The sequence below is a fragment of the Halobacteriovorax sp. HLS genome (genome assembly GCF_004006665.1).
GTDB lineage: Bacteria > Bdellovibrionota > Bacteriovoracia > Bacteriovoracales > Bacteriovoracaceae > Halobacteriovorax.
In genome coordinates, this window is sequence record NZ_QOCL01000012.1 from 114,800 (window position 1) to 172,470 (window position 57,671).

A 57,671-nucleotide genomic window follows, 5' to 3' on the forward strand; every position below is an offset into this window, starting at 1 on the left:
GACACATCTATTCTTCGTAGTTGATGCTCTTGCTCCAGTGATGATCTCAGAAAAGTTTAGAGATTCTTTTTCTTCATTAACTTTTTCATTTGCATTAATGTCATGAACTGGCCACTTTGATTTGTGTTGAGAAATATCTGCACACCTATATTCCCATCCAAGTTTTTGAATACAATCTGAATCAACTGAACACAGATGGTTTTCTTGACAAGAGCCACCTTGATTTTGTCTAGAGTCTGTAATTGCTAGGGAAGGGTCATAGTCGTAGTCTGCTGCTGTTCCTCCACCTTGGTCAGTAACAACATTTACGAGTAAGTCTGTTTTATCTGCGAGGTCAGCAAATGGAGCATTTATAGCGAGGTATAACTTTTCGGAAGTAGAAGTAATCCTTCTTCCCTTGCCAATCGCAAACCAATTAACGCCATTGAATGAACCAATGAGTGCTCCTTGATTAAATCCAAACCAATCTCTTTGATATCCGTTTATATATAGTGCGGCCTGAGTTTGTAATCTGTTCTGTCTTTGGGCCTGTAGGTTAGCACCTTTCATATGAGTTAGAGGAATCATTGTCGGAGGTAACCAGCAAGCTCTTCCAAAAATAGTATCTTCATAGTTTCCATTAGTAAGGTTATTACCATAGGTATCTCTAGAAGTAGTGTAGCCTGAACTTTGAAGACCAGTTCCATTGTAAGAGCTTGGTCTTGATTTAAATGTCGTAAACCAAGCATCGTCTGCACATTGAGGGCAAGGTGTGTAGTAACCTGTATTAACGGTTATGACATAGGTTTGATCGAAATCAACTTTAAGCATCTTTGCTGGAGCGGCCGTCGAAAGATTTAGATTTACTGAACCTAATACAGCATTCATACTAAACTGAGTCTTTGCTGGATCGGCCTTACTTACTACATCTGTATAACTAAAAACTTGTCCTTCTTGTAATGTCGACTTGTCTTTAATATCTGCGACATCATCCCAGAGAACACCATTTGTGTCATAGAATCTGTGAGGGATTGATCTCACTGAAACTGGAGTGTTCAAGTACTGAGTAGGTGCCGGTGATGAAGGTGGTTGTGGTATATCACAAACTATTTCTTTAATATTATCAAATTCATCTAAGATAGGTTTTAATCCATAGTCAGGACATTTTATCAATCGATCATCTCCTACGGCATCACACCCACATTTATCCCAAACATCATCTCTGATAATTTCGTACGCAGCTGTATCAAATGTTGCTTCACAGGCACTGTAGTCAGGCGTTTCAAGCTTTACACCCTCAAGACAATTATATTGCTTTAACAGAGCTTGGAATCTCTCATCTGCTCCCACTGCAGGATCATCAGGAGTGGTGATTGGAGGAGTAGGTCTAACAATATTTGGGCAAACAAAGTATAAGTCTGGCCACTTTAAAAAGTTTAGTGGGTCATTAGCAATTTCAGCTTGCGACTGGATATACTCAGCACTTGATTGATTAACATTTGGTTTTGTTGCTGCATCTTTAACGCATTGACCATTCAGACAACAGTCGAACCCCTTTGCATTACACTCTGTATTTGAACAAGTTCCAACAGGGTCTGTTGCAAGATTAGCGGGGTTGATTGCTAAATTAAGTCCTTTAGTTAGTGAAGTCGTACTATCAACAATAGTGCTATCTGAAATAGAACCAAGTTCTAACTTATATAGAGCGATATTTGTTGATGTGAATGTATTGTAACAATTAGTACATAAATCACTAGGTGAGTAGGCCGGATTTACTACTGTTGGATCTTCATTTCCAGCAGAAGTATAGAGCTTAACTGAGCCTGAACATTGTGAAGAGTTAATGGAGTTTTCTATAAAATCAACTCTTAGTAATCTTTCTTTAGTGTTGGTTGAGAAATTAGTTATAGAGATAGGAACAGCTCTAACTTTTAGCATATTCTTTGTAGTACCGACATTATAAGAAAATGCCATACAGTATTGATTATTATAATTACTATTTTGATCAAGGTAGTCGTGAATAGAGCTACCTCTAACATAGGCAACAGTTTGAATATCTTGATTAATGGTTACAATTCCTTCAATCTTTTGACCATTGAAGTACCAGTATAATTCAGTAGTATCAGTTGGAGCTGACGTTTCCGCACCCGAACTTGCAGAAGCAGAATTCGATGATCTTCTCTTAGTGCTAGTTCCTTGTTCAACACAAGAAAAAAGTGTTACTGAAAAAATCAAAATGAATATTTTTAAAAATCCGTTTTTAAGCATTTTATTAGTATTCTCCTGATTCACTAATCGGGTATTTAGAAGTGATTCATAAATTTTGACCTCAGAAATATTGAGGCGGAAAAATAATCTTCTCTATCTATTTTAAGGTGAAACCATTGTGTTTTAGTCAAATAATAGCAGGATTATAGTAGGTCCCTAATTGGTTGATACTAAAAGGTTTTTGAGTAGTATTTGGTGACAGAGAAAATTGACTAAATTTGGCGCCTAAAAAAACGCCAACTTTCTTAGTCAATTATTAGAAGCCGTAGTAGCTAGGAGCTCCATAGTAGGTAGGGTAGCCATTGACTCCGTAGCCTGAAAAGTATGAGTTAGAAAACATATATTCAGGGTTATTGAGAAAATACATTTGATTCTTCTTATAAATGGCCATATCAGTAGAGTACGGGAGAGTATTCTTAAACTGCATATTTCCTAGTAGTAATGGTAGTCCATTTGTAAGGGCCGACTTTCCAGCAGATGAACCTATCATTGAAGCAACCGAACGCTTTTCTTTTCTGTCCATTTGTCCCGTTGCTCGATTATATTTAAAACTATATTCCTTGTGGGCCTTTACTTGTGCAGGTGTAGGCTTGGAGTCGATGATGCTTTGTAAGTCTCTGCGAGCTTCTGAGCAAATTGAGCTGAACTCAGTATTTTTTGCACCCTTTTGAGATTTATTTGTTTGAGCTTCGGCCTTCGTCGCCAGATCATTCTTTGTCTTTATAGCATTACAAGTTGAAACAATTGGAGTTAGAAAGTCTTGTGCTTTTGTTTCTCCTTGCATCTTCCAATCTAGAGTTTCCATATTAGTTAAAAAACTCTCGTTTCCTACAGTGAGTTTTATTAATGAGTTCGTTGTACCATTACAGCTACTAAAGTGAGCTGAATTTTCTGCTTCCTTGTTACATTCCTTGTTCGCCATGAATACTGAGTATTTGAGAAGATTATCGAATTTTTGAAATTCTTCATTTTTCTTTAGAGCATCAATTAGTCTATCACTTTCTTTGATTGTTTTATCTAGCTCTGCAATCATGCTCTCATTGTTAGAGAAAGATTCACTGTTGAGACAATTCCATAGCTTTTCTTTATTCTCTTCAGAATCTAGATTCTGATAGGTTTTTATATTTTGAAAGCCTGCCTCTGTACATACTTGATTTAGGGTATCGTTTAGGGAAGACTTCCCATTGTTTGGAAGTAGATTTAATTTCTCTAAAGCAACTTTAGCATTGCTGTCTAATTTAAATTTCTTTGCAAAGAAATCTTTTGATGCTTCTTTAAGATCATTCATTGCGGCCTGAGCAACACTCTTGTTAGAAATAGAGTCTTTATGAGAGATGATATCCGATAGAAAGCTTGTCATTGTTGCATCTGAATTCTCGCAAGCACCAAAGTCTTTTCCGATAAAATTCATCTTCGCATAGCAATCTTTCACGTCTTGATACTTCTTATTCATCTTTTCATATTCGTCGTTAGAGAAGCCGAGTTCTTTAGGATCAGTTACTTGAGCTTCCTTCGCTTTTGGATTCTTAAATAAAGAACCAAATGAAGCAGCACTTGTACTATCGATGTGGCCGTCTTTATTGATGAGCGTGTCACCTTTAAATATTTTTAACTTCTTAATCGCATGAGTAAGGTCCATGCTTTCATTTTGAATATCATCTAGGTCAATTTCGTCTAAAATTGTTTCGGCCTTGATTTTCTTTAGCTCTTCCATTGCTCTAAAGTTCTTAGAATCTTCAGAGTCAGCATCGGCAACTATAACTCTTGCGGCATTGAAGAAATTATTTGTTACTCTCTCAATAAACTCTTGTCCAGATACATATAGAGGGGAGAATTCTGATTCATTTGATTGAAAAACTGAGCACGCTTTTTTAGTTTGCTCATTTTCTTCTAGCTTTCCTTTCTGTGCAAACTCTTTACACTTATTTGAAATAAGTTTGTATGTATTCTTTTCTTTATTAGATAAAAAAGCAACTTGCTTGCCTCCGAATGACTCTTTAAAGAAGAGACTATTTGAATCAAGAAGTAAGTTTAGGCTTCCTGTAACTGAAGCTAATATTTGATTAGAGATAACCTGTTTTTGAACAGCAGCATAATTATCTTTTAATGATTGGCTGTTTTTGAAAAATGATTCTTTATGAAGAGGATTAAGTCTAGCATTAAACTTATCTCTGTCGCTTTTCAACTTATTTAGTGTTTCGTAAATAGCTTTCTTGGCCAAGGCCTTTTGCTTTTTTGTTTCAAGATCTTTTAAAGATAAATTCTTTCCTGCAACTTTATACTCATCTTCAAAAATATTCTTTTGAAGATTCTTCGTTGCCTCAGTCGCAGCTGCACATTTTCTTACAGAAGGGTTGATATACTCTGCATTAACCACCGAACTTAACAGTATGGCCTGGCATGTAAGAATTTTTAGTCTTGTCATTTTTTTCATTAAATTAACCTCTAGAGGTATAATAACCTAATGAACGTGTCGGATATAAAAGGTATTTACTTTAGATACATTTTTAGAGCTAGGTGATGAATTAACAGTATCTTATGGACTTCACGGATGTTTTTATAGTGCCAACTAAGTGTGACACTTTTTAAATTTTATTTAACCATGACCAGAAGTCATGAATGCTTCGTCCTCATTAATTTTCTTATTGGCAGAACTTAGAGAGAGGAAATAGTCTTCAGTTATCTTCATTGTGTCTTCGAGTTCAGGACATTTAAAAATCGTATTTCTAAATTGACCAGCATTACTAAGTCCAGCTGCAAACCAGATAATATGCTTTCTCATCATTATAAGGATTGTTCTTTCTCTGTCGGTATACATTTTATTGTACTCAAATAATCTTCTTGTAATTTCCCAATAATCACTAGGTGTGAATGAAATTTTATCGTCGTCTTCTTTATAACTTTCTAAGAAGATAAAAGGATCTCTTAGAGGGCCACGTGCGAGCATAAAAGCATCACAGTTAGAGTTAGACATCCTCTTTTTAACAATTGAAGCTGAATGAAGATCACCATTACCAATAATAGGTAGAGGGCTCTCTTTTGCAACCTGCTCTAGAAGTTCCCAGTTTGCACGTCCCTTATATTGCTGTGTTCTTGTTCTGCCATGAATAGCGACAAACTCTACACCTTCTTCCTTAGCAATATGAATAACTTCTTTGCAGTTAATTTGATCGTCGTCCCATCCAGTTCTAATTTTAATGGTTAAAGGAATGTCGATTGCATCTTTGATAGTTTTAAAGAAGTGCCCTAGTTTAGAAGTGTCCTTTAATAATGCAGAACCACTTCCTTTGGTAACTACTTTTCTGACAGGGCAACCCATATTGATATCTATAAACTTTGGTCTACTCTCTAGGGCAACCTTCGCTGCGAGTGCCATACTTTCCGCACTTTCCCCAAAGAGCTGTATTCCTATATTCTTTTCATCTGGATGAATGGAGAGCATTCTCAATGTTTTTTCATTTCCATAGTTAATGCCGTGGCACGAGATAAGCTCACTAACAGTCCCTCCACACCCAAGCTCTTCCATTAGAAGTCTAAAAGGAAAAGCGCAAATATTTGACATAGGTGCTAATAGCAGTGGGGAAGCGAATGACACGCTGCCTAGGTTTATCTCAGTTCTTCTTTTACTAAGAAAATCTATTTTTCCCTGCAAATCTTTAGAAAATGGTGTAACTTGTTTAATCTCCATAGCGGATATGTAACAGATAATGACGCAAACGAAAAGATATGCGGGGAATTTTTATGTCATCAACTGAGAAATTTACAGGCCACATAGTTTTTGATTGTGATGGGACACTTATCTCAAGTATGGAAGGTATTTTTAAGGGAATTCAGCTATTTATGACTGATCACCTTCAAAGAGAAGTGAGCAGAGAAGAGGTCGTGGCAAATTATCATGCGGATATGCGTGTATTTGCAGATAATTTTGGGATGAAATTTGATTCCCAGGATCAGGCCAACGCTGTCTTAAATAAGTTTATTACCTTCTTAAACAGACCTGAGTATAAATACGATCTCTTTAATGGTGTGAAAGAGCTTATTTTAAAATTGAGTGAACTAGGGTATAGATTATACGTCTGGACAGGTAGAGATCGTGCTAGCACACTGAGAATTCTTAAAGAATTAGATGTTGCAAAGTACTTCTTTGATTTTAGATGTATGGATGACACGATTCCAAAGCCGCATCCAATGGGTCTTGAACAACTCGTTGGAGAGTATGATCGCTCAAAAATTATTATGATTGGTGATAGTGTTACTGATATCCAGGGCGCCAAAAAGTTTGGTTGTCGCTCGATTGGGGCACTATGGTGCACATACTCTTACGAAGATGACTTAAAAGAAATGGAAGCGGACTTCTTAGTCAGAAGCCCATTAGATTGTTTAGAAATAATAGAGAAAAATATATAATTAGAGGAAAGGCATGTTTGATAATTTAAGTGAGAAGTTTGCAGACGCTTTTAAAAACCTTCAAGGTAAGGGAAAGATTACAGAGAGCAATATCGAAGATGCTCTTAAACAAGTAAGAACGGCACTATTAGAAGCCGATGTTAACTTTAAAGTTGTTAAGCAATTTATTAATGCTGTTAAAGAAAAATCTCTCGGTGAGAAAGTTATCTCAGGCGTTGATCCTCAAGAACAATTTATCAAAATTGTAAATGATGAACTCGCTCTTATTATGGGAACGGCCAACGAAGAAGTTAATCTGGAAAGAGAGGGTGTTGTACCAATTCTTGTTGTCGGTTTAAACGGTCAAGGTAAGACAACTTTTTCAGGAAAGCTTTCACTTCACTTAACCAAGAAAAAAAATAAGAAAGTTCTTCTAGTTCCTGCTGATACATTTAGACCAGCAGCAAAGGATCAATTGATTACTCTTGCTAAGAGCATGGAGATGGATTGGTTTGATTCAGATCTTTCTGTGCATCCTAAAGAAATTGCTGCAAAGGCAATGAGCTTTGCAAAAGAAAATAATTATGACGTAGTTATTATTGATACGGCAGGGCGACTGCATGTTGATGATGAGCTTATGGGACAAATTAAAGAAGTTAGAGAGTCCCTAAATGGTTTAGATCCTGAAGTTCTAATGGTTGCAGATGCGATGACTGGTCAAGAGGCAGTTAACGTTGCAAAAGTTTTCCATGAGGCAGTAAATCTTACTGGTGTTGTTCTTTCTAAGATGGATTCAGATGCTAGAGGTGGTGCCGCACTATCAATTAGACATGTAACAGGTGTTCCAATTAAATATATTTCTACAGGTGAGAAAATGAAAGACCTTGAGCTCTTTCATCCAGATCGTCTTGCAGGAAGAATTTTAGACATGGGAGACGTTGTCTCACTAGTAGAAAAAGCAGAAGAGGCCATTGACCAAAAAGAAGCAGAAAATATGATGAAGAACCTTGAAAAGGGTAAATTCACTGTTGATGACTTCATGAAACAAATGGATATGATTAAGAATTTAGGTTCAATGAGTTCGATCTTAAAAATGATTCCTGGAATGGGTGGTATGCTAAGACAAGTTGGAGACCTTTCCCCAGCAGAAGATGAAATGAAGCGCATGCGAGTTATTATTAACTCAATGACTAAGAAAGAAAGACAAGATTATAAGTTAATTAAAGAGTCTAGAATAAAGAGAATTGCAGGAGGTTCTGGAACAACAGAATCTCAAGTTAAAGACTTCATTGCTAAGTTTCGTCAAATGGAAAAAATGATGGGCGGAATGATGCAGATGATGAAAGGTGGGATGCCTGGAATGCCAGGTGGAATGCCTGGAGGTATGCCGGGAATGCCTGGATTACCTGGAACCAAACAAAAGAAACCTCGCAAGAAAGGTGGAAAGTGGGGTGGAGGATTCTTTTAGAACTCCTCCATCAGGAAGTTGGCCTTGCTAAGTATTGAGTATTATTAATTCTTACTCATTACTTAAGTATCTTCATCAAGTAACCGAGTAGCATAGTATGAAACTCGGTTTTATCCTTATATTTACATTAGCTCTACTTAGTTCGTGTTCGACGAATAACTATAGATCAGCTGCGACTAGAGCGCCCTCGGCAATAGAGTCGTTTAGTTGTAGAGATATCATTTCGCATTTTACTAGAGCAGGCCATAGCTTCTCTGCTTCTAGAAAAGTTTTCACTAAGAAAGTTGAAAAGAAGTTTTCTAAATCGAAGGCAAAACAAATAGATAATAATCTTAATGCATTATTATTTATAGATTATACTCACTCTTTTGATGTTCTTGAACAGCTGTATAAGCAAGAAAGAACGTTAGATAGTGTAAATATTTTCGACATTTATAATTCTGATAGAGCAAGACCTTTTCAGAATTTCATAAAAACTAGTGACTATCTTCAAAGGTATAGGCCAGATTTCAGTGTTGATTCTCTAAAGAAAGTTCACAAGAAAATGATGGATGGAAATGTTGATGGAATTGATTCTAATGATCTTGGCGTAATAAGAAATCAAGTTATTATTGGAAATGTTCCTAAAAGCGAACCTATTTCAAAAGAAGCATTTCAAGTACTAACTGATAATCCATATATCTCAACAAATTGGCTTAAAAAGACGCAAGGTGGGTACTATGGTGAAATTGGATATCCAAATCCTATGGATTTCACAGATGAAGTTGCCTCAAAGATTAAGAGAATTGATAGAGAACTCCTTAGGGAGCTCAATGAATACCGTGACTATGAGACAGGGGATTTAGAAGAGCTAACAAGTAGAATGGTTAATGCCTTAACCGAAGACTTGATGGACTGGTTTGTAAAAAAGCGAGATCAGATTGGCCCTGTAACGACTAAGTCAAAATTAGAGCGTTATGCTCGACTGGTGGCAAGCTTTCAAAGAGATTTAATTTCGATTCATCCATTTGTGGATGGGAACGGAAGAAGTGTAAGGCAATTTGCTCTGTATTATCCATTTTGGCTTGAAGGTCTTCCTCCTCCAAGATTAACTGACCCAGATGCTGATTTATATACTCCACTTGCCAAGTGGGGAGATCAAATCCTAGAAGGAATGGAAAATTCCATGAAGTTATATGAGTCTCTGTCTAAGAGACTAGATCTAGACTTACCGCTAGAGACAACTCCAGAGCTATTTGTTCCAAATATTCCTAATAAGATCTCAATCCATAAGAGAATTTTAAAACCTAGAAAACTGATAAAAGATTATAAAATGGAAGAGGTTCGTCCATCTCAATTTAGTGAATATATTTTTGAAAGATTACAAGATGAAGATATTTACAATGAATACCTAAATTCTCCTTATGTGCTTCTAAAGAAACTAACTGATGAATTTGAAAAATTCTATCAAACTAGTCGACTGGATTATTTACATCCAAAATTTGGAGAAGAAAAACTACAACTAGGGTTAGTTACACCAGACTTTGCTCACATGTTTGGAAATAAAAGCTACAAGAGCATAGAGAAGTGGAAATATAAAATGAATCGTTGGTATGATGATTCAATCTTATGGAGAGGACTTTCGTCACAGGATACAGCGACCAGTGAAAAAGAGATTCTCTCAATGTTTACAGACATAAATGATCACTTTGTTTCAAATGGAAATATTGGAAGAAGTGGAAATAAGATAGAACTAGCAAAGAAAGAATTTGAAAAATATAATGAAGATGTAGTTAGTGGAGGACTTGTTCAAATGGCCAAAGACCATAGTGAGTCAGGACCACTTTATGGTGAAAGTTACGGTTACTCCACATCAAGAAAGAGAAGTGTAGGAAAGGCCTTTGCCATGGGGGCCATGGTTATTGCCGAATATGGGGATCATCAAAACTATCAACACTTATTAAAATCTAGAGTGCTTGTTGGTATGAAGAAAAGTATTAAAGATGTAGATCTCGCTCGTCTAAAGCAAATGAGACCTGAGTTCTCCTATATCTATCCACGACAAAGAGAGGTTATGGGAGTTGGAGCGACTGATCCAGATGCTGTTATGGTTATTCAAACTATCGATGAAGCAGGTGAAGTCATCTTAAGTTATGTAAGAAATGCAAAAAAGCCAAATGAAATACTAGTATTTGATCAAGAAGTTAACGAGATCTCAAGTATTGGAAAACGTCCAATTAGAAGGATACAGCTTGATTAAAAAATGTATTTTCCTTTTCTTTTTTACCAGTATAGTGCATGCAAAATTCTCTGCTAGTGTTTATGAAATACCATGTGAAAAAATTGTACTAGAGGTTAGCTCATGTGAAGCCTATACTTTTAATAATGGACTTTCTAACGATTCTTATTTGAACTTTGAAGGGGCAGTTCTTGATGCACGAATAATTTCTCGCGAAGCTAGCAAGTGTCATGATTCGCAGAAAATGGATTTGTCGAAATATAAAGAACTCAAACTTTTACCAAAGAAGTTTGTGAATAATTACAGCTGTAGCGAAGAGAAAAGAAGAATCACAACTTATAGAAAGAATTATTTCTGTGATACTCCAGGAGCGAAGACAATAAAAGCTTGTTTTATAAGTTCGATATCAAGAAAGAAGTCGTTTCAATTTTTAGAATACTATCAGGATTAGGAGTCGAGTGCAGTGATGAGGGCCTTTAGAGGGTTTTTGAAATTGCCCTTATTATAATTTTGCTTAAGGAACTCTAGGTAACTCTTACCATCTTTTTCATAATCATTAAAAATCATGAAATGACTTAGTCTTAAAGCAAGTATGAAGATGCAGCTAAGTGGGGAGATTTGTGATGACTTTAATCCTTTTGGGAAACCGCTTCCATCAGGTTTTTCATGGTGTTCAATTATTATCTTGCTAACATCAGGAGAGATAAAACTCATCTCATTAATAAGCTTGGCGGATTCAAAGACATGTTCATCTATTTTAGACTTTTCTTTATGATCTAGGTCTTCATAAGAAATATCCTTATCAACAATCATAGATAACTTGTCTTCTCCTAAACTCAAATCATGTATTAAGGCCGCATATGTGATTTTTTCTAATTGCTGCGTATTCGAAAATGGTATTTTAGTTATCATTAGTTGAGATATGTGAACAATTAGTAAGCTATGGCCAACGAGATAGCCTTTCTTCTTGTAGAAATCTTTTAGTAGCCGACTTAGATCATTATTTTGCGAAAGATGTTTAATAGACTTATTTACAACTTTATTGATGTAGACCTTTTGAGGTTCACTAATTCCTAAAGTCTTTAGTGAGTCGTTTATAAACTCGAGCCCCTCAGACGCACAAGCTACAACATCTTCAAAAGAGCTAGATGCTTCTAGTTCTTGCGTTAACTTTACAGTTAATTTAGAAATGAACTCTTCATAATCATCTTCTGTTATATATGCGTAAGATTCTCCACGCAGTTGATACTTAATAAGTTGAGACTCTCTTTGTAATTCATTTTTATGAATAATTTTTAAGAACTTTTTATCACTTAGTTTGAGATAGATATTGGCATTATCATTTAGAAACTTTGTCAAAAAATCTATTTTTATTTTTTTATAAGTAACGCTATTAATTTCAACTTCACTTGAAGGGATCTTTGCATTTAATAGCTTCTCAACATTAAATAATATATCCTTTGAAGCTACGGGTTTTTGTAGATAGAGGTAGTTATTGCTATTTTCTATTTCTTGTTTTAGCTCTTTTGGGAGTGCCTCAATATTTTCACTGGTACATAAGATAAATGGAATCTTGTTATTCTGTGTATTGTAATAAATAATTTTATCCCCATTACCCTCAGGCATATTTAAGTCCGAGATAATGAGATTTATATTTTCATGCGAGCTGAGGGCTTCAATCGCTTCAATAGAACTAGTTGCTCTAAGTATTGTAGCGTCGAACTTTGAATCAAGGACTACTTCATAGAGATCAAGTAAGTCTTCCATGTCATCAACTATGAGAATCTTTATGTTTTTCATCTACCAATGATAATAGAATATCAAATATTTATCTAATGGAATTATGTTCACACTTGTTAAGCATTGAATATTATAAGTGTAATAATATTGCTCTATCAGCAGTATGTGTCATGACAAACGATGCTTAGAATAGTTTAAATGACTCATGAAAAAACTAATCTACTTATTCTTACTTTTTGCCGTTGCATTAAATATTAATGCAGCTAACTCCAATTACCCATCTCACTGGTGGGAAGAAGTTGATCGCAGTACAGCTCCGGGATGGGAAGTTCTCCCACAAGATGCTAAAGAAGGGGAGGTTATCCTTTCTAAGCGAAATGAGTTGGGAATACTTTCTAATTTTGCTGCGACACCTTTTACTTACAAAGGAATTAACTATCAATCCTTAGAAGGTTTTTGGCAGTCGCTGAAATATCCTGAATCTGATGATGATATCCGCGCAACTTTTGAAGGAATCGAGTGGCCGTATACTAGATTTGAAGTTGAGCAGATGACCGGCTTTCTTGCAAAAAAAGCAGGTGGCTATGCCAATTCTAATATGCGCGAAATGGGTATTGATTGGGTTACTTTTAAAGGAAAGAGAATAAAGTTTTGGACCGTCTCTAAAGGCGTTCATTATAAATTGATTAAAGACGCCCTTAGAACTAAGGCATTACAAAACCCTGAGGTAATGAAAGTTCTCTTATCTACAGGAGACCTGGTTTTACGACCAGATCACCAAATGGGAGATGCTCCACCGGCATGGTTCTATAATAAGATTTGGATGGAACTAAGAGAAGAATTTAACAATTAAACCGAATTGACCCTTTTTGGGTCTTTTTTTGTCTGTAAAAATAACGCAATGTATTGAGTTTTTACTAATAACAATATAATCTCTTGAAAAATTATTTTAGGAGGCCCACCATGAAAAAGCTACCAGCACTAATCTTTGTTCTATTACTTTCGACGTCAACTTTTGCACTAAGCGATAGTGACTGTAGAGAAGTCTATAATCGTGCATTTATTGAACTTGTTGATGCAAGTATCGAATTTAATGAAGGTTATATGGACAAGTATGAATTTTCGGCCAATGTTGCAGCTATTTCAACTGAGGTTTCAGCTGTGAGAGGCGTTTGCTTAGCTGTAGAGTCTCCTCGAAATAAGAAGTGCGTTCAAAGCTATAAGAAGAGATATAAAGCGCTTAGAAATGAAATTAAGTTAACTTCCGTACTTGTTGGTAATCAAACTCAGGTAAGGCCTAGGCTAATTGAGACTATTTCTAATGAATTCGGTAACCTATTTTCAAGATTAAAGTGTGGTGACTTGTAAATTTAATGTTATTGTCATTGACATTAAGTAGGGCATGCTTTAAATAATAGAGCTTAAATAAGTGTTATAACGAGTTATTGTAGGAGTTCATACATGTTAACAATTAGAATGCAACGCGGTGGTAGAGTTCATATGCCAATTTATACAATCGTTGCCACAGACTCAAGAAACCCAAGAGACGGTCGTTTCAACGAAAGACTTGGTCAATACAACCCACATATCGAAGGTCAACAACTTATCGATATCAAAGCTGATAGAATCAATGCACTAGTAAAAAATGGTGCAACAATGTCTGATACAGTTAAATCTCTATTCAAAAAAAATAAAGTACTAGTAGGTTAATAACATTCCTCTAATTCTATGAAGTTAGATTTAGAGGACTTGTCTTTAATTATTTGAAGTTAATGGGATTGGCCTTATTTTACTAAGGCCTGTAGAAAGCGGAGTACAAATGAGCGAATTGAAAGATCTAATCCATTATGTTTCTAAAGCACTAGTTGATATGCCAGATGTTGTTGAAGTAAACGAGATTGTAGGTGAACAAACAACTGTGATAGAGCTTAAAGTTGATAAGACAGACCTAGGTAAGGTTATTGGAAAGCAAGGTCGTACGGCCAGAGCATTAAGAACTATTCTTAACGCAGCTTCTACTAAGCTTAAAAAGAGATCTGTTTTAGAAATTATTGAGTAAAATAGAATACAAAAATGATTTGGTAACCTCACTTTCTGTGAGGTTTTTTTTTCCTTTTTTTAATGGTTTAAGATAAATTAAGTTTAATTAACTTTTATTTACCAATCTTTAAGCTATTATATAATTATGAATAATGAGAAACGAAGAGTAATTATAATCGATGATGAGCCTGATCTTTTAGAGATTTGTGCCGATGCTTTCGAGATGGAAGATTACCAAGTATTGACGGCTGCAGATGGTAAGCAAGGGCTAGACCTTATTACTTCTAATGAGATTGATGTGATTATTTCTGATTCTTTTATGCCTGAAATGACTGGGTTAGAGTTATTATCCCACTTAAAAAATAGTAATACAGATTACCCTTTATTTTATCTTTCCACTGGTGCTATCGACATAACAGAGGAAGAATTAAAAGAAAAGGGGGCAACTGGTCTCATATCGAAACCTTTTGATTTAGATGAGATACTAGAGAGAATAAAAATCGATCTAGAAACTCGTAAAAATGAATCATAAAGAACTTGCAAAAAAATTCTTAGAAATTTCTCACGACTTCAAATTAGGGGATCTCCCTACTGAAGGACAACACCCTAAAACAATTGGCTTATCTCAATGGTCAAAAAGTAATCTACCGCTGGCCTTGGATAATATAAAGCAAATTGAGCAAGAAGTTCTTGAAGTCCTAAAAGCTAAGTTCGGCGAATTAAATTCTCTTAAGCAAGAGATTAGAGATACGTTTGAAACAGGTGGAAGAGTTTTCCTTTGTGGCTGTGGAGCTACTGGACGTTTATCTCTTTGCTTAGAGACTATATGGAAGAAAACTCAAAAGTCTAAAGAAAGTGTTCTCTCATTTATGGCCGGTGGAGACGTTGCTCTCATTCATTCAATAGAAAATTTCGAAGACTTCCCACAGTATGGAAGTAGACAATTACTAGAGTTAGGCTTTGGTGAAAATGATCTTCTTATTTCTACGACTGAAGGTGGAGAAACTCCATTTGTTATTGGAGCTACAGAACAAGCAGCGCAAACTTCTAAGAGAAGACCTTATTTTCTTTATTGTAATCCAGATGATATTTTAAGCTCTGTTGCCTTGAGGTCAAAGAAAGTAATAGAAAACAAAAATATTGAGAAAATTAATCTCACTGTGTCTCAGATGGTTTTGGCCGGAAGTACTCGAATGCAGGCCAGTACAATTCTAATGTTAGCTGCTGGAATTGGTCTTTTTAATTTAGATGAGATGTGGCTTAACAATCTTTCTGAGAATATTGATAATTTGAACTTTCACGACCTTGAAGACTTTATTATAGAAGAGTCCAAAATTTATCAATCTGGTGACAGTGTTCTTTATTTAAGCTGTGATGAATTGGCCATTAGTGTTCTTACTGATACCACTGAACGCTCTCCAACATTTAGTTTAATTTCATTTGAAAATATGCAATCTAGAACTTCTGATTATTCTCTTTGTTACTTAAGCCTGAAAAGCTCTTCTTCAATTGATGAAGCATGGTCAAAACTCTTGGAAAGACCTCCGAGGTGTTTAGAGTGGTCTGAGACTAAAGAACAAACTTCTCTATCACGCCTTAAAGGGTTTAATATTTCTAATGGACTTTTTAATCAGAGAGCTGATTATATAAATGGTAAAGATCAACTATTTGAAATTGAATTTCTGCAAGATGGATTTCATTTTAAACTGAATGAGTTGTCTAAAGACTGGCGTTTTAACTCAACTGATCTGTTAGCAAAGCACGTACTACTTAAGGTTTTGTTAAACACACATTCGACTCTGGTTATGGGTAGGCTTGATAGATACTCAAGTAATATTATGACGTGGGTTAGACCAAGTAATAATAAGCTAATCGATAGAACAATTCGTTATGTCCAAATACTTTTAAAAGAAAAAGGTATATCAAAAGAGTATGATGAAATTTGCTATGAGCTTTTTAAGCAATTGGAAAGTGCCTCAAGGTCTGAGGCCCTAGTTTTAAAAGTCTATAATGCAATCTTAGAAAGTTAAGAGTCTTTGTCAATTTCTTTCGTTTTACTTTGCTCTTCTTCGTTCATACCTTTTTTAAAGTTCGTAACTGCTTTGCCTAAAGCGCTTGCTAGCTGAGGAATTTTCTTACCTCCAAAAAGTAGTAAAACTACTGCAAGTATTAAGAGGCCTTCACCTAATCCAAAACTCATATATTTGTCCTATTCAAAAGGTTGGTTACTTAATAATTATCACATATTTTAACTAATCTTCAAAATTTATTATCTATTATGGTGAAAAGAATTTGTTTTGAATTTAGAATATATATCATATGAAACACTTTTTAATCGTCGACGATAACTTCGAGCATATTGATCTTCTTGTAACCTGTATTGAAGGAAGATTTGAGAACGAAATTCTTGTTGCAGGAACTGCGAGTGAAGCTCTCTTTGTTCTAGAAAATAGGCAAGATATAGGGGCCATTATTTGTGGCTATGATACTCCTAAAGGTAACGGAGGAGATGTTTATCAGAAGTACTGCGAACTCGGTTACAATATTCCATTTATTCTTTTAACAACTCGTAAGATAGAAGATCTTTCAGAGTTCAGTGACTTTTCAACTGCGAATGCCGTTTTACATCGCTATATTCAAAAGCCATATAAGATGAATCATTTATTGGAAATTTTAGATGATGTTCTAGATGACAAGAGTAGTGCTATTGATAGTAAGTATCGAAAAGTTAGATCTCAAACTTATATAAGTATACATAAAACAAATTTTCCTCTCTACGTGAAAATTAATAATGAAAAAATGATTCAAATTAATCAGTTTGGGGACGATAGTATTTCGCAAATACGAAAACTACAAGATAAGGGCCTAACCTTTATCTATCTTACAAGAGAAGATTATTCTCTATTTCTGAGAGAGAGTTATAGTTCTATGAGTGAAATTCTCTTAGATGAAAAGGCAGGAGCTTCTCAAAAAATTGATGCTCAATTTGATAGTGTCGATTCCTTTCATGAAGGGTTAACATTATTGGGGGTCCCTGAGAGATCCCTAGCTCTTGCCCAAGAGAGTATGAATGTTACAGTATCTAATCTAGAGAAGGTAAAAGGCTTGGGGCCTGTTCTTGCGAAGATTCTAAGTCGAAAAGGTTATGTTCAGCAGATCTCGCTTCTTACAAATTATATCTCTGTTGCTATTGCAAAAGAGACGAAGTTTGGAGATAGCAGAACTTATGAGAAGTTATCATTTGCTTCGATGTTTATGGATTTAAGTCTACAAGATGAAAAGGCCTGTGCAGTTATTGACGTTGCAAGAGCTGGCTTTAGGCAAGAGTTTGACTTTGGTACGAGATCTGAAATATTAGAACACCCTGCAAAGAGCTGTGAGTTGCTTGAATGTTATATGGACCTCTCTACTGATATAAAAACTATCATAATGGAACATCATGAAAGACCTAATGGGAGTGGTTTCCCAAGAAAGCTAACATCTTCGACAATTAGACCACTGAGTGGCTTTCTCATTTTGGCCCATGAATTTTCGCATAGGTTAATAAATGTACAAGAGAGTAAAGAGTCGGTTAAATCTATAATAGAAGACCTCCTTACTAACTATAGTAGTGGAGGTTTTAAAGTTCCCATCGAAGGTTTTATAAAGGTTTTTAATCTTAATAAATCTTAGACATATCCATTGTGTACTTTCCAGGAGAGTACTCTGCAAATCTCTTTGCTTTGATTTGCTTGTATATCTGTTTTGAGTTTGAAGAGCTAGAGTAAGGATAAATGGCTATGCCACCTCTTGGAGTAAATTCTCCAATAACTTCTAGAAATTTTGGTTTCATCAATTTTGTGAGGTCATTACAAATCTTTTGAATACAGTCTTCATGGAAGTCTCCGTGATTACGAAAGCTAAATAGGTAGAGCTTAAGTGACTTCGATTCAACCATCTTTTTGTCAGCAATATAATTTATATAAATTCTGGCAAAATCGGGCTGAGCAGTTTTAGGGCATAAGCTTGTAAACTCTGTACAAAGGAAAGTTGTCCACGCGTCATTGTTAGGATTCTTATTATCAAAGGCCTCAAGTACCTCAGGAGAGTAAGTATTTGCATACTCTGTATGGGTTTCTCCTAGAGAAAAGTTCTTAAGCTCTTTTGCGTCGCGTCCTTTTTTTTGTATAGTCTTTGTATTCTTTAAGCTCTTTGCCATCTTGCTTCCCCTTTTTATATAATTCAGGTACATTACCACACTTAAACAGTCAAAAAGAATTGAAAATATGACAGACATGAAAAATAAGTATGTAGGGCCTAGGGATTCACTTGGGCATAGGAAAACTAAGGTTGTTTTTGTACAACTTGGTTCTCCAAAATCACCGAGCACTAAAGATGTGAGAGTTTTTCTCAAGGAGTTCTTAGCGGACCCTCGAGTAGTTGATATCAACCCACTTCTATGGAAGATAATTCTAAATTGCTTTGTCCTACCGTTTAGGCCTGCGAGATCGGCAAAGCTTTATTCACGAATTTGGAATGGAACAAGTTTTCCTTTAATTGATAATACAGTCGCTTTTACAGATAAAGTAGCTACTCACATTAAGTCAGATAAAGTTGAAGTTAATCATGCTTTCTTACTTTCTTCTCCTACTGTTGCTGAAGTATGGGATGAATGGGAAAGAGAGTTAGAGACTTCGACAAGCGCTGCGACTGAATTACTTATTATTCCTATGTTCCCTCAATATTCTGAAAGTACTATTGCCTCAGGTATGGATGGATTCTTTGCTAATTTAAAGACAAGGGTTCAAATACCTCCTTTTAAATTTATGACCAACTTTCATAGATCTAAAGCATTCATTGATAATTCGGTTATTATGATTGATGAATGGTTAAAGTCTTTCAAAAATGCTGGTAACCCAAGTGATATCTTAATCATTTCTTTTCATGGTATTCCTAAGAGAAGAGTCATTTATAAGAAAGATATCTATATGCGCCACTGCTATGAAACTTACTTCTTATTAAGGGAGAAGGTTAAAGAAATTGATAGCTCGAAAGTTATAATTACTTTTCAATCTCGCTTTGGTTCTGAAGAGTGGCTGACTCCTTATACTGAGGATGTAGTAGAGGAGCTATGCTCTAAGGGGCATAAGAATATTTCTGTCTACTGCCCAAGCTTTGTTGCTGACTGTTTAGAAACAATTGATGAAATTGGAACTGAACTTAAAGAAACGGCCAATGAATTTGGTGGGGATATTCAATTTATCCCATGTCTTAATGAAGAAGAAAAGTGGTGTGAAGACTTCGCTCACTTTGTAGAAAATCAATGTGAAGCTCATGCTGTAGATAAGGCAAGAGACTTTTATTACTTAAAAGAAGAGGACTATCGAGAAATGGAAACACCTACTATGAAATCACCTCCGATGAGTGATAACGCGAAGAAGTCTTTAAAAATTGTTTTCTTTACACTTTTTTTAGATCTTGTAGGGTTTTCAATTATCTTTCCACTTTTTCCGGCCTTAGCAAAACACTATATTAGTGTCGATGGAGATAACTTCTTTCTAACTGCTATCTTTAGTGGAATAGAAAATTTAACACTAACTGGTGGAGCAGGGAAGCTCGAGTCTATTGTCCTTTTTGGAGGGGCCCTTGGAGCTTTATATTCACTACTGCAGTTTGTTGCAGCTCCAATCTGGGGAACAATTTCTGATCGAATAGGAAGAAGACCTGTTCTTTTAGTCTCTGTCTTTGGACTGGCCTTAAGTTATTTGATGTGGTTTTTCTCAGGAAGTTTCACAACTCTTATTCTAGCAAGATTTATTGGTGGAATCATGGGTGGGAATATCTCTACAGCTACGGCCGTTGTAGCAGATGTAACAACTAAGGAGAACCGATCTAAGGGAATGGCGACTATTGGAATCGCATTCGCGCTCGGATTCATTATTGGACCTGCAATGGGGGGAATAATGTCCATGATTGATTTAACTTCATACTATCCGCAACTGGCTAACTATGGAGTTAATCCATTCTCAATGGCCGCGGGCATTGCATTTGTCCTTAGTGCATTTAACTTATATTTTCTTTATAAGAACTTTGATGAATCTCTTCCTGAAGAAAAGAGAGGAAAGATTCAAACAAGTGAGAGAACATTCAATCCAATAGCATTATTTAAACCCCTTCCTTTCGCTGGAATTAATATAACTAACTTTGGTCACTTCTTCTTTCTTATGGCATTTTCGGGAATGGAATTTACCTTAACTTTCTTGGCAGTTGAGAGATTAAGCTACTCGTCTATGGACAATGCCTATATGTTCATTTTCTTAGGCTTCGTAATTGCCTTAGTTCAGGGTGGGTTTGTTAGAAGAAAGGCCGGTCAAATTGGAGAGAAGAAGGTTGCTCTGTTAGGGCTTATTTTACTTATCCCAGGATTGTTGGCCATTGGTTACGCTTCTTCGACATGGTTACTTTATGTAGGATTATTCTTTCTTGCCACTGGATCAAGTATGGCAATACCTTGTTTAACCACACTGGTTTCTCTGTACACGCCATCTGAGCAGCAAGGACATAGTATTGGAATTTTTAGATCTCTTGGAGCGCTTGCAAGAGTTATCGGACCTATTATTGCTTCAATAATTTATTGGAAATTTGGCTCAAGTTCGCCATATGTATATGGAAGTGCTTTTTTACTCATTCCAATAGCTATGATTTCGATGTTACCAAAGCCTGTTAAATAAAAAAAAGGAGCCTAGGCTCCTTTTTTATGCATTACATTCTGAAATTTGTGATTGTATAAAGTTTTGAATACCGATTTTTTTAATAAGACCTTGTTGTGTCTCAAGCCAATCAATATGTTCTTCTTCGCTATCAAGAATCGATCTTAAAAGATCTCTTGTTACATAGTCTTTCTTTGATTCACATAGAGCAATGTACTCTTTAAGCTCTGGAACAGCTTTATATTCTACTTCTAAGTCAGAAGCAATTAGCTCTTCAATATTTTGCCCTATCTTTAGACGATTAAGTTTTTGTAGATTAGGTAGACCCTCAAGAAATAAAATTCTTTTTATAATCTCGTCAGCATGTTTCATCTCATCGATCGAAGCATCGTATTCTAACTTTCCAAGCTTCTCAAGACCCCAGTCCTGTAGCATTCTCGCATGTAGAAAATATTGGTTAATAGCTGTTAGCTCATTTGCCAACACATTATTTAATGCATCGATAATTTCTTTATCACCTTTCATAGATACTCCATTGAATTGAAATTTAAATTAACTAGATTATAGGAAAGAGTGAGGATATGAGCAAATTACTTTTTACTTGTTGACGCATTTCGAGTTTTGGAAATTTCTTCTATTGCATCAATTAAGCAAATTCCACAACTATCGCCAACACCAAGATCTTTTAGTACATCTTGAGGTCTAGACTCAGGCTTAATTGCCTTTTCTAGTTGTTCTTGTGTAATGCCTTTACAGATACAAATATACATAAATTCCCTCTATAAGCTGTTGTTCATTATATCGGAATATAAATTCATTAGCTTAACTATTGTTAGATATTATATCATAAGTTTTATAAGTCAAACAATTATTTTTATGTGTAAACTATTGATAACACGTCTTGTAAGATTTTCAATAGTCTTGAGGTGTGTGCTGCGCTGGGTTAATGTGGTCTTATCAAATACATGGAAAATAGATGAAAAAACTTATTATATTAATATTTCTATCAATTATATCTCTTGAATCTAGAGGGAGCTCTATTGATTTGAACGATAGGGACTTCAATGTAACCCTAAATGAAAATCATGAAGTTGTTATTTTACATGATGGATATAATGCTCTTACAGAGAGGTTAGACTCCATAAATAGAGCCAAGCATACGATTGACCTTGAAACATTTATTTGGAACCAGGATATATCTGGAAAAATGATGGTTCTCGCTCTTATTAAGAAGGCACAAGAAGGAGTTAAGATTAGGCTTCTAATTGATACCTTCGTAGGAGCAGTAGGGCTTAATCCATTCATTGCTCATGAAATGATGAAAAGTGGAATTGAGATTAAGTACTATAATCCTTCTCCTACAGTTCGTGTTGTTGAGGCACAGTGGAGAAATCATAAAAAATCCATGACTATTGATAATATTGAGACAATTGTTGGTGGAAGAAATATTGGTGATGAATACTTTGATCTAAGTGAAGTGTATAACTTTGTAGATAGAGATGTTTTCATTAAAGGGCCAATTGTTAAACATGTTACGCACAGCTTTGAATCAATTTGGAACTCTAAAGAGTCTGTTTCTGCAAAAAGGCCAAAGAAGCCAAGTCGTAATGACCTAGCATATAAGCGTGGATCAAGGTCTCGTAGCTTAATTCAATTTAAAAGAGATTTAAAAACATGGAATGAAGATGTAGCAAAAGCAGTTACATTTGTTGATAGTTCTCTAGAAGATAGAGATTTAACTCAGAAGATTTATAATTTAGCGCTGTATCATTCTCCGATGCAATTAAGAGATACTTGTTCTAATGTTACCTTCGCTTCAGATCGTCCTTATTCTCACAAGACAGGAAAGACAAAGAGGATCTTAAAAGATGAAATAAATAGACGAATTCTAGCAGCGAAGAAAAGTATTCAGATTGAAAGTCCTTATTTTATTCTAAATGAGAAAACTAAAAGTATTTTAGATGAAGTTAATGAAAAAGGTATTGAGCTATCTCTATTAACTAATTACCTCTATAGTACAGATGCAATATATGTTGCAGCTGCTTTCAATAATATAATAAAAGAGTGGTTAAGAAAGGGAATGAAAATTTTTCTTTACTCAGGTGATACTCAAACTGATTACGCAACTGTGAGTGAAGAAGTTCAGGCCTCAAGATGGGGGACTCATGCGAAGTCTATCGTATTTGATGACTCATCTATTATGATTGGATCATATAACTTTGATCCTAGAAGCTATAATTTCTCTGCAGAGTTGGCATTCTTTTGTAATGATAATAAAACTTTTGCAAGAGATCTTAAAGAAGATATGGATCAGAGAAAGCTCGATTCACACTTTATGGACTCAGAAGACACAATTGATGAAACTCGTTTCCAAAGAATTGGTACAATGAAGAGAATTGCCTATTATATTTTAAAAATACCTTCGACAGTTTTTAGCTTCTTGCTTTAATTGATTAATGCACTTTGAACCTGGCAAAGAATCTCCTTTGCCACATTTAAATCACAAATACTTTCAAGTGTTTCAAATCCCGGAGTAGGATTTACTTCTAATAAGTACAGCCCATTGTCCGTTTCAGCAATATCAATTCCTCCGTAGAATAAGTCTGTATTTCTTCTTATCGAATTATAAAAAGATATAAGCTCATCGGTTAGGTTCTTTGGTTCAATTTTGTAGCAATCAGATCTATCTGCATTAAGTCTGAAGTCGTATTTATCTTTAGGGTTTTTTTCAAATGCACCGTAAATATGATCACCTATAAAAAAGAGTCTAAACTCTCTTTTGATTTTTAATCTAGGTTGAATAATGAACTTTTGATCCTTGAGATAATAATAGGCCTCTAATTGAGACATTAATGAATCTATTCCTCTACAAAGACTTATGCCGTGCCCCTTATTTCCACGAGTGGGTTTAATTAGGTATTCATCCTTAACTACATCACTAGCGTCTCGAAATTCTAGCTGCTCGATGCGACCAGAAGATATTGGTCCTCTAAAAGCTTTTGTTTGTGGTGTCGAAACCCCAAGAGAGCTAAGTAGTATGTGAGCAGATAATTTATCTCTAAAACTTCTGCAATCTTCAACAGGGTTTAGAACCATGGTTCCAAGGTCTGACCAGTTTTTGGCCAACTGAAGATCAAAGTCGTCATATAAAGTTCCCGAGTAGCGATTAAATACTACTGATGCAGGACACTTTTGCGCTTCTTCCCAGTGACCAGACTCATAAATATTTTGATGAGATGCGGGAATATTTAAGCTTCTGGCCTCTTGTAAAAGCCTAGAAGTAGAATAAAGTTGACTATTTTGTGAAATAATAAGTACTTTCATATGCAAGTTCTTGAAAAAAGGGTATTTTTTTAATGTTCCTTAGGGTTATAATCTAAGGGTATTTTATCATAGGATTCTTCAAAATGGTGTCTTCGAAGTTAACTTTTACTTTTCTTATTCTAGCGCTACTTAGCTCTTGCGCTCGGCCTTCTTTTTTAAAAGATAGTTCTGAAGAAAAACAAGCTAACGAGCTTAAATCCGTTAAGGTCCCTGTTGTAGAAGTGGCCCCTAAGCCTGTGGTAAAAGAAAAGAAAGTACTACCTAAATTGGAGCTTTGGCCAAAAATTGCTCAAAATAACAAAGTTGCTAAGTATTGTAAGAAAGTTGATAAGAAGTTTCATCACTGGGGATGGGGAAAGAGTAGATGCCAGAATATTGAATGGCTAAACGTAAGAACTTCTCATTTAGGAGACCCTCTCATTTGGGCAGTATATGGTGATGAGTCGAAGCTTAAAGAAGGCTCTGTTGATATGACCCTTATTCTATGTGGAGTTCATGGAGACGAAATTACCCCGATAAAGTTTTGTTTCGATATCATTCATCACTTAGAAAGAGTTACTAAGAATCACTTACCAGGTCACGAAGACCTTAAAGATAAGTTGGTTGTAGTTGCTCCAATTGTTAATCCTGACTCTTTTTTTAAAAGAAGACCTACCCGTACTAATGCTAGAGGTGTGGATGTTAATAGAAACTTCCCAACAAAAGACTGGTCTAAGGATGCACGAAGACTTTGGATCTCTAGATATAAGAGAGACAAGCGTCGTAACCCAGGTAGATCAGCCCTTAGTGAGCAAGAGACAGTTTTTCAGGTAAACCTTATTAAAAGGTATTCTCCAGCTAAGATTATCTCTGTACACGCTCCTTTAACTATTATTGACTATGATGGGCCTGAGTTTGCTGAGCATAGTCATGAAGCAGGTCAATTTGTTGTTCCAAATGCTAAGCAATTACTCGTTCAGATGAGTCAAAAGGCAAATGACTATAAAATTAAGAATTATCCATTTTTCCCAGGAAGCTTAGGGAATTATGCTGGTAACGAAAGAAAAATTCCTACATATACTATTGAGTTGCCTACTTCTGATAATCGCAGACATAAAGATTATTGGAATACCTTTAAAGATGCGATTCATTCTGCAATCACTCATGATATGAACAAAGATGTTGAAGTTGCTACGGCGCCTGATGAGGACAAAGCAGCTACAACTAACTAGAATCGCTATTTAAATTTCAGCTTTGAGTCTTTATTGTTGACGATAAATATAGTTTCTCATATTCATAAGTATTGAACATGAGAGGAATATTTTGGAACAACTTGTCTTAAAGTCTGAGCTTAAGAATCTTAAAGTACCTGAGATCGAGTATATTAACTCAAATTCTGTTAATTCAGTTTATTCGAATGCTATCCATATAATTGGTTTTGAATTCGATGGAACTGCCTGTTTTAGAAAAGGGACTAAAGATGGCCCTGATGCTCTTAGAGAAGTAAGCGAAGGAATTGAGGATTATTCTCCGTATATGGATATGGAAACATGCTCAATTGCACCATACTATGATTTAGGTAATTTATCCGTTGGAACAAGTGATGATATTGATGCCAACTGGTTAATGGCCACTGAGCAATTCTTTGATATTTTCTCAGATATTAATCTAGAAAAATCAGGTGTTAAAATTTTAACTTTAGGTGGTGAGCATTCAATTTCTTATGCTCCAATCAAAACTTACCTAGATAATTACGATGATCTTGTACTTGTTCATTTAGACGCTCATGCAGATTTGAGAGATGGTTACTTAGGTCACCATCATTCTCACGCATCAATTATTCGAAGATCATTAGATCATTTTAAAGACTCTCATGAGCTTATTCAGTATGGAATTCGCTCTGGTACTAAAGAAGAGTTTGAATGGATGAATGAGAATAAAACTATTAGAAAATCAAGACAAGAGTTCTTGGCTTCCATTGAAAAGATTGATGACAATAGACCTATTTACTTAACACTGGATCTTGATTACTTTGATCCTAGTTTTCTTCCTGGGACAGGAACGCCGGAAGCTGGTGGAGAAGACTTTCACTCATTTATTTCACTGGTAAAAATTTTAAAGAATAAGAACTTTGTAGGCTGTGATGTTGTGGAGTTATCCCCATCTATTGATAGCTCTGGTAATAGTAATGTTTTTGCAACAAAGGTTGTAAGAGAACTTTTATTGGCATTGGCTTAAGGATTATATGAAAAATTGGACAACAAAAGACTCATTAGATTTATATAAAATTGATAAATGGGGAGAAGGGTACTTCTCTGTTAATAGTAAGGGAAATCTTTCTGTAAACCCAGAATCGAAAAAGTCTTTAAGCATTGATATTAATGAAGTCATTGAAGAGATGAAAGAGCAAGGTGTAACTTTTCCCGTGGTTATAAGATTCCATGACATTCTTCGCTCGAGAGTTAAGCAGATCAATAAAACTTTTCGCTCTGTCATTGAAGAAGCAGAGTATGAAGGTCGATATCAAGGTGTTTATCCAATAAAAGTAAACCAAATGCGTGAAGTGGTTGAAGAAATCGTTGATGCTGGAAAGATTTATGATTATGGGCTCGAAGCTGGTAGTAAGCCAGAGCTCTTAGCAGTTCTTTCAATGAATGATAGCAAGAAATGCTTAACTATCCTTAACGGTTATAAAGATGATGAATATATGCGCCTTGCCTTACTTGGAAATAAAGTAGGTCGCAAGATGATTATTGTTATCGAGAAGTTCTCAGAAATTGAAAAAATTATTAGAATTAGTAAAGAATTAAATGTTCAACCTCTTGTAGGTCTTCGTGGAAAAATGAGTGTCGCTGGTTGTGGTCGTTGGGCAGGTTCAACTGGAGAGAGAGCTAAGTTTGGTCTATCAGTTTCTGAAATGATTCAGGCCGTAGAAATCTTCACTAAGAATGATATGATTGATTCCATTAAGTTATTTCACTTTCATATTGGATCACAGATTCCTGAGATTAGATCTTTTAAGGAAGCTGTTAGTGAGGGGGGGAGAATTTATGCTAAGCTCGTCCAAATGGGAGTTCCGCTAGAATATTTTGATGTTGGTGGGGGACTTGGCGTAGATTATGATGGTACTCGCTCCAATAATGAATCATCTACAAACTATAATTTTACAGAGTATGTCTCGGATATCGTTTATTCGCTAAAACAAATTTGCGATCTTGAAGGTGTTACCCACCCTCATATTGTAACAGAGTCGGGAAGAGCTATTACTGCTCACCATTCTTGTGTGGTGACAAATGTTATTGATAAAATCGAAGCGGCAAATGATTTTAATACTAAAAAAGAAACAGGTGAGCATATCTTTGTTTCTAATATGCGTGAAATAGAAGCAGAACTTTATGAAAGACACTCATTGCAAGAATCATTTAATGATGCCGCTAAACTTAAAGAAGATGCTTTAAATGCTTTTAAATTGGGAATTCTAAGCTTGAGTGAAAGAGCTAAGATTGAAACTATCTTTAATAAGATTAATCTTTTCATAGAAAATGAAACGTCTAAATTAGAGATCATTCCAGAAGAGTTGCAGATTCTTACAAATGACAATTCTCCAAAGTATCTATGTAACTTTTCTGTTTTTCAGTCAGCTGCAGATAGTTGGGCCATTGGACAAGTTCTTCCAGTAGTGCCTATTACGAGATTAAATGAAGAGCCAACTGTAAATTGTTCAATTGCAGATATTACTTGTGATAGTGATGGGAAGATCGATCGCTTTATTGAGATTAATGGCCAAGAGAGTACATTCCCAGTGCATGATCTGAAAAAAGATGAAGATTACTACCTAGGAATATTTTTAACAGGAGCTTACCAGGATGTTATGGGAGATATGCATAATCTCTTTGGTCGACTTAATGAAGTTCATGTTTTTAAAGATGAAGAAGATCCAAGTGGGTTTTACATTGAAGAAATTATTAAAGGGCAATCTTGCTCGAAGGTTCTTTCGACAATGCAGTACAATCCTAAGTATATGGCCTATTCTGTTAAGAAAGTTATTGATAGAGAAATCAGTAGAGGGAAGATTCCTGCTCGAATGGGTGTTAAACTCGTTGATTTTTATGAAGACTGTTTAAAAGGTTATACTTATTTAAAAAACTAGCTCTATGATACTTTTTCCTCAAGCGAATCCAGTTTCACAAGAGGAATGTTTAAGATAAAGGTTGTATTCCTTGAGTCTGTATCAAGCTCAAGGTTGCCACCGTGAAAATGTGCTATCCTTTGACAAATACTAAGACCTAGGCCCGTTCCTTTACCAACTTCTTTGGTGGTGAAAAATGGGTCCATGATTTTTTCTTGTATTTCTTTTGAAATTCCATTTCCTGAGTCTATAACTTTAAATTGAATAAAGTTACGATTGCACTCAGCTTCTAAACGTATCCACTTTTGACCATGATCATTAATCGCGTGGCTTGAATTAACAATTAAATTTATAAGAACTTGTATGATCTGTGATGGTAGGGCCTCGATAAACTTATCTTCCTCTAACTTTGTATATGTGATCGTAATATCCTTATCACTTTTAAATCCGGCCTCAAGAGACGCAACATCATTGATGATTTCATTTACACTTACTTTTATAAGAGAATCGGCAATTGAATGTCTTGAAAGCTTCTTCATTCCTAAGATGATATTTGTAACTCTATCAATATGTTGCATATTTTGTTCTAATTTCTTCTTGAGTACCTGTGCATCAATATCTTCATTCTTTTTTAATTGCCGAAGTAATTTAAACGTATTCATTTGAATAACTGTAATAGGATTATTTATTTCGTGTGCAACACCTCCGGCCATGAGACCGAGAGACTCGAACTTTCCTTTTTGAACTAAGAGAGCATAGTCATCCTTTACTCTTGAAATGAGTTTGTTTAAAGTATTAACTAGGTCTTGAATTTCAGTGATAGTCGACTCTTTATCCATAGAAATCATCGTTAAATTGCCAACCTTTAACAAGTTAATCTCATCAATGATTTTCATGAGTTCACTCAATACTTTCTTCTCTATTACTAAGTATGTTAAACCTAAAATAAATGAAACAAAGAAGACAACTACTAAGGTGAATGTTATAAAAGCTTCTTTTCCTTTTATTGTTGTCTTTGGAATATGATCAATTCTGTAGACTAGAAATTTATTTGAACCTATCTTGATTGAAGAGTACTTATAGAAAATAGTCTCACTCTTCTTTATTGCTTCATTCTTTTTATTTGATACGCCTTGTAAAGAAACCTTAATACGTACTCTGCTTAGCATATTCTTAAAGTATGCTTGATCAAGTCGTTTGAGCATAATCAAAGTTCCCCTAGGAGGAGCTTTTTGAAAGCTATCTGAAATAGGTTGTGCTGATGCTATCCATACACCATGATTCTCAAGTTCTATAATTGTTTTGGTATTTCTATAGTCACTATAAACCTGTAATAGATTTGACTGTTTTAGAACTTCTGATAACAAGTCCGTTGATGGTTTCTTGATCTTTTCTTTTTCAATTGCAGATGCGTGAACAATTTTGTTGTTATTTGTATATATAATCAGATCAATTGGTAAGTTCTTGAGGCTTTCGTAGGAGAAGTTCTCCGCCGCGTAGGAAGAGTTTTTCTTTTGAATATAATCGTATGTCTCACTCCAAGCTGCCCAATCGGCGGTTGTTAAAGATAGGGCCTCAGTGTCTTTATTTATTTCATTTAAAATAACCTGTTGAGCATCTTTGATTTGCGAAAGTTCTAGATCATAGAATTTTGTATTGAAGACTTGACTCGATATCGTTATCAAGGAGCCTATAAGCAACATTATTGCTAAAAAAAATGTAAGTAGAACTTTTGATTTAACTCTCATAGTTGTCATTATCGACAGATAAGAATTATTTTTATACTTAAGAAAAGTTAATTTTATCTAAAAAGTAATGGCCCATTCATTCGAATGGACCATTATTTGAAGATCAACAGGGCGTAGCTTAGTCTATAAACCAAGCAAAGTAATTATCGACAAAGTTTATTTTATCTTTAGAGATAATTGAGCTTTTGTTTGTAAGTTGTCTAAATGCTTTCGTTGTTAAACTTGCTTAAGACTAAGCTAGGTTATTGACTATAAAATCGTAATGTTCTTTTTTGACAGGCTGAATTGATAATCTAGATCCTTTTTGGACTAGTATCATATCTTTTAACTCAGGAAGCTCTTTTAATTTACTAAGTTCAATCACAGATTTAAATTTCTTCTTAAAGCATACTTCTACCATGAACCAGCGCGGAGATTCCTTTGTGGACTTTGGGTCATAATATGCAGACGACTTATCCCAACAGGTTGGGTCAGGGTGAGATTCCATACTTACTTTGGCCACTCCTGCAATTCCTGGAACTTTACAACTAGAGTGATAAAAGAGGATAAGGTCACCTTTTTTCATTTCGTCTCGCATGAAGTTTCGTGCCTGATAGTTTCTTACACCATCCCAAGACTCTTTTGAGTCTGGTCTCTCTCTTAAATCATCTATAGAGAAAGTATCGGGCTCACTTTTCATGAGCCAATACTTCTTAGTCATTCTTTATAAGTTCTTTAAGATTATTACGAACAAAAGTAGGCAGAGCAAAAGCTGCTTTATGAATACCTTTGTTGTAGTAAGTAAAATCAAGTCCAGACTTTTCAACTCTAGCCTCATCAAAATCATTTACCGGATGATACTTCTTAGTAGCAAAAGTAAATGACCATAGTGAACCTGGATAGGTTAGGTTTGAAAATGTGTAAAGAAATACATTCCCAAAAACTTGATCCAGAACTTCAATCAAGCCTTTTTGAATATGAGTGTCATACCAAGGAGATTCACCTTGAGATACAACAATACCGTCTTCAGTTAGGCAATCTTTTACATCGTTGTAAAACTCTGGACCAAATAGTGGTGCCGCAGGTCCAATTGGGTCTGTCGAATCTACTAGTATTACGTCAAATTTTTCTTTAGTTTCTTTAACAAACTTAACTCCATCACCAATAATTAAGTTCATTTTTGGATGATCAAGATCTTTTGCTGTAAGAGGAATAAACTCTCTACATGCATCTACTACCATTTTATCAATTTCAACCATTGTACACTTTTGGACACCTTGGTGGCGTATAACTTCTCTCGCTGTTCCTCCATCACCGCCTCCGATGACAAGAACATTTTTAGGATTTGGATGAACAAAGAGAGGTACGTGAGAAATCATATCATGATAAGAGAACTCATCTCTTTCCGTCACCATGATTAGGCCATCATTAAGCAGCATCTTTCCGTGTCCCTTAGTTTGAACAACATCGACAGATTGGAACTCTGATTGCCCCGAAAATAAAGTCTTTTCTACTTCAAATTTATATGACGAATGTTGTGTTTGGAATTCTTCAATCCATAAGCTTGATTTCATTTATATCTCCAATTTATATGCTGAATAATTTTCTCTTTCTTTACTATAGAAGTGAGCAAACTCTACGTGATAACCACAAGGAATTCTCTCTCTCACAATTGATCTATTAGTATAGTCCTTAGGAATATTATCTAAGTTAGTTTCAAATCCATTAGGATTAAAAGTCATAAGGTCAAATGACTGTGGAGTTAAGGCCTCTAGTATAATTGGTGCAAACTCCACTAAGTTTAAAGATGATTCAAAACTTACGTAACTTGAGTCCTCTTGAGGTGTTACGTGTATTGTAAGGTAGTCGTCACCCTTGATCGCATTTAGGCTATATCCAAAAGGTGTAAATACATAGTCATCAATTTTAAACTCAGGGATTAATTGATCTAGGCACAGTAATTCTCTAATTTGTTGTGCGTTTAAGTCACTCTTGGTGAGGTTTTGACTTGCTTGTGGTGAAATATGATAAATCAATAGCTCATAAGTAAGGTCATTACTCTTTGGAGTATAGCACTTGTCTAGATGAAATAGGTAATTATGGTGAGCGTCCATATGACCAAAGCGAAGGGCCGTTCCAGAAAAAAGCTCTTGTAGTTTTTTTACGTCATCTAGGAAGTGAGTTTTTTGTAAATGAGAGAAGTACTCATTCTTTCTTTGAAAAATAATTTGCTCAACACTGTCTTTAGAAAACTTTTCAGTGAAGAAAAGTATTGAGTTAATCAAAATTGTTTGACCACAAGTTAATATAGTAAAGCGATCGTCAAATACGAATAAGCTCGACTCACTAAGTAGGTAAGCATCTACTGATTCATTTGAGATTTTTGATAGAATAGTGGCCTCACATTTAGCTACTAACTCACTCCAAAATGCATCGTCTAATTCTCTTAATGATTTTCCATCGAGGTTTACAATAACCTCTGCCTTCTTTTCTGAGCCTTCAAAAAACAACTCTGATCTCCTTGATTTCAATAATTCTCTATGTTTAACATCGTTTGTTTCGATAGCAAATCACTATTAAAAATCTGTGAAAAAAATAAGTATCCAAAATTATACCTAACTGTTTGAAAATACGTTAAACGCCAATTTTACTAGGCAATAATGCTTAAGCTTTTTACTCATCTTCCCGAATAGACAATAGATAAAGTTTTACCCTTAAGGAGTTATATATGCTTGCGAGTTTTTCAGAATTTAAATTCTACCAATCGTTTAGAATTCCGGTAGAAGATGCAGATGATCTTCGCTTCTTATGTGAAAAGTATGATGAGCTTGGTAAGGCATCTTATATATCTGATGCAAAGCTAGTCGATATATCAGTTACTGGTCTAGGGTTTTCGACTCGAGAGAGAATTAGTGTAGGTGATGAGATTACAATCTCTTTACAGTTTAAAAGACAGCACCTTGATTTATCTGGAAAAATTGTAAGAGCATTTTCTGATTCCATTGAAGATGATGAAATCATCTACGGATTAGAGATTGATGCTGAAAGAGAGCTCAATAAATTTCTAGAAGTTTATGTGATGAGCTTTTCTACTGATCGTTTGAAAGAGTGTCTTATCGATTCGGCCCTTAAAGAAAAGTATACTAAGGCCTCTGAAGGCTTTGAAATGTTCTCTCTTCTTTTATCTTTATTTAAAGATATAACTTACTTCGGAGATAAAGAAGGCTTTTTAGATACGATGCTTTCGGAAGTTGTTCGTATTTTAAATGCACAAAGAGCATCTATTTTTCTAATTAATCCTGAAACTAATGAGTTAGAGGCCATTGGAGCTTTAGGAGTAGATAAAGATAAATTAAAATTTGATTATAGACTTGGTATCGCGGGTTCAGTTTTTACAACAGGAGTCGCTCTAAATATAGATATCCAGTCTGATAAGAGTAGGTTTAATGACCACTTTGATAAGTCATTTGGTTATGAAACAAAGTCTATTATTTGTCACCCTATACATAATAGAGAAGATAAAATCATTGGTGTTATTCAAATCTTAAATAAGAGAAACCAAGATCGCTTTACAGTAGAAGATGAAAAAACAATGAAAGTTTTAGCTCTTGTTTTCTCTTCAGTTTTTCATGGCTTCAATCCAATGAGTGAGACTAGTCAGATTCGAAGATTCTCTACACCATTTGATCGTAAGCACGCTCTAATTGGTAAGACTTCTCACGTTGCCTCTTTAAGAAGTGCCATTCTTAAAACGAAAGATTTAGATTCTCCACTTCTTATTCAAGGTGAAAAAGGTGTAGGTAAGAAATTATTTGCTAAAATTATTCATCACGAAGGTTGTCGTGGACTAAAAGGATACGAAGTTATTCGTTGTGAGGAGCCTAAAAGAGATGAACTTCATAAAGAATTATGGGGAACTGGTGAGGGTGAATGTGTCTTTAATAGAGTTGCTGGAGGAACGGTTGTTCTTCATAATATTACGGCACTGTCAATTGATGAGCAAAGAGAGTTATATTCAGTTCTAAGCAATAGAAAAGTTCCTGGTACAATTGTAAGTATTGACGTTAGAGTCATTGCTACAGCTGATAAGGACCTTGGAGATTTAGTTGATAAAGGAGAGTTTGATAGAGATCTCTATGAGTATCTATCTAAGGCATTTATAAATATGGAACCACTAAGAAGAAGAATCGATGATATTGATCTATTAGTTGATTACTTCTTAAAAATAGAATGTAAAAAGCAAGGTCTACTACTTAAGAACTTTTCTCCTAAAGCTATGGAGAAGTTTAAAGATTATGATTGGCCAGGCAATATTACAGAACTTAGAAAGTGTATTGAACGTGCAGTTCTTTATAATCCTAAGGCACATATAATTACTGAGGTTGCGATTGATAATAGTGCTTCTCCTTTACTAGATATTTCGGTTAAGCAAAGAATGTTTGGAGAAGTTCCACACGTTACTGACTATAAATTACCTCTTAAAGAAAGAGTTGCTCTTATTGAAAGAGAGATGATCTTAGCAGAGATTAAAAGAAATAATGGTAATAAGTCTAAGGCCGCCAAAGAGATGGGAATCTCTAGAGAGGCCTTAAGAAAGAAATTACTACAATCTTCACAGGTACTAGAAACTGTTGAAGGAAATGAGGATGCATCTGAAAAAGAGGCAGCTTAATCTCTTTGATATTTAATTAAAATACTTCTGGTTTTAGGACTATCTCTGAATTCACAGAGATAGATTCCTTGCCAGGTTCCTAACTGTAATTGAGAGTCTTCTACAATAAACCCTAAATTTTGATTTACAAGCATCGTTTTCATATGTGAAGGGGAGTCATCTTCACCTTCGTCTGTATGTTCTATAAAAGCTAAGTTTCTAGGCGCGAGGTGTTTCAAGAATCTTTCGAGATCTTCTTTTGCACTTGGGTCATAGGATTCATTTATAGTTAGTCCACAACTAGTATGTTGTACAAAGATATGTAGAACTCCAGAGCTTGAGCCATTCAACAGAGATCCTAGGCACTCTTTAATTTGTTCAGTTATATTGTAGAATCTCTCTCCACTGGTTTTGATTTGTATTTTGGTAAAACTCACTTTGAACTTCCTATTTTGAATAAAGAACATTATTCTCAACCTTTTAGGGTAAATTGTCGATAATAGGATATAGTAATTTTTTAGGAGAATGGGTTGAGCTTTTTAGAAGTACTCTATCAGCAGATGGGAATCAAAGACGTTGTCGACATTGGTGTCGTCTCGATTATCCTTTATCAAATTCTGCGAATAGTACAAGGTACCAGAGCTCTACAAATACTTCTTGGTCTCGTTTTAGTCCTGTGTTTGTGGGGAATTGGACTTTACTATAAACTTTATTCTCTAAATTGGATTCTAACTCACTTCTTTGAGTACTTTGTTCTTATTTTTATTATTCTGTTTCAAGATCAACTTAGATCCGCCCTGGCCAGTGTTGCTACGGGGAGACGAGTTTTCTTTGGAGTATTTTCGCGCAAAAGAGATACTCTAGAGATTGAAGAGATTGTTGAAGCGACAAGTGTTCTTAGTAAAGAGAAAATTGGCGCGCTAATTGTATTTGAACGAGACCACGGGCTCGAAAATATCATTAACACTGGAACTCGGTTAAATAGTGAAATACATAGTGACTTAATTTATTCAATTTTTCAGTCTAGCTCTCCTTTACACGATGGGGCCATTTTAATTCAGGGCTCTAAAATTGCGGCCGCAGGATGTTTTCTGCCTCTATCGAATAATGTAGAAATTGATAGACACCTAGGAACCAGGCATCGTGCAGCTCTTGGGATTTCTGAGATTTCTGATGCTATTGTCGTTACCGTTAGTGAGGAAAATGGGAAAATGAATGTTTGTGTCGATGGTTCGTTCTATCTGTGTTCGAATGAAAATCAGCTTAGACAATATTTAAAACATTTATGGTCAAATGAGAAATTAGATAAGAATCTTAAACCAATACAGCAAAGGGTAGTAGAATGAAACGCTTTGGTAGAGGTTTAGAAAAAGATGATGCACTTTCAAGACACTTTCTAAAGCTAGTAAGTGTTCTATTTGCTTCATTCCTATGGTTCTACGTTTTAAACTCCGAGCCGCAGATTGTTGAGCAGTCTATGCATCTACGTTTATTGACTCCTGCTGGAAAGAGTATTTCTAATATCGTTCCTCAGAAAGTTGCGGTAAAAATAAAAGGCTCAAGGGCCTTTGTAAGAACTGTACTAAATCAAGAGTTAAGTGTTGTTGTCGATTTAAAGAAATACTCGGTTAACAAGAAAGGCGGTTTTCGTGTCTTTCTTACTCATTCTGATGTAACTGTGCCCTTTGGAGTAGAAGTAATTAGCATTACTCCTGAGAGTTTTAATGTTGAGCTTCAAAAAGAAATTAGAAAAGAAGTCGCTGTTAAACCTGTCCTAACTGGTAATATCGCGCCAGATTTAAAATTGATAAATACATCAGTTTCTCCAAAAACGGTTCTGATTTCAGGCCCAATTGAAGTAATGAGAAAGGTCTCTAAAGTTCAGACTGTTCCTATCGATATTTCATCTCTTCAAGGAGAAGGTGACATAAAAATAGCCTTGGCCGACTTAGATCAGAGAGTTTCTATTGATAGAAATACGCCAGTCGACTTTAATTATACGCTCAAACCGCGTAAGGCGAATCTCACTTTAAAGAAAATTAAAATCAGCTTTCTATCTACTTCAACGAAGATATCCTCTAAGGTTAAGTACGTCTCTTTGGACGTATTGGCACCGGAAGGGGTGCGTCTAAATAAGTCTGACATCCAAATTATAGCTGAAGTTCCTGAAAGCAAAGGAACGCACAGTGTAAAATTGCGTGCAAACTTGCCAGAAGGCATTCATCTTTTGCAAATTAACCCCCAATCTATTAATGTAAGCACTCGTTAATATGCAGCTCACACTAGTGGGCTCTATACATTTATGAAGGAAACCCATGTCGGAAAGAAAGTTATTCGGTACAGATGGAATTCGTGGTAAAGCGAATATTTATCCAATGACTCCTGAAGTGGCAACAGCTCTTGGTAGGGCCGTTACTCACTATTTTCAAGGTCACACTAAGAGAAAGAAGCCTCTTATCATTGTTGGTAAGGATACGCGCTTAAGTTGTTATATGTTTGAACAAGCTTTTGCAGCAGGTGTATGTTCTCAAGGGGGAGAGGTGATTCTTACTGGACCTCTACCAACTCCTGGTGTTGCCTTTGTAACTGATTCGATGAGGGCCGATGCAGGCGTAATGATTAGTGCGTCTCACAATCATTACTCAGATAATGGGATTAAAATCTTTGATAGCAATGGTCATAAACTCCCTGATGAAGTTGAGCTTGAGCTTGAAGAACTGGTTTTAAATTTACAACTGATGCCGGTTAAAGTTGGTGGTGACTTAGGAAATGCTAAGAGACTTAGAGAAGTTTTTGGTAGGTACTTGGTGCACGTAAAGTCCGCCATTTCGAACTCTTGTAAAATGGATCAAATGAGAGTCGTTCTCGACTGCGCCAATGGAGCAGGCTACAGAGTTGCACCAATGATGTTCGACGAGCTTGGTGTAGAAGTCATTCCTTTAGGAGTGAAGCCAAATGGTCAAAACATTAATTTAAATAGCGGCTCTCTTCATCCTGAACAAGCGGCAGAATATGTTAAGCAATACAGAGCAGACCTTGGGGTTTGTCTAGATGGTGATGCCGACAGAGTTGTCATCATTGACGAAGATGGAGATGTTGTAGACGGCGACGTTTTAATAGGTCTTTTCGCAAAACTCTTACTCGATAAGGGAAGCTTGAAAAAGGGTGATACAGTTGTTGGAACGGTAATGTCTAATTTAGGATTAGAAAACTATATTAAATCCATAGGACTGAACTTTCATAGAACAAAAGTAGGCGATAGATATATTGTAGAGCATATGCGTGATAAGAATTGCATTCTTGGAGGAGAACCTTCAGGGCATGTTATTTTCGGAGAGTATGCAACAACTGGAGACGGTTGTCTGGCCTCTTTAAAAACAATCGAGGCGATGAAATTCTATGATAAGAAATTAAAAGAGCTTACAAAGGAAATTAAATTATTTCCTCACATCGTAAAGAACGTAACAGTAAGAGAGAAAAAACCTCTAGAAGAAATTCCATCTATTGTGAGTGCTCTTGCTGAAATCGAAAAGGAGTTAGGTTCGAAAGGAAGAATCTTACTTCGTTATTCAGGAACTGAGCCTCTTGCAAGAGTTATGGTTGAAGGAGAATCCTTGAGTACTGTAAACTCTATATGTGAAAGATTAGTAGACCTTGTTAAAAGGGAATTAGGTAATTAATGAAGACGAGATTAGGTGTCAATATCGATCATATCGCAACACTTAGACAGGCCAGAGGAGAGAGTTATCCTTCGGTTGTTGACGCAGCCACGACTGTCTTAAGAGAGGGTGCTGATCAAATAACAATTCATTTAAGAGAAGATAGACGCCACATTCAAGATACCGATGTTGAGGCCGTCTACTTGGTCACGAAGAAATTTGGGAAGCCTCTCAATTTTGAGATGGGTTGCAGTGACGAAATAATTGAGATTGCTATCGCAACTGGACCAGATTGGGTTTGTCTTGTTCCTGAAAAAAGAGAAGAACAAACTACTGAGGGTGGACTAGACTTAATTGATTCAAAGAACTTTGAGAAAGTAAAAACAACTTGTGACTATCTAAAGTCTAAAGTTGAGGGATTAAAAATCTCCTTATTTCTTGAAGCTAACCCTGAAGTCTTAGAAAAAGCTTCCCAGCTTAATATAGATGCAGTTGAAATACATACAGGTGACTATGCTAAGGCATTTGTTCATGATGAAGATTATTCGCATTTTTTAGAAACCTTCAGCACTGCTAAGAAGTTGCTCGTTTCAAAAGGTATTGGTTGCCATGCTGGTCATGGACTTACTCAAAGCAGCTTAATGCCACTAATAGAAAATAATTTATTTGAAGAATATAATATTGGTCATTGGATCATTTGCCAGGCCGTCTTTGATGGACTAGGTAATGTCGTTAATAAAATGGCCTCTAGTATGGAAAAATTCCCTTATACAAAGTAATTAAAAGAGAGTCTTATGAGAGTAGTTGATATTCAAGAAATGAAAGAGATAGAAAGATTAGCTGTAGAAGAGTATGGCTTTACAGAATCTTTAATTATTGAAAATGTCGGTATCCGTGGAGCTGACTTCATTGAAAAAACAATCCTTGATAAGATTGATTATGCTGGAGAAGTTGTTGTTCTAGTGGGTAGTGGAAATAATGCAGCTGATGGACTAGCAATCGCTAGAAACCTCGTTAATAAAGGTCATAGAGCAAGAGCATTTATTCTATTTCCAGATGATGAAAAGTGTACTGAAGAGCAAGTTAAGCAAGTTAAACTTGCTCAAACTTACGGTGTGAGAATTAATGAAGTTAAAAACACCAACCAAATTCAAAGTTATTTTAATGAAACACAAGACAGCTATATCGTTATTGATGCAGTCTTAGGAACAGGTTTTAAATTACCTCTTTCACAATACTTATTTGAAATATTTAACTGTGTAAACGATTCTGATGCAATCACTGTTGCAGTTGATATTCCGTCGGGGATAACGGCCAATGTAGGAGCTAAAAGCTCTGTAGCATTAGAAGCAGACTTTACTTTAGCGATTGGACTTACTAAAACAGGTCACTATATCGATGAAGGAGCTAGGCATAGTGGTGAAGTTGTAACTCTCGACGTAGGATTACCTAGAGAACTACTGGCGGGTGGTGATAAAGCACTTTTAAATGCTGAAACACTTTTTGGAGTATTTGGTCCTAGAAATAAATTTGCTCATAAGAATACATTTGGCCACACTCTTGTCCTTGGAGGGTCTCCAGGTCTCACAGGAGCCTGTATTATGGCCTCTTCAGGAGCGCTTAAAGTTGGTTCAGGTCTTGTCACTGCGGCAACGTGGAAGAGTAGCTACCATGAGCTTACATCGAGAATGATGCCAGAAGTAATGACTGGACTAATTCCTACAAAATCAAATGAAGTAGAAGATATTATTAAACAACTTGATCGTTACGATTCTGTTGTTATTGGACCAGGGCTCGGTACAGACTCTGAATCCAGAAAGGCCGTTCTACAAATATTAAATCACTTTCCTGGTCCAGTAGTTGTAGATGCTGATGCAATAAAAGTATTGAGTTTAGAAGAAGACTCAAATCTTCTTCACTCTAGAAAGTACCCAACAATATTCACTCCTCACATGGGTGAGTTTGCGCAATTTACTGGTGCAAGTATTGATGAAGTTCTACAAAGACCTATTGATTATCTAAAAGAAGTTGTAGATAGAACTAATAGCTGTTTCATTATGAAAGGCCCATGTTCTTTTCTAGGCTTTCCTAACGGAGATGTGTACATCAACTATTACCCTAACGATGGAATGGCCACTGGTGGCTCTGGTGATGTTCTGGCAGGAATTCTTGGAGGTCTCTTGGCCCAAAGCCCTCTTGATAGAAAGCAATCCGGAATGTTTATGGATAAGAGTAGATTGTATCAAGCAGTTTGCTTAGGTGTTTCTGCACATACTATTGCAGGTAAGTATGCCGCCCAGAAAAATGGAGTAAGAGCAATGACTGCAGGTTCTATTGTTGAGAATCTAAGTGAAGCGTTTAAAGTATTAAGCGAAGAAGAAATATTTTAGAGATAATTATGCAACTAAAAGTTTGGGAAGATGTAAATGAAAGTGATTTGCCAAGTGTTGTTGAACAACTAAAGTCTTCAATAAATAAACCTTGCGCTATAATTCTATCTGGCCCTGTGGGTGCAGGAAAAACAACTTTAACTAAAGAGTTTATCACTGAAGATGATGGAGTCTGTTCTCCTACATATTCAATCATTAATGAATCCGGATCATATGCTCATGCTGACTTCTATCGACTAGAAAGTCCTGAAGAAGTTGTTCACTTAGAACTTTCCCTGTACCTAGAAGACAAAGATTACTTTTTAATCGAATGGGGAAGAGAATTTGTTAAAGAAATTCAAAGAAATATTGATCATGATTGGTCTCTTTATGAGCTAGATATTTCGATAAATCCAAAAAAATCAGAGAATGAAACGACTTCTAGTAGAAGACTCGTTCTGTCAGAGATTAAATAAATTTTCTACTTTCAACTACTTGAGATTTTGGACTGGGTAATTATTTCCGAGTATTTTCCTAAAGTTTTTCTATCATTTTCAAACAAGGAAATCTTAAGGAAAAAGTAAGTTCCCGAGAAAAAGAGTCTAACTCTTCAAATTTATTGGGCCAATCAGTAAAGAAAACTCAAGTATTTCTAAATTTCTGAAATTAAAGAAAAAAAGGCTATTTTTTAATGAGAAATCGTATTGACTTTAGAGGCCCTAACTTGTCATACTATTTTACGTAGAAAAGATTATTAATTTTAATCTTGAGCTACGGGGAAGCACTGGACGCGACCCAGACAGCACACACAAGTAACTTTTTATGAACTTGTACTTTGCAACTAAAACCGGCTTAAACGCTTTAATTGGATTTTTTATGGAGGAAGACCAATGAGACTCACTTCTAAAGGACGCTACGCTGTAAGAGCGATGCTAGACTTAACAACTCACTCAAACGGAAACCCTGTTCGTTTACAGGAAATTTCACAAAGACAGAACATTTCACTGCACTACTTAGAGCAACTTTTCAGAAAGCTTAGAAATGGGCAATCAGTAAAGTCTGTAAGAGGACCAGGTGGTGGTTACGTACTTGCTAGAAGCATGGACCAAATCACTATTAAGGATATTCTTGACTGTGTAGGTGAGAATATTAATCCTGCTAAGGATATCTTAGGAACTGAAGCAGAATCAGCTTCTACAGTTGAATTTCACCTGTCTAAGAACTACTTTCAAAATCTTGGTTTGATTATGAGAGAGTACTTGTCAACAACTTCACTTGGTGATCTAATGCGTAAAGCTAAAGACATTGAAATTGAAGCAAAGACGGAAGAAACAACTGCTCAGGTTGAAGTAGCACCAGCTGCTCAAGTTGAATCAACAATTGGTATGACTTCCGCAATTAGGAACCCAATTGGCGAGATTAATCAATAATAGATATTACTTTGATTATAATGCAACATCCCCGTTAGCGAGCTCTGTAAAACAGTGGCTCCCTAACGGGGATTTGTTATTTGCAAACCCTTCTTCTATCCATTCTTCTGGAAAGAAAACGAAAAAGTTCATTAATGAAACTCGAAATTATCTCTACGAGATTTTCTCACTAAATAAATCTGAATATAAACTATTCTTTCACTCTGGCGCTACTGAAGCGATCAATTCAATTCTTAAAGGATTTGCCCAAAAAGCTTATGCTAGTAACGAGCGAGTTCACCTTATTCATTCAACGGTTGATCACAGTTGTGTTTTCAACCTTAAAAATGAATTGGAGCTCTATGGTCATGGTGTTATTCAATTCAACGTTGACTCATCTGGAGACTACGAGCTTGAAGCACTCATTGATCAAATTAACTCTGTCTCAACTCAAAGTATTTTGAACTTTACGTGGGTCAATAATGAGACGGGAGTTGTATGGCCACTAGATGCTTTAAAAGAAATTAAAGAAAGAACTAATTGTTTCATTCATGTAGATGCAGTTCAATCTGTTGGAAAAATTTCTAATTGGACAGAGCTATCTTCCTATGCAGATGCATATACTTTCTCAGGTCATAAATTTGGTTCTTTGAAAGGTATAGGTTTTTCTTTTTTAAAAGAAGATCTTCCTTTTTGCTCTATGATTAGGGGAGGAGGACAACAAGATGGTCTACGTTCAGGTACAGAAAATACATATGGTATCTACTCTCTCAAATTAGCTTTAGAAGAAATTGTAGAAGCTAATTCTTTTGAGGAATTAACTTTGGCAAAGAGCTATATTGAAAATGAATTAACTTCTCTTTTAAATTCTAAAACGAGTGTTATAGGCTCTAAAGCAAAGAATAGAAATTCAAATACTCTATCTATTTTACTTCCAGGTTATAAAGCCGATATCTTAATTACAGCATTTGATTTAGCTAAAATGGATGTTAGCTCTGGTTCTGCTTGCTCATCAGGCGCAGTTCTTCCTAGTAGGGTTTTAATGGCAATGGGTGTGAGTGAAGAAGATGCTAAGAGCGCAATAAGATTTTCATTCGCACATGATATGACTCTTGAACAGGCCAAAGAGTATACACCTATTATTTCAAAAGTCCTAAAACGTTTTATAAAATAATTCATAATCCACCTCTATAAGGCTGGTTTCAGCTTTGGAATCTTGCTTTCGCCTTGCTAGAGAGGCGAATCATAAAAAAAAAATAAAAAAAGCTTTAAATAAAGGACTTAAGGGGTTGCCATTCAATATTTTTCGATTCAACATATACTTAACATATAAATTTGTACGGAGGCATTTATGAACAAGAAAGAACTATTAGAAGCAATTCTTAAGAACAAAGAACTAGAAGGAATGACTAAAAAAGACGCTGAGCTTTTCCTTAACACAACTATTGATACAATCAAGAAAACTGTTAAAAAAGGTGAAGACGTTTCTTTAATCGGTTTCGGATCTTTTTCTAAAGTAAAAAGAGCAGCTAGAATGGGTGTAAATCCTGCAACTGGTGAGAAGATTAAAATTAAAGCAAAAACTCTTCCAAAATTTAAGCCAGGTAAAGCTTGGAAAGATATGTTCTAATTTTGGTTTTACCAATTTAGAATATCGTAGAGGGCCATTTATTGGCCCTTTTTTTATTGTTCAATAAATTTTTCAATATTTGTTACACACGTATCAACATCTTTATAAAACTGTTTTGTTATCTCATTACGTGGCGTTGATAGTTCACTTTCTTTCGTTACTATAAAATAGCAAAGTCCCGGATACGACTCTTGAACTCCTGCGAGTCGTAGATAGCTTCCTTCTGTATTAAACTCTTTAACATTACTAAACTTAAAATTTGCCCTTAGAGCACACTTCGTTTCAGTTCCAGGAATATCTTTACACTTAAAAGAGTTGAACTCTATTTTGTAATTTCCCGTACACCATACTTTTTCACAAGCAAGATCCAGGTTCTTTAGAAGAGCGCTCTCTTGTTGAGGTGTTAAAGTGAATGCAAAGCTGCTATTGGCCAAAAGAATTAAAAGTAGAGTTGTTAGATGTTTCATATTATTCCTCGTTAACACATGTAATTAGTTTTTTTAGGTTTAGACCAGTTGAATTTTGAAGTGGACCAAAGTGGTTATAGGCATAACTTGCATAAAACCATGGTGTCACACATCTATTTTGCGACTCTTCGATTCCTGCTATTGTGTAATTATCTGGATGAGTTCTTTTTTTCTCATCTGTATTTACCTGAATTGCAAAAGTTTGAATGATCTTATTCACCCCACAAAATGCATTCATGCCTTGAAAGGAGCTGCCAAAGATTCTTATTAAATTATCTTGTTGTTCATTGGTGTTGATATTTGAGTCAGGATATATATCATTCCACTGGTATATACATGGATATATATTTCCTGATGAGTTGGGCGTAAATTGGTAGAGACCTATATTTAATCTACTTGCCAAATCTTGATACGGATCTTCATAGAATTTTACGCCAAGAGGTTTATTGTAGTCTCGTGGAGAGTACTCTTTGGATACATTATAGGAACTACTGGTATCTGCACTCGTTAGTGATTCCGTGTAGGCTAAACACCCCATAAATTTAGACCAAACCTTTACGAGCTCAACTTTTGCTTCTTTACTAGAATCAAAAATAGTTTTATTTCTCAATAGGTTTACTCTCTTTTCAAAAATATTTAACTCATCTATCACTTCTTGATCTGGAACTTTTGATTCTTTGATTGTTGCCGCAAGTGAAGTTGAAGTACTGTGACAAAGCTCTGCATGTGCGAGACCGGAGTAACTATGTTCTGAAAGAAGTCGAGGCACAGAGTAGTATGGTGCGAGAGTCTCTACTCTTGGTTTCATATTAAAGAGAAAGCTATCAATATAGAAAGTAACATATGAAGAGAAGATATCTTTTGGATCTAAAAGAGTAGACGGTTTGTCAGCATAGCTCTCTTCGCTCGAATCTCTTTTAATTGTAAATTCAGATTTATGATATTGTGGCTCCAACTCTTGAATAAGAAAGTTTAAAACAGATGTATCAAGCTCATTGTATTCTAATTCAACAGTATTAAAACCATCAACTGAATTACCTGGATCAATTACTGGTGGAGGCTCAATCGGTTTAGGAGGATCCACTGGTTCGGTAGGAATAATAGGATCAATTATTCCTTGTTCTGGTGGAGCTACGTCATCTGAGTTTGATGAGCACGAACATAGGATGAGCAGAGTTAGTGTTAATAGAGTTATCTTCATTCTAATTAGGTAGCAACTTTGGAATAAAATGTATCTATGATTGTAAAATTAACCATTTGAATATGCTTATTTCGCAAGTAGTAATTCTTAAGTGAACCTTAATTAAGTAGCTATTATCACGTTCATTTCGTAATATTTGTTGACTCTACGTTTGATTCTCTATAAAAAGGCCCTGCACACTAAATTCACACTCTTAAGGAGAGATAAATGAGACAATTATTCTTAGTATTAATCCTATTTTGCACGACTTCACTCGTTGAGGCCCGTAACGTAAACCCACGCCACAAATTAACAATAACAATGCACAACTTTGTTCTTCAGACTCAGGTTGGACAGGCCATACACAGTGAATTAATGCACTACTTTCCGAAGTTTGATTATCGCTATGGTTGTACAAGTGGAGATGTTGAAAACTCAAATTGTCCTTATAGAAAAGCATTTAAGGTTGGATCAAATTCAATAATTATCCATCCTGACTTTCATGCATCTTCAAATGAGTACCTTTCTTGGATTATGGTTCAGGCGATGGCAAAAATGGTTTATATAGAAAAATATGAACTGAAAAAATATTCAAGATTAAATGTTGTTGAAGTTGAGCAACTTGTATTTCTACAGGCGCAACAATATTGGGAAGAGCTTAGACCGCCAATGAGTAGAGATCTTGATTATTATAATACTTACTCTGACTATAGCAATATCGGTCAAATCGCACGCGCTTTAGATTTATCAGTTCTTGCTTTTTCAAGAGCATTTAATAGAAGTCCAAGTCATTTCTTCTTTTTTAATAAAGTGGCCGCAAGAGCAGCCAAGAAAGATGGAATTACTTCATCTGCTTCTGACATTATTTCAGGAAATTATTCAGATGAAGAAAAAGAAATTGCTAAGATGATCATTGTTGATCTTCATCACGATTTAGAAAGACTTGTTAAGTAGTTTTACATTGCTATAAAAATTGTATCGCCTTCGATACGTATTGAGTCTTCTTCTAAGAATAGCTTAAGTAACATTAAAGTCAGACTTTTCGCAGGAATTCCTGCGAAAGTTGCTTTCTTTATATCAAGCTTTATTAAATCTTCTGCGACGATATACTCAATTAGTCCTCTTACTTTTAAATTAAAGTGAAAGATGATCTTTATTTTTGCTCTAATTGAGACATTGCTATTTTCAATCTCTACTCGTAGATTCTTTATATCTTCTAAATCTATAAGTGCCTTATCATCTTTACTATGAGGGTTTACTCGCTGCTTTGTATTTTTGAACTCACTAAAGCCATCGAGGTAAATAAAAGATTTCTCAAAGCAGCCTTCTAATAGCTCAAGTTGATTAAATCTTTTGGAAATTCCATTATTACAATATGCTTTAAAGATATTCACCTGGGTCAATTGACCGTCAGATGTAAATACGGCCTTATCGCTATTTAGTTCAATACTGGCCGGGCTTATAGTGGTGCTAAAGTTTGCGGCCTTCATATTTAGTGACTCATTAATAAAGTGAACGACTTTTGAGTTCACTTCTCCATTTTTCATACAAACAATATCAATATCTGTGGAAGAGTCACCTTGTGGATCACAATGTCCTCTAAATTCATTTGCGCTTACACTGGTTTGATCAATTTTAATTTTTACATGTGGAATATCGAAGCTCATTTCTTCTTTTCCGAAATTGATTTGAGCATTTTCAATTTTTAAGTCATCTAGGGCAATAAGAGGGTTATCGTTTTCTAACTTAGTAGAGTACTTAAGAATTGAGGCCTTGGCCTTAAATATATTTTCATGGATTGTTACATTTGCATCAATGACTTCATTTTTGTTAGAGGCCTCAAATGCATTGCCATTATATTCTATATACAATTTAGTTGCTTTAAGTTCACCTTGGACCAGTTTATTTACTTTGGAGGTATGTACATTCAAGTCACTGATTTGGAAGATATCCCTTAATGCGTAGGAGTTAAAACAGATAATAAAACTAAGAATATAAAAAGAGTACTGCTTCATTGCAAAATCCATTTTGTAATAAGTAAGTTAGACAATAATTAGAACATTCTTCAGTGAGTATTTGAAGATAATTGTTCTTACTTTTGTCTGCCTTTGTGTGCAGTGACAATTTAATAGTCAGCTAGGCTTTTCTAACTTATTGAAAATAGGCTTAATGAGTGGCACCTAGCTTGCTCTATAGAGTGTGGGCGAGGTGCAAGTGAATAAATTTACATTAATAAGTTCAGTCATTCTTTTTTCTCATTCTCTTTCAGCTAAGAAGTTGGAAGATATAAGAATTAAAACAACCTATAAACGGTCTAAGAAGATTTGGGGTGTTTACACACTTAAAAATCAAAAATGGACTTTAGGTAAGAAGAAGCATGTTGAAGGGGCCAAAGATGATCATGTACTTCTTCGTAAAAAAGGTAAACTAGTTTTCATTGGCCCTGAGTTTAAAGAGGGACTAATTAGCTACGACGTTAAAGCAATACCATATTCAACCGTTGGTAAAAAGAAGTTCAAAATTCAACCAGAAAATTTTGAGAAACTGAAATTCAAAAAATCTCCACTTATGAATAAGAGTAAAACTTATCATACAACTGAGTTTCGTTGCTCTAGTAAGTGGAGTGAAATTGAATGTATTCAAGTTCTTTCCCCAATCGCTAAAATTGGATCATCTTTGAATAACTAACGATTTCGTAATAGATTTTCCATTTCAATTTTCTCATCCAGATTCGTTGGAGCTTTCTGCTCTAAAGATAAAAAACTCTCTATTTCATTATCCTGTGAATCATTTATTTTAGTGAGAAGAATTTTGAATAAATTTACTAGCTTTGCAATCATAAATACTCCAAGGTTATATGTAATGGAGTTTAAATTATTTAATGAAAAAGTAACGTTACGTTTTTGTTAGGTAGGTTAGAACTTTATTAAACACTTACTTATTTAAATCAAGAAGGGCCGAAAGAGTAGGATTCTTTTTTACAAACGTAAATTGCATCGGATTTTCTTTTTTCTTATTTTGTTTTTTTAACTGAGTTTTCTGTACGGATTTTTTTACTTCTTGTTGTGTTGGAATTTTAAAATTCTTTGTTGCGATTACATTTAGCGTAAGAATTAAAATTATGAGTGATTGTATTTTTAAAAAGTCTTTAAGCATATTTTTTTATAACACACTGTGTTGTTTTGTTCAATTAATATCTTTTGATATTGCCTATTAAATATTGATTTAGAATAAAGATCTAGTGGTCATAAATTGACTAGCTTGTTTATTCTCATTTTCTAAAAAAAAAAGCGTAAGTGTTTGAATTTAATAAACTTTTCAGTATTTCTTTTTTTTCTGTTAAATCTAGGTTCAAGGGTAGTACCTTATTTCGTAAATCTCTAATATATTACGAATTCAGAAGCAGAGCAGGGTCTCGCTCTGCCGTCTCGAAGATTATAATGAATGGCAAATTCGTTTAAGTGTATGTTTTCCGTCGAGAAAGTCTCCAGACTCTTGTCTAACTTCTAAAGAACCAGACTTTGAAAGACCGTTGTCTAGTTCATGTTTAGACTTCGGACAATGAGTAAGTTTTATTTTTTTATGACCGGAGTCTCTCTGATAATTAACCCATTTGTGAATTTTGTGAGTCTTCACATATTTATCATCAAAAGAAGCTGAGAACACAAGTGCTTCTATATGCGCTGGTATTTTTTTGAAGGACTTTCTTCCTTCGAGAATTAGGTTCATCCCAAAAGCAGGTTTTAGGAGTGGCTCTTTAGGTGAAATTGTACGATTAAAAAATTGTTCATCATCTGTTAAGGTTTCATTTGTTATAGTACAGTATTTATTTCCTGGACAAATTTTTACTCCAACGCCAGGAGCATAGAGAATTAAAGAGTCAATCTCTTTAATTAGATTTTTAGAGAAGTAGTCTTGAATAGCTCTTATTGCTAGAATCCCACCAGTAGACCATCCTGCAATCACTAGTTTCTTATCTCTGTTACTTCTATGTTCATTAAGTACCTTTTCGGCAATATTAGATAATCTTTTAAGTGTATAAAAATTCAAGTCATCCACTTTCGATGTAAATGTTCTTCCGTGGTCTGGATAGTCAAAACTTATTACGTTATAGCCTCTCTTTGTCCATTCACTAAATAGGCGTGGATGATTCTCTAGGTTGTCTCCAAGTCCATGTAGATAAAGGACATCACCAACATGTGTTTGGTCCGTTCTTATGATTTCATCATAGATTTGAGTTTTTTGAATCGCCTGTGCTGGAATGGCCATTGCTAAGAATACTAAGATTTTAATTATGTTTTTCATTCGAAAAACATAGCACATATATGTATTTAGAAATCAAATTAGTAAAAATTATATCCCTGCCTTTAAAATGACTATTGTTTAGACGTTAACGAGTATCTTTTACACTTTATTTCAAATAATCAGTAACTTATGGGCTGATCTATTGGCACTCATTTTGCCTATTATAATCCTATAGAAGTTTATATTTGTGCTTTTGTCATTGAATTATTTCTTTGTAAAAGTCCACTCAGTTTTAAGATTCTAGATATTAATTGATAAGTTAAATAACAATAAAAGAGGTTAACATGAAAAAAATTTTATTAATTACACTTGCCCTATTTAGCGTTCACTCATACTCGCTCGTTGAATCCTATAGTTTTGATAAGTTATCCAGATTTAAACAAAAAGAGATATGTAATAGTTATGCTCAGTCCTTTGGGCCTGTTATGGATATTGTTAATAATGATGATTCATTAAATGCAAATATTAGAATTACAGATTGCAGGATTACAGATCCAGGTCAATTTGTAAGTACTTACACAATAACAATTGAAAGTAGTGGGATTGATTGTGAGACAGATAATTATGTCGTAAAAAAGCTATCTAAAAAAATTCACAATCATGTTACGCAAACGATTTCAGGAGTAAAGTCTTTTAAAGAACTGGTTCAAGGTTCTAGAGATTATTATGAAGAATATTTAGCGGTTAAGAATTGCCAATAGTTTAAAATAGAACCTAGTGTTACTTTAGGGAATATGTAACACTAGATTTTCTACGTTTGCCAAATAACTAATATCTACTTGTATTCTCATTGAGTAGTATTTAGTGGTCACAAATTGACCGGTTCATTTTAGAACCAATCTGTTTCAAAACCAGAATGACCCCAACTTAACTGATTGATTTTATATATTATTGTTTTGGCACGTCACTTGCTTATAGGAAGGTAACTGGTTGGTACCACGGCCTTGATCAGCAAAACGTAATTGCATCATTCCCACCTTAGCCAACCTCTTTATAATGATCCGAATGGGTCTTATCAGAAACTACAAATATCCCATCTTACAATTGCACTTTTTAAACTGATCAAGGCCCTCTTCTACAGCTTTTAAGGAAATAGTTTTTCAATATTAGAAAAGCCATTCTTGGCCGCAATATCCTTTGGACTAAGACCTTTTGCATTTTTAGCATTTGGCGATGCTTGCGCGGATAAGAGAATTTTTACAATTTGATCAAAGCCTTCAGCGCTAGCGTAGTGAAGAGCAGTATTCCCATCGACATCTTTGTCGTTTACAGCGGCTCCGGCCTTTAAAAGTAGCTTTACGCTCATCTGGTGACCATTTCTAGAGGCCAGCATTAGATGAGAGAAACTCTTCTTATTCCATTTATGATTGGGATTTGCTCCTTTTGACAGAAGCCTAGAAACAATATGTTCACTCGAACCACTTAGGGCCATAGTAAGAGCATCTGCACCAAGTTTGTTAGTAGCATGAATGTCAGCACCCTGATCTATCAGATAGTTTACGATGTCCTCATTTTCGGTAGAAACGGCTTCCATAATAGGAGTTATTTGATCCTTGTCCGCTATATTCACTCCTGCTTTGAGTTCTTCAATAATATACTTGATCATCTCGATCTTGCCTTCAAAAGCGGCCCTCGTTAGAAGTGTTCTTCCATCTTCATCGGAGGGAGTATTCACATTTGTTGAGTCAATGCCATTTTCTTGAATTAATTCTTTAAAATCACTTAGACTACCAGAGCGAAGAACGAGGTCTGCTTTGTGAACAAAGGGGAGGTTGTCGTAACTCTCTTTATGGGCCTGTTCTTCAATAATCTCATCAATAGATTTCTCTACTTCAATGTCATGATCGTGTTGATGATCTGATTTTGAAGTTTCATTTTGATGATGGTGTTCATGAGTTTGATGAGTAGGGGGTTGAAAAAAGTAATTCTTCACCGTCAATACGACTAGCCATAGAGTAGAGACGATAAAGAATACTTTGAAAAATCTTAGGTGCATTTACCTAGTTTAGCGCATTACCTCGTAAGCAGGGAAGAAAAATTCTTTATTATAATCTACTTTTTCTCCTCCTCCTGAATTATCGATAATCTTTTGGACTATCTCATCTTGCGCCGCTTTGGCATGACCTTTCCAGCCTCTCATTTGATGAAAGACTCCAAAATACTTATCACCACTCTTCGTGCTGAGTTTACCAGCAAGTGCAGAGGTGTGAAAAAGCGTACCTGTTTTCGCCATAATGACGTTCTTTAATTTTGGAGAAAGAAATCTCTTTCTTATCGTTGATTTTGTTGCTCCCGAAGAATCAATATCACTTCCTGCAACAGCAACAACTTGCTGAAATGATTTTTGATACTCAGTCATGACTTGATTTAAGTCTTCAATTATCTTTACGACAATCGAACAAGTGGCATAGTTGTCATTTCTTTGTCCATTCTTATAGCTCGGTAGGCCGGACCCAGAAAAGATTTTAATACTCTTTGATCCCTTATCAAAGTTGGTTCTATCTATATCAATATTGGGATACCAATTTTCAACTTTTTCTCCAATAAATTTATCAAATTCCTTTTCACCACCTAGCTTATCGAAAACTTCGTCTGCAATATAGTTATTAGATTTGATATTCATTGCTTTTAAGTACTTCACAATCTTTGGTGAGAGATGAATACTTTGCTTTGCTGCAGGATCATTTTCAAATGGGTTCTTTTCGGAAAATGAAACCTCTTTAACAGATAAGTTTAAATCTTCTAAGCTCTCTCTAATTTCCAAAGCTTTGATTATCTCTTGAGGAGTTTCTTTTATAAAGTTAGCGTAGGCGAGCTTTAATTTATTCCAGTCAGGAGTGTGAAAGTAGTCTTTTAAATTAGCAGCTGTCCTGGATTTTGTAACAACCAGCGTGTCTCCGATATAACCTTCGGCATTGGTATAGACTCTGAGATTCTTATCGAATGTAATCTTATCTAATTCTGTAATCCCAAGATTGTTAAGTTGAGAAAGTAGAAAGAAGAGCTTTCTTTTACTATAAATAGGGTCTTTATCTCCAACAATGTGCAGATGTTTATCTTTTAGAAAGAACTGACTTTCATATTGATACTCAGGAGTGAGCTTTTCCATGGCCCAGTAAGTAGTGATGAGTTTCGAAATTGAAGCAAGCCTTACTTTCATATGTGGGTTTGAACCTTCGACCTCACCTGTCTCATTTGTATGACAAAAGGAGTGATATTGTGGAGACATATTGTAGTTATCTAAAATCTTCTCCCAATCAGTTTTGGCCTGAGAGTTTGCGGATAATAGTAGGCAAGTCAGTGGGGCAAGTGCCAGTAGTCTATTCATAGGTATTCCTCAATTAGTTTCTTTCCGAGCAGTGTTATCCCCCAAAAAGTAGAAAATAACAAGGTGCGTTATAATAAATACCTATAGCTTCTTAACTTACTGAAATTCCTCGTAAAAATAACAAGAAATTTGCCTCTAGCTGACAATTTCTGGCGCCTAGAAGTCTATTCTGTAAGTGAGTTAGACATAGGGGTCTAGCTGATCAAGGGAGTCTATATGACAAATTCTAGAATCCAATTCAATTCAAAGGAGCACTTAGAACTTAAAGAAAAGGAGTTAAAGGAAATAAGACTCTATATCGAAAGTGCTGCTGATGTTTGTACTAACGATCTGTGGGATCTAAGAATTGATAAAGACCTCTCGCCAATGGAGTTTTTTAAATTCATGGGAATGGGCAGTCCGATACTTAGAAAAATTCAAGCGATGGTTCAAGAGTCTTCATCGCTAGATCTATGTGATGCTAATATGCTCTTTAATGAGTTTCTTATGAGAATCTATCATGAGGTTTTCTTCTCACATAGAAATCAAATAATTAGAGAAAAACTCGAAAGTGGACTCTATGATAGGGCAAGGAACTAAGCGTTTCTAAGTAGGGGAAGAACTTCTCGGATGCCACTAATAACCATTTCAATTGAAATGGCCAAAAGTATAATACCCATGACTCTAGTCATGACATTAAGTCCGATCTTCCCCAACTTCTCTCCAATCCGTTTAGAAAATGAGAGAGTGAGCTTTACTATTAGCCCTAGTACTAAGATGCTAACAATTGCTCCGACCCAATGATAGGTCGTTGTAAAATCTCTAGCGTGAATAATAGAAGTTGAAATTGCTCCAGGACCTGAGATTAGCGGAATGGCCAGTGGTACAATTCCTAATTCTCGTAGGTCTTGAATGTGAGATATTTCGGCCTCATTTATTTTTGCTTCAGAAGACTGAGCATTTATCATACTAAATGCCATGGAGAATATCAGCACTCCTCCACCAATTGTAAAAGACGCAATACTAATTCCGAAGAAGAGTAAGATTTTATGTCCAGCTATTAGACTGACTAGAATAGTCGCCATTACGGCCAATGAACATGAATTTGCAATCTTAATTATTTGGCCCTCACTACTATTTCTCGTAATATTGATAAAAATCGGAATGATTCCAAGTGGATTCAAGATTGAAAGAAGTGTGATTGAAAACTTCATTATGTCTTCAAAGGCTTGATTGATCATGAGTTCGGCCATTTTATAGAGAACTATTTTCTCTTTTCTAATTATTAAATTCAATTTCTCAAAAGCTTATAGACCTATCCGAAGAGAACCTCAAGAGAGTTTTTTTAAGAAGGAAAAGGTATGAAAAAAGGGATCGTTTTACTCAGTCTTTTGGTTATTTCGCTAGAATCATATTCAATGGGAATTTTTAGGCCTAGAGAGCCTAAGCCTGATCCAGATCCACCAGTGCAAACGCCAACTGATCCACCACCGACTACGACTGATCCAACACCTGATCCGAACCCTGGGCCTGTTCCAATAGACTTCATTGAGGTTGCAAATATTATTGGTCCACAAGTCGATTCTCAGTATGGTTCATATAAGGCCCTTGATACATTACGAATTGATAGCATGGAAAATCAAATGGATTATTGTGAGGCAGCTCTAGATGATCAAGATAAATTCTCTCAACGAATTGCTTTCTTTGTAGAGATGCAGTTACTTGATTCAAAAGTTGATCTTGGTAATTTAGCTCCTTATTACGCAGTACCGAGAAATAATGATGACTTTATAGCGACAGGGCTTGCTCAAAGTCCACTTTGTATCTCAACAAGGTCTTCACTTACGAAAACACTTAAAAAATCTGATAGAGTTCCTTCTTCGTCTGTCATTGCAAAACTTAATGATTTTGAAAATGAAGTAAATGGTCTACGCCAAAGAATGAATGATGGAGAAGATGAGGCGCGAATGCTTTTAACGAAAAAGTGGACGAAGTTCTTTTCTTGTTTAGCTTATACAGAGAGTTTATCTTCAGCGGATTCTTCTAGCTCTAATAGGGTAGCAGCAAAGTATGCGCCGGCAAATTATAGAAAACCAGCAGGTGTTAAGTTCTATGAAGATCCTTACCAAGATGAGGCCTCAAAATTAAATATTGGAATGTTTCAATTTACTCCCAATGGAGGAGGTAATATTGGCGCTTGTATTGGAAGTTGGAATGAGTTCTACCCACAGTGTTCATTTTCAAAGAAGTCTTCTAGGTCTTCACTAATAGAGTACTTCGGATCAACTCTTCAGACTGTTAATGCCTTCTGTGGAGTTAATAAAGTCGTACAAACATTTTCCATTCAAACAAATAGTACAAAATCTACAGCTTACCACCCTGCAAATAGTGGAGTAGCGAAAGCTGATCGTTGTGTGACTCCTTGGATTTACTCTGGTTATGCCTATAACCATTTTGGTCCATTGATGAATTCGACGAAGAAGAATCTTTCGAGCTTAATAAGCTGTATTTCTAAGTAAGTAAAAATGAGTAAAATGGTGGGAATCCTCCATTTTGCTCGTTTTTTATTATCTAATACTAAATGTCAGAAATTGTATGGTGGCATATCACTAAATCACTAATAGACTAAATACATTATATTAAAGAACAAAAGGAATTGTTGTGTTAAAAAAATGCTTAGTCACTATGACTTTATTAGTTGGTTTCTCTTCTGTCGCCCAGGACCTACGCTTTCACCAAAATAGATTAATTGTAAAAGTAAATGAAGGGGCCTCGCTTCCACATTCAGAGCTGATTGAGTCAGCCAAGCACTTTTTTAAAAATACATATATTGTTAGAACTCAAAATCTCTCTCAATTAGAACGAGAGCTAAAGACTGATACAAGTATTGCTTCTGTTAATAGAGACTATTATGCAAATAGAGAAGCTCTACCTGCTGCTGTAGATACTGAGAAAGTTGCTCCAGGATTTAATAAAATGAGCACTTCATTTAACGATCCTGCCCTAAGAAAGCTGTGGGCCTTTAAATCTCCTCAAGAGGGGGGAATGGGAGTTCTTAATGCATATGAGAATTATGACCCATCTCATTCAAGTGAAGTTATCGTAGCGGTTGTCGACACAGGCGTAGACTATAATCATGAAGACCTAAAGGATGTTATGTGGACTAACCCTGGAGAGATTCCAGGTAATGGTATTGATGATGATCAAAATGGATATATTGACGATATTCATGGAATTAACACTCTAGTAAGAGATGCTGATGGAAATGCAACAATGGACATTAGTGATGGGCATAGCCACGGAACTCATGTTTCTGGAACAATTGCAGCCAAACAAAATAATGGAGTTGGTATTGCTGGTGTTGCTTCGAATGTAAAAATTATGGGAATAAGAACGGTTCCTAATTCAAGTGATGAAACTGATGTAGATGTAGCTGAAGCTTTTCTCTACGCTGCAAAAAATGGAGCACGTATTATTAATTGCTCTTTTGGTAAGTCTCACAATGAAGGTGGTATGTTAGTAAAAGATACAATCGATCATATTGGAAGTGAATATGGAGTGCTTGTTGTCGCTGCTGCTGGAAATAGCACTCAAAATATTGATACGAAGCTAACTTATCCAGCGAGCTTTGAAAGTGAAAGTTTATTAGTGGTAGCTTCAACATCTAAGTGGAAGAGGTTATCTATGTTTTCTAATTATGGAAAAAAGAATGTTGACGTTGCAGCTCCTGGTTCTGGTATTTATTCTACAACACCAGGGAATAGGTATTCTAATATGTCTGGAACTTCAATGGCCTCGCCAAATACTGCGGGAGTTGCAGCGGAGCTCTTATCAAGAAATCCGAATTTAAATGTCTACGAGCTTAAAGAGCTTTTAATGAGATCAGTATTCAAGTCCAGAAGTTATGCTTCTAAGACATCGACTGGTGGTCTTGTTGATCTTGGTAGAGCAGTAACAGAATAGTTTTTAAAAGTTGCGGGAGAGTCTCTCCCGCTTTATTCTTCGTATAAATCACCTAATAATTTATCCGCCTCTTTTTTCTTTTGAGTGACTTTCTTAGGTCTTTCAATTGATCTATAGCTAGCAGGTGTTCTCGTTCTCTTATATGAGTAAACTGTCTTATAAGGATTGTAGCTCTTCATCTTAGGAATGTACTTCTTATAGGTTTTCCTTGTAGAACTTTTATAACTTGGTGTCGAAGAAAGGGCCTTAGCGGAGAGTTTCATTTGAGTGGAGCTTAGTACTTCTCTTGTTTCTTTTAACTCTTTTGAGAGCTCCTTAATCGTTTTTGCGGATTGTGCACTTGCTGCTGCCATACTCTTTTTAAGCTCACTGATTTGTTTTTGTGATGCCTGTTCACTTTTAATAGATTTAATATTATTTTGAACTCTCTTTTCAATATTTTGAGACGAATTCGCATCTCTAATCTCTTTAGTAAGAGCATCAAGCTGACCTTGTAGAGAGCTAATCTTTATTCCCTTAAGAGTATTTCCTGAACTTAGAGCGGCGTTCTTTGAGCTTAGAGCACTATTATCTTTAGCTAGAGATTTATTCTCAGCATTTGTTTGTTTTAATTCTTTATTTTGATTAAATAGAAAGAAGGTAAGTACACAGCAGTATATACTTAGGAGTGCGATTATATAGTTCTTCTTATCCCTTTTTTTCTTCATGAATTGATTATATTTCAACTCTTTTGTAAATGGATTTTTTTACGTCTTTATCGCTATTTAGCTTTAGAACCTTAAAG

At 35.4% G+C, this 57,671-nt stretch carries 56 protein-coding genes (1 of these 56 cut by a window edge); 32 read left to right on the forward strand and 24 right to left on the reverse strand.

Annotated features, from left to right (window positions below; all coding sequences use genetic code 11):
* The 3 genes from DPQ89_RS12915 to DPQ89_RS12925 all read right to left on the reverse strand — a co-directional run.
* On the reverse strand, positions 1–2,247 hold the start of the coding sequence (locus DPQ89_RS12915; RefSeq protein WP_127717440.1) for a hypothetical protein. 2,904 nt of this gene lie to the left of the window's left edge; only the first 2,247 of its 5,151 coding nucleotides appear in the window; it begins with the start codon at positions 2,245–2,247; its stop codon lies off the left edge, out of view.
* Between the two features lie 256 nt (positions 2,248–2,503).
* Positions 2,504–4,681 carry a hypothetical protein gene (locus DPQ89_RS12920; protein ID WP_127717441.1) on the reverse strand — a complete coding sequence of 726 codons (2,178 nt, stop codon included), beginning with the start codon at positions 4,679–4,681 and terminating at the stop codon, positions 2,504–2,506.
* A gap of 162 nt (positions 4,682–4,843) precedes the next feature.
* Positions 4,844–5,935 (reverse strand): tRNA-dihydrouridine synthase, encoded by a 1,092-nt coding sequence (locus DPQ89_RS12925; RefSeq protein WP_127717442.1) that lies wholly within the window; start codon positions 5,933–5,935, stop codon positions 4,844–4,846.
* Positions 5,936–5,988: 53 nt separating this feature from the next.
* Between DPQ89_RS12925 and DPQ89_RS12930 the strand changes: the two genes are divergently transcribed.
* The 4 genes from DPQ89_RS12930 to DPQ89_RS12945 all read left to right on the forward strand — a co-directional run bounded on the left by DPQ89_RS12930 (position 5,989) and on the right by DPQ89_RS12945 (position 10,770).
* Positions 5,989–6,654 (forward strand): HAD family hydrolase, encoded by a 666-nt coding sequence (locus DPQ89_RS12930; protein WP_164848393.1) that lies wholly within the window; start codon positions 5,989–5,991, stop codon positions 6,652–6,654.
* A gap of 13 nt (positions 6,655–6,667) precedes the next feature.
* A complete protein-coding gene (gene ffh, locus DPQ89_RS12935; RefSeq protein WP_127717444.1) occupies positions 6,668–8,101 on the forward strand; it encodes a signal recognition particle protein in 1,434 nt (477 codons plus the stop codon).
* A gap of 97 nt (positions 8,102–8,198) precedes the next feature.
* Positions 8,199–10,340 carry a Fic family protein gene (locus tag DPQ89_RS12940; RefSeq protein WP_127717445.1) on the forward strand — a complete coding sequence of 714 codons (2,142 nt, stop codon included), beginning with the start codon at positions 8,199–8,201 and terminating at the stop codon, positions 10,338–10,340.
* Positions 10,341–10,374: 34 nt separating this feature from the next.
* Entirely contained in the window at positions 10,375–10,770 is a 396-nt protein-coding gene (locus tag DPQ89_RS12945; RefSeq protein WP_127717446.1) for a hypothetical protein, read from the forward strand.
* Here the strand turns inward: DPQ89_RS12945 and DPQ89_RS12950 are convergent.
* Entirely contained in the window at positions 10,767–12,119 is a 1,353-nt protein-coding gene (locus DPQ89_RS12950) for an HD domain-containing phosphohydrolase (protein WP_127717447.1), read from the reverse strand. The genes DPQ89_RS12945 and DPQ89_RS12950 overlap by 4 nt on opposite strands.
* A 145-nt stretch (positions 12,120–12,264) precedes the next feature.
* On the opposite strand from DPQ89_RS12950, the gene DPQ89_RS12955 reads away from it, so the two are divergent.
* From DPQ89_RS12955 to DPQ89_RS12980, 6 genes are all read left to right on the forward strand, one after another.
* Entirely contained in the window at positions 12,265–12,912 is a 648-nt protein-coding gene (locus tag DPQ89_RS12955) for an NADAR family protein (RefSeq protein ID WP_206611171.1), read from the forward strand.
* Between the two features lie 110 nt (positions 12,913–13,022).
* On the forward strand, positions 13,023–13,427 hold the full coding sequence (locus DPQ89_RS12960; protein WP_127717448.1) for a hypothetical protein: 405 nt from the start codon (positions 13,023–13,025) through the stop codon (positions 13,425–13,427).
* A 93-nt stretch (positions 13,428–13,520) separates the two neighbouring features.
* Complete coding sequence (rpsP, locus tag DPQ89_RS12965) at positions 13,521–13,769, forward strand: 30S ribosomal protein S16 (RefSeq protein ID WP_127717449.1); 249 nt, start codon at positions 13,521–13,523, stop codon at positions 13,767–13,769.
* A 109-nt stretch (positions 13,770–13,878) separates the two neighbouring features.
* Positions 13,879–14,118 carry a KH domain-containing protein gene (locus DPQ89_RS12970; RefSeq protein ID WP_127717450.1) on the forward strand — a complete coding sequence of 80 codons (240 nt, stop codon included), beginning with the start codon at positions 13,879–13,881 and terminating at the stop codon, positions 14,116–14,118.
* A gap of 126 nt (positions 14,119–14,244) precedes the next feature.
* A complete protein-coding gene (locus DPQ89_RS12975) occupies positions 14,245–14,631 on the forward strand; it encodes a response regulator (protein ID WP_127717451.1) in 387 nt (128 codons plus the stop codon).
* Positions 14,621–16,129, forward strand: coding sequence for a hypothetical protein (locus DPQ89_RS12980; RefSeq protein ID WP_127717452.1), 1,509 nt, complete (start codon positions 14,621–14,623; stop codon positions 16,127–16,129). The genes DPQ89_RS12975 and DPQ89_RS12980 overlap by 11 nt, the downstream gene beginning before the upstream one ends.
* Here the strand turns inward: DPQ89_RS12980 and tatA are convergent.
* The gene (gene tatA / locus DPQ89_RS12985) at positions 16,126–16,299 is read right to left on the reverse strand and encodes a twin-arginine translocase TatA/TatE family subunit (RefSeq protein WP_127717453.1); all 174 of its coding nucleotides are present in this window, start codon (positions 16,297–16,299) and stop codon (positions 16,126–16,128) included. The two genes, DPQ89_RS12980 and tatA, sit on opposite strands and share 4 nt — an antisense overlap.
* A gap of 119 nt (positions 16,300–16,418) precedes the next feature.
* Between tatA and DPQ89_RS12990 the strand changes: the two genes are divergently transcribed.
* Entirely contained in the window at positions 16,419–17,771 is a 1,353-nt protein-coding gene (locus tag DPQ89_RS12990; RefSeq protein ID WP_127717454.1) for a response regulator, read from the forward strand.
* Here DPQ89_RS12990 and queF read toward each other — a convergent pair.
* Entirely contained in the window at positions 17,758–18,297 is a 540-nt protein-coding gene (queF, locus tag DPQ89_RS12995; RefSeq protein ID WP_127717455.1) for a preQ(1) synthase, read from the reverse strand. The genes DPQ89_RS12990 and queF overlap by 14 nt on opposite strands.
* Before the next feature lie 76 nt (positions 18,298–18,373).
* Here queF and hemH point away from each other — a divergent pair, with 76 nt between their 5' ends.
* Positions 18,374–20,809, forward strand: a complete 2,436-nt coding sequence (gene hemH, locus DPQ89_RS13000; RefSeq protein ID WP_164848394.1) for a ferrochelatase — start codon at positions 18,374–18,376, stop codon at positions 20,807–20,809.
* Between the two features lie 24 nt (positions 20,810–20,833).
* Here the strand turns inward: hemH and bfr are convergent, their stop codons facing one another.
* Positions 20,834–21,313: a bacterioferritin gene (bfr, locus tag DPQ89_RS13005; RefSeq protein ID WP_127717457.1), complete on the reverse strand. Its 480-nt coding sequence runs from the start codon at positions 21,311–21,313 to the stop codon at positions 20,834–20,836.
* A gap of 65 nt (positions 21,314–21,378) precedes the next feature.
* On the reverse strand, positions 21,379–21,558 hold the full coding sequence (locus tag DPQ89_RS13010; protein ID WP_127717458.1) for a bacterioferritin-associated ferredoxin: 180 nt from the start codon (positions 21,556–21,558) through the stop codon (positions 21,379–21,381).
* A 206-nt stretch (positions 21,559–21,764) separates the two neighbouring features.
* On the opposite strand from DPQ89_RS13010, the gene DPQ89_RS13015 reads away from it, so the two are divergent.
* Positions 21,765–23,237, forward strand: coding sequence for a phosphatidylserine/phosphatidylglycerophosphate/cardiolipin synthase family protein (locus tag DPQ89_RS13015; protein WP_127717459.1), 1,473 nt, complete (start codon positions 21,765–21,767; stop codon positions 23,235–23,237).
* Here the strand turns inward: DPQ89_RS13015 and DPQ89_RS13020 are convergent.
* Entirely contained in the window at positions 23,234–24,112 is an 879-nt protein-coding gene (locus DPQ89_RS13020; protein ID WP_127717460.1) for a RimK family alpha-L-glutamate ligase, read from the reverse strand. The genes DPQ89_RS13015 and DPQ89_RS13020 overlap by 4 nt on opposite strands.
* An 86-nt stretch (positions 24,113–24,198) precedes the next feature.
* Here DPQ89_RS13020 and DPQ89_RS13025 point away from each other — a divergent pair, with 86 nt between their 5' ends.
* The 3 genes from DPQ89_RS13025 (at position 24,199) to speA (ending at position 28,241) form a co-directional block, all read left to right on the forward strand.
* Positions 24,199–25,323, forward strand: a complete 1,125-nt coding sequence (locus DPQ89_RS13025; RefSeq protein ID WP_164848395.1) for a M14 family zinc carboxypeptidase — start codon at positions 24,199–24,201, stop codon at positions 25,321–25,323.
* A gap of 91 nt (positions 25,324–25,414) precedes the next feature.
* Entirely contained in the window at positions 25,415–26,329 is a 915-nt protein-coding gene (gene speB / locus DPQ89_RS13030) for an agmatinase (RefSeq protein WP_241558852.1), read from the forward strand.
* 7 nt (positions 26,330–26,336) lie between these two features.
* Positions 26,337–28,241, forward strand: a complete 1,905-nt coding sequence (gene speA, locus DPQ89_RS13035) for a biosynthetic arginine decarboxylase (RefSeq protein WP_127717462.1) — start codon at positions 26,337–26,339, stop codon at positions 28,239–28,241.
* Between the two features lie 2 nt (positions 28,242–28,243).
* Here the strand turns inward: speA and DPQ89_RS13040 are convergent, their stop codons facing one another.
* The 4 genes from DPQ89_RS13040 to DPQ89_RS13055 all read right to left on the reverse strand — a co-directional run bounded on the left by DPQ89_RS13040 (position 28,244) and on the right by DPQ89_RS13055 (position 32,457).
* The gene (locus tag DPQ89_RS13040; protein ID WP_127717463.1) at positions 28,244–29,977 is read right to left on the reverse strand and encodes a CHASE4 domain-containing protein; all 1,734 of its coding nucleotides are present in this window, start codon (positions 29,975–29,977) and stop codon (positions 28,244–28,246) included.
* Between the two features lie 223 nt (positions 29,978–30,200).
* Positions 30,201–30,668, reverse strand: coding sequence for an EVE domain-containing protein (locus tag DPQ89_RS13045; protein ID WP_127717464.1), 468 nt, complete (start codon positions 30,666–30,668; stop codon positions 30,201–30,203).
* Positions 30,661–31,521 carry a polyamine aminopropyltransferase gene (gene speE, locus DPQ89_RS13050; RefSeq protein ID WP_127717465.1) on the reverse strand — a complete coding sequence of 287 codons (861 nt, stop codon included), beginning with the start codon at positions 31,519–31,521 and terminating at the stop codon, positions 30,661–30,663. The genes DPQ89_RS13045 and speE overlap by 8 nt, the downstream gene beginning before the upstream one ends.
* Positions 31,522–32,457: an adenosylmethionine decarboxylase gene (locus DPQ89_RS13055; RefSeq protein WP_127717466.1), complete on the reverse strand. Its 936-nt coding sequence runs from the start codon at positions 32,455–32,457 to the stop codon at positions 31,522–31,524.
* A gap of 218 nt (positions 32,458–32,675) precedes the next feature.
* On the opposite strand from DPQ89_RS13055, the gene DPQ89_RS13060 reads away from it, so the two are divergent.
* Positions 32,676–34,619 (forward strand): sigma 54-interacting transcriptional regulator, encoded by a 1,944-nt coding sequence (locus tag DPQ89_RS13060; RefSeq protein WP_127717467.1) that lies wholly within the window; start codon positions 32,676–32,678, stop codon positions 34,617–34,619.
* On the opposite strand, the gene DPQ89_RS13065 is transcribed toward DPQ89_RS13060, so the two are convergent.
* Entirely contained in the window at positions 34,616–35,035 is a 420-nt protein-coding gene (locus DPQ89_RS13065) for a secondary thiamine-phosphate synthase enzyme YjbQ (RefSeq protein WP_164848396.1), read from the reverse strand. The genes DPQ89_RS13060 and DPQ89_RS13065 overlap by 4 nt on opposite strands.
* Before the next feature lie 93 nt (positions 35,036–35,128).
* Here DPQ89_RS13065 and cdaA point away from each other — a divergent pair, with 93 nt between their 5' ends.
* The 9 genes from cdaA to DPQ89_RS13110 all read left to right on the forward strand — a co-directional run bounded on the left by cdaA (position 35,129) and on the right by DPQ89_RS13110 (position 43,665).
* Positions 35,129–35,944, forward strand: a complete 816-nt coding sequence (cdaA, locus tag DPQ89_RS13070) for a diadenylate cyclase CdaA (protein WP_127717469.1) — start codon at positions 35,129–35,131, stop codon at positions 35,942–35,944.
* Positions 35,941–36,867, forward strand: a complete 927-nt coding sequence (locus DPQ89_RS13075) for a YbbR-like domain-containing protein (RefSeq protein WP_127717470.1) — start codon at positions 35,941–35,943, stop codon at positions 36,865–36,867. Before cdaA ends, DPQ89_RS13075 begins: the two co-directional genes overlap by 4 nt.
* A 46-nt stretch (positions 36,868–36,913) precedes the next feature.
* Complete coding sequence (gene glmM / locus DPQ89_RS13080; RefSeq protein ID WP_127717471.1) at positions 36,914–38,278, forward strand: phosphoglucosamine mutase; 1,365 nt, start codon at positions 36,914–36,916, stop codon at positions 38,276–38,278.
* Positions 38,278–39,036, forward strand: a complete 759-nt coding sequence (locus tag DPQ89_RS13085; protein ID WP_127717472.1) for a pyridoxine 5'-phosphate synthase — start codon at positions 38,278–38,280, stop codon at positions 39,034–39,036. Before glmM ends, DPQ89_RS13085 begins: the two co-directional genes overlap by 1 nt.
* Positions 39,037–39,051: 15 nt before the next feature.
* Complete coding sequence (locus tag DPQ89_RS13090; RefSeq protein WP_127717473.1) at positions 39,052–40,647, forward strand: NAD(P)H-hydrate dehydratase; 1,596 nt, start codon at positions 39,052–39,054, stop codon at positions 40,645–40,647.
* 8 nt (positions 40,648–40,655) lie between these two features.
* A complete protein-coding gene (locus DPQ89_RS13095) occupies positions 40,656–41,102 on the forward strand; it encodes a tRNA (adenosine(37)-N6)-threonylcarbamoyltransferase complex ATPase subunit type 1 TsaE (protein ID WP_127717474.1) in 447 nt (148 codons plus the stop codon).
* A gap of 414 nt (positions 41,103–41,516) precedes the next feature.
* The gene (locus tag DPQ89_RS13100; protein WP_127717475.1) at positions 41,517–42,056 is read left to right on the forward strand and encodes an Rrf2 family transcriptional regulator; all 540 of its coding nucleotides are present in this window, start codon (positions 41,517–41,519) and stop codon (positions 42,054–42,056) included.
* Positions 42,037–43,209 (forward strand): cysteine desulfurase family protein, encoded by a 1,173-nt coding sequence (locus tag DPQ89_RS13105; RefSeq protein WP_127717476.1) that lies wholly within the window; start codon positions 42,037–42,039, stop codon positions 43,207–43,209. Before DPQ89_RS13100 ends, DPQ89_RS13105 begins: the two co-directional genes overlap by 20 nt.
* A gap of 177 nt (positions 43,210–43,386) precedes the next feature.
* Complete coding sequence (locus DPQ89_RS13110) at positions 43,387–43,665, forward strand: HU family DNA-binding protein (protein WP_127717477.1); 279 nt, start codon at positions 43,387–43,389, stop codon at positions 43,663–43,665.
* Positions 43,666–43,718: 53 nt separating this feature from the next.
* Here the strand turns inward: DPQ89_RS13110 and DPQ89_RS13115 are convergent, their stop codons facing one another.
* Both DPQ89_RS13115 and DPQ89_RS13120 read right to left on the reverse strand, forming a co-directional pair.
* On the reverse strand, positions 43,719–44,132 hold the full coding sequence (locus DPQ89_RS13115) for a hypothetical protein (RefSeq protein WP_127717478.1): 414 nt from the start codon (positions 44,130–44,132) through the stop codon (positions 43,719–43,721).
* Between the two features lies 1 nt (position 44,133).
* Positions 44,134–45,333, reverse strand: a complete 1,200-nt coding sequence (locus tag DPQ89_RS13120) for a hypothetical protein (protein WP_127717479.1) — start codon at positions 45,331–45,333, stop codon at positions 44,134–44,136.
* Between the two features lie 207 nt (positions 45,334–45,540).
* Here DPQ89_RS13120 and DPQ89_RS13125 point away from each other — a divergent pair, with 207 nt between their 5' ends.
* The gene (locus tag DPQ89_RS13125; RefSeq protein ID WP_127717480.1) at positions 45,541–46,266 is read left to right on the forward strand and encodes a hypothetical protein; all 726 of its coding nucleotides are present in this window, start codon (positions 45,541–45,543) and stop codon (positions 46,264–46,266) included.
* A gap of 2 nt (positions 46,267–46,268) precedes the next feature.
* Here DPQ89_RS13125 and DPQ89_RS13130 read toward each other — a convergent pair whose 3' ends face one another.
* Complete coding sequence (locus DPQ89_RS13130) at positions 46,269–47,327, reverse strand: hypothetical protein (RefSeq protein ID WP_127717481.1); 1,059 nt, start codon at positions 47,325–47,327, stop codon at positions 46,269–46,271.
* A 199-nt stretch (positions 47,328–47,526) separates the two neighbouring features.
* Here DPQ89_RS13130 and DPQ89_RS13135 point away from each other — a divergent pair, with 199 nt between their 5' ends.
* The gene (locus tag DPQ89_RS13135; protein ID WP_127717482.1) at positions 47,527–48,000 is read left to right on the forward strand and encodes a hypothetical protein; all 474 of its coding nucleotides are present in this window, start codon (positions 47,527–47,529) and stop codon (positions 47,998–48,000) included.
* On the opposite strand, the gene DPQ89_RS18540 is transcribed toward DPQ89_RS13135, so the two are convergent.
* The 3 genes from DPQ89_RS18540 to DPQ89_RS13145 all read right to left on the reverse strand — a co-directional run bounded on the left by DPQ89_RS18540 (position 47,997) and on the right by DPQ89_RS13145 (position 49,617).
* Positions 47,997–48,152 (reverse strand): hypothetical protein, encoded by a 156-nt coding sequence (locus tag DPQ89_RS18540; RefSeq protein ID WP_164848397.1) that lies wholly within the window; start codon positions 48,150–48,152, stop codon positions 47,997–47,999. The two genes, DPQ89_RS13135 and DPQ89_RS18540, sit on opposite strands and share 4 nt — an antisense overlap.
* 94 nt (positions 48,153–48,246) lie before the next feature.
* Positions 48,247–48,468 carry a hypothetical protein gene (locus DPQ89_RS13140; protein ID WP_127717483.1) on the reverse strand — a complete coding sequence of 74 codons (222 nt, stop codon included), beginning with the start codon at positions 48,466–48,468 and terminating at the stop codon, positions 48,247–48,249.
* A 279-nt stretch (positions 48,469–48,747) separates the two neighbouring features.
* A complete protein-coding gene (locus DPQ89_RS13145) occupies positions 48,748–49,617 on the reverse strand; it encodes an alpha/beta hydrolase (RefSeq protein ID WP_164848398.1) in 870 nt (289 codons plus the stop codon).
* 284 nt (positions 49,618–49,901) lie between these two features.
* Between DPQ89_RS13145 and DPQ89_RS13150 the strand changes: the two genes are divergently transcribed.
* Complete coding sequence (locus tag DPQ89_RS13150; protein ID WP_127717485.1) at positions 49,902–50,318, forward strand: hypothetical protein; 417 nt, start codon at positions 49,902–49,904, stop codon at positions 50,316–50,318.
* A 383-nt stretch (positions 50,319–50,701) separates the two neighbouring features.
* Here the strand turns inward: DPQ89_RS13150 and DPQ89_RS13155 are convergent, their stop codons facing one another.
* Both DPQ89_RS13155 and DPQ89_RS13160 read right to left on the reverse strand, forming a co-directional pair.
* Positions 50,702–51,613, reverse strand: a complete 912-nt coding sequence (locus DPQ89_RS13155; RefSeq protein WP_127717486.1) for an ankyrin repeat domain-containing protein — start codon at positions 51,611–51,613, stop codon at positions 50,702–50,704.
* Positions 51,614–51,622: 9 nt separating this feature from the next.
* The gene (locus DPQ89_RS13160) at positions 51,623–52,945 is read right to left on the reverse strand and encodes a D-alanyl-D-alanine carboxypeptidase (protein ID WP_127717487.1); all 1,323 of its coding nucleotides are present in this window, start codon (positions 52,943–52,945) and stop codon (positions 51,623–51,625) included.
* A gap of 216 nt (positions 52,946–53,161) precedes the next feature.
* Here DPQ89_RS13160 and DPQ89_RS13165 point away from each other — a divergent pair, with 216 nt between their 5' ends.
* A complete protein-coding gene (locus DPQ89_RS13165) occupies positions 53,162–53,524 on the forward strand; it encodes a hypothetical protein (protein ID WP_127717488.1) in 363 nt (120 codons plus the stop codon).
* Here the strand turns inward: DPQ89_RS13165 and DPQ89_RS13170 are convergent.
* Complete coding sequence (locus DPQ89_RS13170; RefSeq protein ID WP_127717489.1) at positions 53,521–54,219, reverse strand: MarC family protein; 699 nt, start codon at positions 54,217–54,219, stop codon at positions 53,521–53,523. The genes DPQ89_RS13165 and DPQ89_RS13170 overlap by 4 nt on opposite strands.
* A gap of 66 nt (positions 54,220–54,285) precedes the next feature.
* Here DPQ89_RS13170 and DPQ89_RS13175 point away from each other — a divergent pair, with 66 nt between their 5' ends.
* Positions 54,286–55,443 carry a hypothetical protein gene (locus tag DPQ89_RS13175; protein WP_127717490.1) on the forward strand — a complete coding sequence of 386 codons (1,158 nt, stop codon included), beginning with the start codon at positions 54,286–54,288 and terminating at the stop codon, positions 55,441–55,443.
* 142 nt (positions 55,444–55,585) lie between these two features.
* Positions 55,586–56,887 carry a S8 family peptidase gene (locus tag DPQ89_RS13180; RefSeq protein WP_127717491.1) on the forward strand — a complete coding sequence of 434 codons (1,302 nt, stop codon included), beginning with the start codon at positions 55,586–55,588 and terminating at the stop codon, positions 56,885–56,887.
* Between the two features lie 32 nt (positions 56,888–56,919).
* Here DPQ89_RS13180 and DPQ89_RS13185 read toward each other — a convergent pair whose 3' ends face one another.
* Positions 56,920–57,594 carry a hypothetical protein gene (locus tag DPQ89_RS13185; RefSeq protein WP_127717492.1) on the reverse strand — a complete coding sequence of 225 codons (675 nt, stop codon included), beginning with the start codon at positions 57,592–57,594 and terminating at the stop codon, positions 56,920–56,922.
* Positions 57,595–57,671 lie beyond the last annotated feature (77 nt).

Excerpts from the sequence above, each read along its gene's own strand:
- DPQ89_RS13150 (WP_127717485.1), top strand. The coding sequence starts at position 49,902 with ATGAAAAAAATTTTATTAATTACACTTGCCCTATTTAGCGTTCACTCA.
- DPQ89_RS13165 (WP_127717488.1), top strand. The coding sequence starts at position 53,162 with ATGACAAATTCTAGAATCCAATTCAATTCAAAGGAGCACTTAGAACTT.
- DPQ89_RS13115 (WP_127717478.1), bottom strand. The coding sequence starts at position 44,132 with ATGAAACATCTAACAACTCTACTTTTAATTCTTTTGGCCAATAGCAGC.
- bfr (WP_127717457.1), bottom strand. The coding sequence starts at position 21,313 with ATGAAAGGTGATAAAGAAATTATCGATGCATTAAATAATGTGTTGGCA.
- ffh (WP_127717444.1), top strand. The coding sequence starts at position 6,668 with ATGTTTGATAATTTAAGTGAGAAGTTTGCAGACGCTTTTAAAAACCTT.
- DPQ89_RS13085 (WP_127717472.1), top strand. The coding sequence starts at position 38,278 with ATGAAGACGAGATTAGGTGTCAATATCGATCATATCGCAACACTTAGA.
- DPQ89_RS12955 (WP_206611171.1), top strand. The coding sequence starts at position 12,265 with ATGAAAAAACTAATCTACTTATTCTTACTTTTTGCCGTTGCATTAAAT.
- DPQ89_RS13045 (WP_127717464.1), bottom strand. The coding sequence starts at position 30,668 with ATGACTAAGAAGTATTGGCTCATGAAAAGTGAGCCCGATACTTTCTCT.
- DPQ89_RS13125 (WP_127717480.1), top strand. The coding sequence starts at position 45,541 with ATGAGACAATTATTCTTAGTATTAATCCTATTTTGCACGACTTCACTC.
- DPQ89_RS13020 (WP_127717460.1), bottom strand. The coding sequence starts at position 24,112 with ATGAAAGTACTTATTATTTCACAAAATAGTCAACTTTATTCTACTTCT.
- DPQ89_RS13100 (WP_127717475.1), top strand. The coding sequence starts at position 41,517 with ATGAGACTCACTTCTAAAGGACGCTACGCTGTAAGAGCGATGCTAGAC.
- tatA (WP_127717453.1), bottom strand. The coding sequence starts at position 16,299 with ATGAGTTTTGGATTAGGTGAAGGCCTCTTAATACTTGCAGTAGTTTTA.
- speE (WP_127717465.1), bottom strand. The coding sequence starts at position 31,521 with ATGAAATCAAGCTTATGGATTGAAGAATTCCAAACACAACATTCGTCA.
- DPQ89_RS13040 (WP_127717463.1), bottom strand. The coding sequence starts at position 29,977 with ATGACAACTATGAGAGTTAAATCAAAAGTTCTACTTACATTTTTTTTA.
- DPQ89_RS13120 (WP_127717479.1), bottom strand. The coding sequence starts at position 45,333 with ATGAAGATAACTCTATTAACACTAACTCTGCTCATCCTATGTTCGTGC.
- DPQ89_RS12940 (WP_127717445.1), top strand. The coding sequence starts at position 8,199 with ATGAAACTCGGTTTTATCCTTATATTTACATTAGCTCTACTTAGTTCG.
- DPQ89_RS13160 (WP_127717487.1), bottom strand. The coding sequence starts at position 52,945 with ATGAATAGACTACTGGCACTTGCCCCACTGACTTGCCTACTATTATCC.
- DPQ89_RS13075 (WP_127717470.1), top strand. The coding sequence starts at position 35,941 with ATGAAACGCTTTGGTAGAGGTTTAGAAAAAGATGATGCACTTTCAAGA.
- DPQ89_RS13130 (WP_127717481.1), bottom strand. The coding sequence starts at position 47,327 with ATGAAGCAGTACTCTTTTTATATTCTTAGTTTTATTATCTGTTTTAAC.
- DPQ89_RS12950 (WP_127717447.1), bottom strand. The coding sequence starts at position 12,119 with ATGAAAAACATAAAGATTCTCATAGTTGATGACATGGAAGACTTACTT.
- DPQ89_RS13015 (WP_127717459.1), top strand. The coding sequence starts at position 21,765 with ATGAAAAAACTTATTATATTAATATTTCTATCAATTATATCTCTTGAA.
- DPQ89_RS13010 (WP_127717458.1), bottom strand. The coding sequence starts at position 21,558 with ATGTATATTTGTATCTGTAAAGGCATTACACAAGAACAACTAGAAAAG.
- glmM (WP_127717471.1), top strand. The coding sequence starts at position 36,914 with ATGTCGGAAAGAAAGTTATTCGGTACAGATGGAATTCGTGGTAAAGCG.
- DPQ89_RS13110 (WP_127717477.1), top strand. The coding sequence starts at position 43,387 with ATGAACAAGAAAGAACTATTAGAAGCAATTCTTAAGAACAAAGAACTA.
- DPQ89_RS12975 (WP_127717451.1), top strand. The coding sequence starts at position 14,245 with ATGAATAATGAGAAACGAAGAGTAATTATAATCGATGATGAGCCTGAT.
- DPQ89_RS12930 (WP_164848393.1), top strand. The coding sequence starts at position 5,989 with ATGTCATCAACTGAGAAATTTACAGGCCACATAGTTTTTGATTGTGAT.
- DPQ89_RS13060 (WP_127717467.1), top strand. The coding sequence starts at position 32,676 with ATGCTTGCGAGTTTTTCAGAATTTAAATTCTACCAATCGTTTAGAATT.
- DPQ89_RS12970 (WP_127717450.1), top strand. The coding sequence starts at position 13,879 with ATGAGCGAATTGAAAGATCTAATCCATTATGTTTCTAAAGCACTAGTT.
- DPQ89_RS12960 (WP_127717448.1), top strand. The coding sequence starts at position 13,023 with ATGAAAAAGCTACCAGCACTAATCTTTGTTCTATTACTTTCGACGTCA.
- DPQ89_RS12990 (WP_127717454.1), top strand. The coding sequence starts at position 16,419 with ATGAAACACTTTTTAATCGTCGACGATAACTTCGAGCATATTGATCTT.
- DPQ89_RS13185 (WP_127717492.1), bottom strand. The coding sequence starts at position 57,594 with ATGAAGAAAAAAAGGGATAAGAAGAACTATATAATCGCACTCCTAAGT.
- hemH (WP_164848394.1), top strand. The coding sequence starts at position 18,374 with ATGAAAAATAAGTATGTAGGGCCTAGGGATTCACTTGGGCATAGGAAA.
- DPQ89_RS12980 (WP_127717452.1), top strand. The coding sequence starts at position 14,621 with ATGAATCATAAAGAACTTGCAAAAAAATTCTTAGAAATTTCTCACGAC.
- rpsP (WP_127717449.1), top strand. The coding sequence starts at position 13,521 with ATGTTAACAATTAGAATGCAACGCGGTGGTAGAGTTCATATGCCAATT.
- DPQ89_RS13145 (WP_164848398.1), bottom strand. The coding sequence starts at position 49,617 with ATGAAAAACATAATTAAAATCTTAGTATTCTTAGCAATGGCCATTCCA.
- speA (WP_127717462.1), top strand. The coding sequence starts at position 26,337 with ATGAAAAATTGGACAACAAAAGACTCATTAGATTTATATAAAATTGAT.
- DPQ89_RS13090 (WP_127717473.1), top strand. The coding sequence starts at position 39,052 with ATGAGAGTAGTTGATATTCAAGAAATGAAAGAGATAGAAAGATTAGCT.
- DPQ89_RS13155 (WP_127717486.1), bottom strand. The coding sequence starts at position 51,613 with ATGCACCTAAGATTTTTCAAAGTATTCTTTATCGTCTCTACTCTATGG.
- DPQ89_RS13095 (WP_127717474.1), top strand. The coding sequence starts at position 40,656 with ATGCAACTAAAAGTTTGGGAAGATGTAAATGAAAGTGATTTGCCAAGT.
- queF (WP_127717455.1), bottom strand. The coding sequence starts at position 18,297 with ATGGCAAAGAGCTTAAAGAATACAAAGACTATACAAAAAAAAGGACGC.
- DPQ89_RS13140 (WP_127717483.1), bottom strand. The coding sequence starts at position 48,468 with ATGCTTAAAGACTTTTTAAAAATACAATCACTCATAATTTTAATTCTT.
- DPQ89_RS18540 (WP_164848397.1), bottom strand. The coding sequence starts at position 48,152 with ATGATTGCAAAGCTAGTAAATTTATTCAAAATTCTTCTCACTAAAATA.
- DPQ89_RS12920 (WP_127717441.1), bottom strand. The coding sequence starts at position 4,681 with ATGAAAAAAATGACAAGACTAAAAATTCTTACATGCCAGGCCATACTG.
- DPQ89_RS12925 (WP_127717442.1), bottom strand. The coding sequence starts at position 5,935 with ATGGAGATTAAACAAGTTACACCATTTTCTAAAGATTTGCAGGGAAAA.
- DPQ89_RS13175 (WP_127717490.1), top strand. The coding sequence starts at position 54,286 with ATGAAAAAAGGGATCGTTTTACTCAGTCTTTTGGTTATTTCGCTAGAA.